Source organism: Mesorhizobium sp. B3-2-1, from assembly GCF_006439515.1.
Lineage (GTDB): Bacteria > Pseudomonadota > Alphaproteobacteria > Rhizobiales > Rhizobiaceae > Mesorhizobium.
In genome coordinates, this window is sequence record NZ_VFTI01000003.1 from 225,953 (window position 1) to 281,897 (window position 55,945).

A 55,945-nucleotide genomic window follows, 5' to 3' on the forward strand; every position below is an offset into this window, starting at 1 on the left:
CCTCGGCGATCGCTCCGAACTCGCAGATCAGGCGGCTGCCCGACCGGCTCGATCCGGTGACGGCGCGCAGCTTGCCGGCGACCTCCAGCCCGTGCAGCACGAAGCAAGGCTCGTCCTCGGCAACTGCTTGCGTGAACAGCCGCCGGAAGAAGGCGCGTGTCCGGCCGTCACCGAAGACGTTGGTAACGCCCATCTTGCGGAAACGCTGTTCCTTCATCTCGAAGAACGCATCGAGCAGCCTCTCCACCTCGTCGGCGCTGCGCGCCTCGATGCGGCGGTGGCTGCCGACGGCCTCGAACTTGCGCGTCTGCCAACGATGCTTCTTGCGTTTGCGCTTGCCGCTGGCACGCAGCAACAGCGCATCGAACCCGCCGCTGAGGTCGACGGCCAGCGAAAGATTGGGACTGGCGAAATGATCGAGCGATGCCAATGGATTGGCGATGCCGTCGAGATCGGGCAGCAATCTTTCCAGCGCGATGACATCGACATCGGGCCGGGATCTGCCGATCGCCGCGAGCATCGACCGGATGGCTGTGAGGTCGCCGCTGGCTAGCCACTGCGGTTCGGCGGCGCAGAAATTGCCATTGGCGTGGCGGCCGCCCATGAACTGGGCGACCCGGAACGGACCGCGCTTGACCACCTCCAACGCCAGTGCGAAGGCCGGCTTGTCCTCCAGTTCAAGTGTGGCAATGAGCAGATCGGGCTTGACCTCGATGGCCCAGTTCAAGACCCATGCCGCACTTTGCGCCGGCGCACAGAGCGCCGAACGACAGAACGCCGCATATGCCGCGAGCCCTTCGGCGGCGGCAACGGAAACCGACAGCCCCACGGCATTCCCAGGCAGTGCGCGTGGCGAGGTCGCTGCGAGCCGCTTGCCATCAAATGACGCGGTTGCGTCAACCATACCTCAATCCTTAGGGCGTACTGATCCCGATTTGGGGGGCGCTCGGGCGTATTCCGTGCTTGGATAGCCTAGGCGCAAAAGGTGAATGAATGATCGACGGTGGGGAGGCAATCCGGAAACTGGCGCTCAACGTCGCCCGCTATACCGGCCTCGCACCGCTGGCCAGGCCCTTTGTCGGCGGCATCGGCGCCATCCTGATGCTGCACCGTGTGACGGCGACACCTGAAAAGCCCGACAGCGTCAACCGGCACCTCAACATCGCGCCCAGATTCCTCGATGCCGTGATCGCCGACATGAGAGCGGACGGTTATGCCTTCGTCTCGATGGACGAAGCCGTGGAGCGCATCAAGGCAGGTGGCAAGGGCGGCCGGTTCGCCACCATCACCGCCGACGATGCCTATCGCGACAACATGACGGAGGCTCTGCCGGTGCTGGAGAAGCATGGCGCGCCGCTCGCCATCTATGTCGCTCCCGGGCTGATCGATGGTACCGCCCACCTTTGGTGGGATGTGGTCGAGGACATCGTCAATGCCTGCGATCAGCTGACCCTGGCGGCATCGAACGGCCCGACGGTGATCGATTGCGCGACCCTGGCAAGCAAACATCAGGCCATCGCCCGTCTGCACGCCTATTTCACCACCGAGGTCCGCGAGCAAGACCTGCGGACCGTGCTGCGCGATCTGGCTGCTTCGAACGGCGTCGACGCGGACGCCCCGCGCCTGCACACGTTGATGAACTGGGATGAGATCCGCACCGTCGCCGCGCACCCGCTGGTGACGATCGGCGCCCATACGATCAACCACAGCAATCTGAAACGGCTTTCCGAGGCCGACGCGCGGCGCGAGATCGGCGCCGTCAAGGACATGCTTCGGACCGGGCTAGGCGAGGAGCCGCGCCATTTCGCCTATCCCTACGGTTACGCCAGCGCCGTTGGCTGCCGCGAAGTGGGCTTTGCGCGCGACGCCGGCTATGCCTCCGCGGTGACCACCCGCCACGGCGTGCTGCGCGCCGAACATGCCGGCTTCCTGCATGCCTTGCCGCGCATTTCGGTCAATGGCCGCTACCAGAGCCTCGCCCATATCCGCACCATGCTGTCGGGCGTGACGACGCCACTCGCCAATGCCGGCAAGATGCTCGTCACCGTCTGACGTACGGCTGACCGGGCGTTTCAGCGCTTGGCCCGTGGCTCCAGCATCAGCCACTTGATGATGCCCATCGCCGGCAGCACCCAGAGCAGACCGCTGAGCAGGAAGAACAGGAATTGCACCAGCGCGCCCGATTCCGACAACCGGGCGACCGCGAAGATCGAAGCGACCAGCGCGTAGATGATGACCAGCGCCAACAGCAGGAACATTCCGATCAGCTTTTTCAGGCGAATGGGCATGGTACGGTCTCGTTGATGGCTACCGCTTAGGCCGAACGCGGGACGCGCGCAACCCACGACATCGGGCGCGACGGCGTGCCGCGCTGCCCGGTCTTGCCAGCAGGAGTGCGATGGTTCACCAATCCGCGACATTCAACCCGTCGGGATATATTCATGGCCGCCATCACTGCCGCCGCGCCCTATCAGGCCCGCGACCGCGATCTGCACAACCGGGCTCTCGTGCGCGGCTGGCTGTACGCCGTGCTCGTGGTGCTGTTCGCGCTGGTGCTGGTTGGTGGCGCCACGCGGTTGACCGAATCCGGCCTGTCGATCACCGAATGGCAGCCGATCCATGGCGTCATCCCGCCGCTCAACGACGCCGAGTGGCAGGAGGAATTCCAGCGCTATCAGCAGATCCCGCAATACACCGAACTCAACAAGGGCATGAGCATCGAAGCGTTCAAGTCGATCTTCTGGTGGGAATGGGCGCATCGCCTGCTGGCGCGCAGCGTCGGCCTGGTCTTTGCCTTGCCGCTGCTGGTCTTCTGGGCGACGCGCCGCATCGAGCGCGGCCTTGGGCCGAAACTGGTCGGCATTCTGCTTCTCGGCGGCCTCCAGGGCGCCATCGGCTGGTGGATGGTGGCCTCCGGCCTGGTCGACCGCGTGTCGGTGAGCCAGTACAGGCTCGCCACGCACCTGACGCTGGCGGCACTGATCTTCACCGCAACCATGGTCGTCGCGCGGGGTCTCGCTCCTCACTCCGAGCCTGCGGCCGATCGCTCGACGCAGAGATTGGCCGGCTTCATCGTGCTTCTGGCGCTGATCCAGATCTATCTCGGCGGTCTGGTCGCCGGTCTCGACGCCGGCATGAGCTACAACACCTGGCCGCTGATGGACGGCAGGATCATCCCCGGCGATCTGCTCATCCTCGAGCCTGCATGGCGCAACTTCTTCGAGAATCCGAAGACGGTGCAGTTCGTCCATCGGCTCGGTGCCTATACGGTCTTCGCCGTCGCGCTCTGGCACATGATCGCCACGCGTCGGCGGCTGCCCGGCTCGACGCATGCGCGACGCGCGACACTGTTGTTCGTTCTGGTGCTGGTGCAGGCTTCGATCGGTATCGGTACGCTGGTGATGCAGGTGCCCCTGCATATGGCGCTGACCCATCAGGCTTTTGCGCTTGTCGTGCTGGGCTTTGCCGCCGCGCATTGGCGCGGCACCAAGGGCGCCTATCCCTTGCCCAACGAGATTGCCGTCGGACGCTGAGTGCGGCCGATCACATCCAGAATTCGTTCGACTGCGTCGTCTTCTCGCCATCGAATTCAGCCTGACGCAATGCGGCGGCGGATGGCGTCGACTGGCTCTGAGCGGCCTTGGCAGCTTTGTCGGCGTCCAAGGCTCTCAGTGCGTCGAGCTTGGCCTGGGCGGTGGCGATATCCTGCTGCACCTGGGCGGCTTGAACCTGATCCTTGATCGCCTTGGCCTGGTCTTCCAGGTCCTGGATCTGCTTTTCGAGCGCTGCCTCCTGGGCTGCATTGCTCGAGGAACCGGACGAGGAATATTGGGTTGCCTGGGAGGAACCCGAGATCGCGCCGACCATGACAATCCTTGAGGAGGGAGCCAGGACACGGTCTGTAGCCGATCATGGTGAACAAGCCGTTACTTCAGCTCTTCCCCGGGATCACAAACGCGCCCGCACTTCCCGGATCGCCGCGGCAATCGACAGCTCGCGGTTCTCCTCGACCGCATTGTCGTCCTCATGGTGCCAGGCCGCCGACAGGCAACCATAGGCAATGGCATGGTCCAGTATAGCTGCCGGTGATTGCCCCAGCGTCCGGGCAAAGACCTCGGCCATCTGCGCGATCCGCTCCGGGGCGAGGCAAAGTGCGTCGCGATCGAGCGGGTTGTAGAACATGTTGGCGGCGTCGAAGCCGGGATCACCGAGCACGCCTTTCGGATCGATCACCAGCCAGCCGCGCGCTCCCCGCAGGATGTTTTCGTGATGCAGGTCGCCATGCAGCGGCCTGATGTCATGCGGATTGGCAAGCAATCGATCCGCGATGGCGCCGGCCTCGACATAGAGGCTGTCATTGCCGATGCCGCGATCGGTTGCGGCTTTCTTGAAAAGGCTGGTGAACCGTTCCCTGAGCGGCTGAAGCTCGGGCGGGTAGGGGTGCTCGGATGGTGAAAACAATTTCGCCATCACACCCGCCGCGATGGCGGTCGCTGCATCGTCGCCTTGCTCGTCGAGAACCTGCGACAGAAGTGTGTCCCCGCCATATTCGAGCAGCATGGAATGCCCGTCGCGGCCGAGAAGCCGCACCGCGCCTTCGCCGCGCCGCCAGGCAAGGAAATGCTCGCCGCGCAACTCGTCGGCAACGTCGTCGAACGGCTTCAGCGCCTTCACGATGGCCGGTGAGCCGTCCTCGAGCCGCACCTTCCAGATGCGGCTCGAAAAGGTCTCGGCAATGAGTTCGGGTTCGCTGACCCTCCAGCGCGCTGGGAAGGCCGGCGCGTCCATCACAGACCGAGCATCAGGTCCATGTTCTGGACGGCTGCCCCCGAGGCGCCTTTGCCGAGATTGTCGTAGACCGCCAGCAGCAGCGCCTGGGCTCTGCTGTCGTTGGCGAAGACATAGACCTTCATGCGGTTGGTGCCGTTGTAGATCTCCGGATCGATGTCCGGCACACGCTCCAGATGCGCGTAAGGCGCCACCTCGACCACACCGCCCTCGATCGCGGCGAAATGGTCCGCAATGGCGGCGTGAAGTTCGGCACCCGTCGGTACGCGGTCGAGGCCACCGAGTTGCAACGGCACAACCGTGATCATGCCTTGCGCGAAATTGCCCACCGCCGGCTGCATGATCGGATCATGCGACAACTTCGCATACGCCTTTAATTCCGGCACGTGCTTGTGCTGCAGGGTCAGGCCATAAGGCAGGAACTCCGAGGCGTCCTCGCCCTTGGCGACGTAGTCTTCGATCATCGGGCGCCCGCCGCCCGAATACCCCGTAATGCCGTTGACCGCGATCGGGAAATTGGCCGGCAGCAGACCTGCGGTGACCAGTGGCCTGAGCGTCGCGATCGGCCCCTGCGGCCAGCAGCCGGGATTGGCGACGCGCCTGGCCGTGGCGATCTTCTTGGCCTGCTCCTTGTCCAGCTCGGCGAAGCCATATTCCCAGCCTTCGGCCACGCGATGCGCGGTCGACGCATCGATGACCTTGGTGGTGTCGTTGGTGATCAGCGAGACGCTTTCCTTGGCTGCATCGTCGGGCAAGCACAGGATCGCGATGTCGGCGGCGTTGAGGAATTCGGCGCGCGCGGCCGTTTCCTTGCGGCGCTCGATCGGAATGGAAATGATCTCCAGATCGCCGCGCTCGGCAAGCAGCGCCCGGATCTGGAGACCGGTGGTGCCGTGTTCGCCGTCGATGAAGATTTTCGGTTTCATTGCCTGATCAAATTCCCTGATATCTCAAAACTATATGCCGTTGCCCTGATTGACCGCGGCGCCATTGTGGTTGCCGTTGTTCAGCTCCTCGAGCCGCGCCTTTCGTTCCGCCAGCAGGCCGAGATACTGCATGGCGACCATCGAACCGGCGATCGCCGTTATATCGGCGTGATCGTAGGCCGGCGCAACCTCCACGACATCGGCGCCGACAATATCGACCTGGTTGAGCTGACGCAGCGTCGACAGGATCTTCGCCGAGGACGGTCCCCCCGAAACCGGCGTGCCGGTTCCCGGGGCATAGGCCGGATCGAGGCAGTCGATGTCGAAGGTCAGATAGGTCTTCTTGCCCCCGGTGCGGTCGACGATGGCATAGGCGATATCGGAGGCGCGCATTTCCTCGATTTCATAACCATGCAGGATCTTGATGCCGAACGTGTCGGGCGCATGGGTGCGGATGCCGATCTGGATCGAGCGATCGGGATCGATGATGCCTTCCTTGACCGCGCGGCCGACGAAGGACCCATGGTCGATGCGCTTGCCGTCATCGGGCCATGTGTCCTGGTGGGCGTCGAACTGCACCAAGGCGAGCGGCCCGTGGATGGCGGCATGCGCCTTGAGCAGCGGCCAGGTGACGAAATGGTCGCCGCCGAGCGTCAGCAGGAAAGCGCCCGATTTCAGGATCTTGGCCGCTTCGCGCTCGATCGTGCCGGGCGTCTTCTGATGGTTGCCCGAGTCGAGCAGGCAGTCGCCGTAATCGACCACGGCGAGGTGCTCGAACAGATCGCGCGAGAACGGGTATTGCGGGTCGTTATCGAGGATCGCGGAGGCGCGGCGGATCGCCTGCGGCCCAAACCGGGCGCCCGGCCGGTTGGTGACGGCGGCGTCGAAGGGAATGCCCCACACCACCGCATCCGCGCCCTTCACGTCCTTGGTGTATTTGCGCCGCATGAAAGACAGCGCGCCGGAATAGGTCGGCTCGAGGGCGCCACCCGTTTTGGAGCGGGCGGTGAAGGCATGGTCGATGTTCTTGGTCGCCATTACTGGTCCTCGTTTTCATCGGGGTGCAACAACTACAGAACCGGCATGGAAGATGCCAGTCACGGCCTGGGGAGACGAAACGGCGCCGCCCGGGTGCCGCGGCAAGACAGGATTTGTATCATCATGACGCAGACCGCGTTTCTTAATCCGTCGGATGCCGTGGTGTCGACCCACGCCGGCACGATCGCCGGCGATCGCTTCCAGGTTCTCGATTCGTGGCGCGGCATCTGCGCGTTGCTGGTGGCGCTGTTTCATTTTCCGACCGCCTCGGCGATCTCGCAGAGCAGCTTTGTCGGCTCGGCCTATCTTTTCGTCGACTTCTTCTTCGTCCTTTCCGGCTTCGTCATCGCCTCCAGCTATGCCAATCGGCTGGGCCGACCGGAAGAGGTCGCCCGCTTTGCGCTGGTCCGTTTCGGCCGCATCTACCCGCTGCATCTGGTCATGCTTGCCGCCCTTGCCGCCTTCGAGCTGTTGCGGCTGGTGCTGCCGCAATTGCATGGCACGGGGGCCGCTCCCTTCACCGGCGGCTTCGACTTCAGGAGCTTGGCTGCCAATCTCCTTTTGCTGCAAGGTGTCGGCTTCGAGGATCGGTTGACGTGGAACGCGCCAAGCTGGAGCATTTCGGCCGAGTTTTTTGCCTATCTCCTGTTTGCCGGCGTGGTCTTCATCGCCGGCGCGCGCGCCTGGATATGGTTTGTCGCCGCCGCCCTCACCGCGCCGCTGTTCCTGCTCGGCTTCTCCATGCGTCATATGGATGTGTCCTACGATTTCGGCTTCATCCGCTGCCTCTACGGCTTCTCGCTCGGCGCCCTGTTGGCCTGGTTTCAGCATGATTCCATTGCAGGGGCGCGACAGGTTCTGCTCGCAAACGGCCCGCGGATGAGCTGGACTCTTGCCGAAATCGTCATGGTGGCCGTCATCGGTCTTTTTGTCTCGCTGGCGGGCGACAACGACGCCGGCATTGCCGCGCCTCTGGTGTTCGCCCTGGCGCTGTTCCTCTTCGCCCATGAAGGCGGCTGGATCAGCGCGTTGCTCAGGACACCGTTCATGCTGACGCTCGGCGCGCTGTCCTATTCGATCTACATGGTCCACATCTTCGTCCAGGTGCGCCTGATCAATGTCGCCGGGCTCGTCGAGCGCAAACTCGGCCTCGGCTTGATTGGCGACATCGTACTGCGTGGCGATCCCGCCACCGGCTTTGGCGCCGGCTGGACTGGGACTGTGGCGATCGTCGTCATGCTCGCCGCCACCATCGCCGTGTCTTGGGCCACATGGCGCCTGGTCGAAATGCCCGCAATGGCGTGGTTCCGCCGACTGTCGAAGCGCATCTGACCGACATAGCCGGCCAACCGCTGATGCATGTCGCCCAAAGGTGACCTCGGTTTGGAGTGCGCCCCTAGGGGGTGCCTGAATCCGTTTCGACGCGACGCGCTTTAGCCGGCTTCGTTCACCTGGATGTCACTGATGTCGCCTATCCCCGGCTCGATCCGGCAAGGAGCGATTCTCGATGCGGACGATCTGGCTGAGCCTTCTGCTTTCCACCGCGCTGGCGGCCGCCTCCGGCCAGGCCTTGGCCGGCGAAACCCGCGCCAGCCAGATACTCGACCGTTTCGAACATGCCAACCAGTGGCGCGACCATGTCATGGTGGCTGCCCATCGCGCCGGCAGCATGCAGGCCGGCAAGACGCTCTATGCGGAAAGTTCACTGGCCGCCGTGGAAGGCTCGATCGCGATCGGCGCCGAAATCGTCGAGGTCGACATCCGGCGCTCGAAGGACGGCGCGTTCATCGTCATGCACGACAGCTGGCTCGACCGCACGACAACCTGCAAGGGCGAGGTCGTCAGTTACACGCTGGCCGAGCTGAAGAGATGCCGGCTGGTGATCGAGGGCACCCATGCCGTCACCAACGAGCCTGTCTCGACGTTGCGCGAGATGCTGATGACGACAAGGGACAGAATCCTCATCAATCTCGACAACAAACTCGAAGTCGGCGACCTCCCGGGCATGATCGCGGTGGCGCGCGACCTCGGCATGGCCGAGCAAGTCATCGTCAAGGAAAACCTGTGGAACCAGAACAGGATCACCACGGTGAAAGCCGCCATGGCAGCGGCAGGCGGTGGCTTCCAGTTCATGCCGATCATCGCCGATGACGCGGTGCATGATGCCGGCTTCGCCTCGATGGTCGACCACGCTTTCGCGCCGCGTGCGATCGAGCTGATCAATTGGCGGGCTGGCGCCGAGACACTGACCGAAACCGGCGGGCCGCTGTTCAGCACCCGCATGCGCGCCGAGGCGGTGAAGGGCGACTGGCATATCTGGGCGGACACCTATGCCATCGTCAACAAGCCGGGCGGCTTCCTCGCCGGCGGCCGTGGCGACGAACTGGCGGTCCAGGCCAGCCTGCCGCGCGAAGCCTGGGGTTTCTGGGCCGATCGCGGCGCCACCATCATCCAGACCGACGAACCTAAGGCGGCGATCGACTGGCTGGCGGCAAACGGCTATCGCTTGCCTTATGCCGACGAGAAGCGGCCGACAGAACCGGCGCATACAGCCAGCATCAATTAGGAGTGCCGGCAGAGGCTGCCGATCTCCTCTCTCGTGAGAGTTGCCCGGTAGGGCGCTGTCCCAAAAGCAAAGGCCGCCCGGAGGCGGCCTTCGATATCGGAATTCGAAACGCTTAGCGCTTCGAGAACTGGAAGGAGCGACGGGCCTTGGCCTTGCCGTACTTCTTGCGCTCGACGACGCGGCTGTCGCGGGTCAGGAAGCCACCCTTCTTGAGCACGGCGCGCAGCGCCGGCTCGTAGTAGGTCAGCGCCTTGGAGATGCCGTGACGCACGGCACCGGCCTGGCCGGAGAGGCCGCCGCCGACGACCGTGGCGACGATGTCGTACTGGCCCGAACGGTTGGAGGCGATAATCGGCTGGTTGAGGATCATCTGCAGGACCGGACGCGCGAAATAGGTCGCGAATTCCTTGTCGTTGACGATGATCTTGCCGGAACCCGGCTTCACCCAGACGCGCGCGATGGCGTTCTTGCGCTTGCCGGTGGCATAGGCGCGGCCCGACTTGTCGAGCTTCTGGACGTGGACGGGCGCCGCGGCCTGCGTGTTGGTGTTGCCGGTGGCGGCGCCCAGTTCTGCGAGCGAGGAAAGCTCAGCCATCTTATGCGACCTTCTTGTTCTTGGAATTCAGCTTGGCCACGTCGAGGACTTCTGGCTGCTGGGCGACATGCGGATGCTCTGCGCCTGCATAGACGCGCAGGTTCTTCATCTGGCGACGGCCGAGCGGACCACGCGGAACCATGCGCTCAACGGCCTTCTCGACGACACGCTCGGGGAAACGGCCCTCGAGCAGCTGGCGCGCGGTGCGCTCCTTGATGCCGCCGGGGTGGCCGGTGTGCCAGTAATAGACCTTGTCGGTGAATTTCTTGCCGGTGAACACCACCTTGTCGGCATTGATGACGATGACATTGTCGCCGTCGTCGACATGCGGGGTGAAGGTCGGCTTGTGCTTGCCGCGAAGATGATTGGCGATGACAGTGGCAAGACGGCCGACGACGAGACCCTCGGCGTCGATCAGGATCCACTTCTTCACCACATCCGCAGGCTTCTGCGAAAAGGTTGTCATGTTTTCTGCTCTCGGTTTTGACCTTCACGGGGAAGGCGTTTCTTGTTGCTTGAATTGGCTAAAGACACTTGTCCCCTGCCAATAACAAAACGGCGGCCTTTGCGGGCCGCTGCTTCGTGAGGGCTTATAGGCGAGCCGAGTGACCGCGTCAAGGCAGCGGGAAAGTCCTGCCGCGTAGAAAATGCTGTAGAAACAATATGTTGGTCTAAAGGTATTATTTTACCACATCGACAGAGCGCTGCGGCGGGATCGAATAGGTCCCCGTGGCATGCGCGATCGTGTGTCCATCCCGGCCGGCGACGATGTCGATGTCGAACACCATCAGGCTCTTTCCGAGCTTCAGGATGCGGCAATACCCGTCGATCGGCCCGGTTTCGGCCTTGCGCACGAAGTTGATGTTGAGGTTGGTGGTGACCGAGAGCGCATCCGGCCCGGCATGGCTGAGCACGCAGACATAGCCACCGATGTCGGCCAGCGTGAACAGGGCAGGGCCCGACACTGTGCCGCCGGGACGCAAATGCCGCTCGTCGGCATTGAGCCGCACGATGCAGCCCCCAGGAAACACGTCGATCGCCTCATAGGCGGCCGAGTTCTCATTGAGTTGCGGAAAGACGGTCTCCATCAACACGTTGATCTGCGCTGCGGTCAGCACCGGCTTGAGGTTGGTCTGGGCGGGCATGTCGGTCTCTCGTTCTGCGCCAAGCCTGTATGGGCGCAGCCGGGTGTTTCTGGCAACATATACATCGCCCTGGCGCAAGCGATGGGTGTTGGACGAAACCCGATCCGATATTAGATACTCTGCCAGCGGAAACTCGGAGACCTAGCCATGGCCGAAATCCTTGCCATCAAGCCTGCTGCCGCCGACGGTCCGGTTGTCGCAAGGCTCGACAAGGGCGTGCTGCGCCTGACGCTCGCCAATCCGCCTGCCAACGCCCTGTCGCTGGCCGTGATGGCGGCGCTGACGGCGGAACTCGACCGCGCCAATGCCGACAGGGCCGTTCGTGTCATCGTGCTGTCGGCGGCCGGCAAGGTGTTCTGCGCCGGCCACGACCTCAAGGAAATGACCGCGCGGCGCGCCGATGCCGATCGCGGCAAGGCCTTCTTCGAAGAGACGTTTGCCGCTTGCGCCACGCTGATGCAGGCGATCGTGCGCCATCCCTTGCCTGTCATCGCCGAGGTGGACGGCCTGGCGACAGCCGCCGGCCTGCAACTGGTCGCCAGTTGCGACCTTGCGATCGCGTCGCATGAGGCGACCTTCTGTACGCCGGGCATCAACATCGGCCTGTTCTGCTCGACGCCGATGGTGGCGCTGTCGCGCAACGTCTCGCGCAAGCAGGCGATGGAGATGCTGTTGACCGGCGAGACGATCGACGCGGCAACGGCGAAGGAATTCGGCCTCGTCAACCGCGTCGTGCCGCGCGAGTACCTGAATCAGATTGTCACCAAATACGCGCAAACCATTGCTTCAAAATCCTCCTTGGTGGTGAAGACCGGCAAGGAAGCCTTTTACGCGCAGGCCGAGATGGGCTTGGCGGATGCCTATGCCTATACCGGCCGCGTCATGGTCGAGAACATGCTGGCGCGAGACGCGGAAGAGGGCATTGGCGCGTTCATCGGCAAGCGCAAGCCGGAATGGACGGACGAATAGGACGAGGATCATGGAACCCCGCGTCTCCATCATCACCATCGCCACGGACAATCTGGATCGTGCCGTGCGTTTCTATGAGGCGATGGGTCTGAAGCGCCACGCGGGGATCACCGACGGTGTCGCCTTCTTCCAGATGGGCGGCGCCATCCTCGGTCTGTTCCCGCGCGCCAGCGCCGAGGAGGATTCGGGCATCACCTTCGCCAAGGCGCCCTCGGCCGTCTATCTCGCCTACAACACCCGCTCCGATGCCGAAGTCGACGAGGTGCTCGCCACGGCTGAAAAGGCCGGCGGAAGGATCGTCAAGCCGGCCGGCCGCGCCTTCTGGGGCGGCTGGTACGGCTATTTCGCCGATGCGGATGGGCATGTCTGGGAAGTGGCGCACAATCCGGCCTTCCCGATCGCGGACGACGGCACGATTTCGCTGCCTGATTGATGGCTTATCGCAAGCAACTGACACGGCTCAAGGCACCGTATCTCAAGCGCATCCTGCTCGACCCCGAGCGCGTGGCAGACTGGGAAAAATATCCCTGGAACCTGCCGCTGTTTCGCGGCCACGAGTTCGAACTCGAATTCACCACGCCCATCACCATCATCGTCGGCGAGAACGGCACCGGTAAATCCACGCTGCTCGAGGCAATCGGCGCGCTGGCCGGCTATGACGAGGCCGGCGGCGGCAAGGGCTATCGACCGGTCGACCACTCCAGTGCCATCGACAAGAGTGGAGCGGCGCTGGCGAACACATTCCGTGGCCACTGGTTGCCAAAAGTCACCGCTGGCTGGTTCTTTCGCGCCGAATCCTTCTACTCGGTGGCCCGCTACCTCGACCAGGCCGCGCAGGAGGACCCGTTCAAGCCACCGCCGCCGGATTTCCTGTCCTGGTCGCACGGCGAAGGCTTCATCCGCTTCTTCGAGGAGCGCTGCCGCAGGCAAGGCATCTATATTCTCGACGAGCCCGAAAGCGCGCTTTCACCGACGCGCCAGATCGAACTGCTGAAGATGCTGCGGCGCATGGATCAATCGGGCACCGCGCAGGTGATCATGGCGACCCATTCGCCGCTGCTGATGGCCTGTCCCGATGCGCGGCTGTTCCGCATCAGCCGCTTCGGGCTCGAGCCCGCCGACTTTCGTGATACGGACCATTTCCGCATGCTGCGCGATTTCAGCAATGACCCGGATGGTTTTCTCGCTGAGGCGTTGTATGAGGACGAGACATGAATCACGACAGCTACGACAATGCCTATATCGGCGGTATCCTCAATTCGGTGAAGACGATCGCCATGGTCGGCGCGTCGGCGAATGACGTCAGGCCGAGCTATTTCGTGCTGAAATACCTGCTGGCCAAGGGGTTTTCGGTGTTCCCGATCAATCCCGGCCAGGCCGGCAAGGAAATCCTCGGCCGAATGACCTATGCCAGGCTGGCCAACATACCGGAGCCGATCGACATGGTCGACATTTTCCGCAATGCCGCGGCGGTTCCCGGCATCGTCGACGAAGTGTTGCAGCTCGATCCGTTGCCGAAAGTCATCTGGATGCAGCTTGGCGTGCGTCATGACGAGGCTGCCGCACGCGCCGAGGCGGCGGGCATCAAGGTGGTAATGAACCGCTGCCCCAAGATCGAATATGGCAAGCTCTCCGGCGAGATCGGCTGGACCGGAGTCAATTCCGGGGTGCTGTCGTCCAAGAAGCCGCTGATGCGCCAAGGCTTCCAGAGTTTTGGCGTGCGTCAGAAATAGGCGCAACGCAGAGGCGCAAAATTATTCCGCGGAATGCCGCATTATCCTGCGGTGTGATCGAAGGATCAACGCCGAACGGAATTTTCTTCTTTGCATTCGCACGCCGCCTTCGCCAAGAATGCGCGGCTGATTTGAGAAGTTTCAAAGGGAGGTTTCAGTGACCCGTACACCCGGTTTCAACACGCTCGCCGTCCATGCCGGCGCCAAGCCAGATCCGGCCACCGGCGCGCGCGCCACGCCGATCTACCAGACGACCTCCTTCGTCTTCGATGACGCCGACCACGCCGCCTCGCTGTTCGGGCTGAAGGCGTTCGGCAACATCTACACCCGCATCATGAACCCGACTCAGGCAGTGCTCGAAGAGCGCGTCGCGGCCCTCGAAGGCGGCACGGCTGCGCTTGCGGTTGCATCCGGCCATGCCGCGCAGGTCATCGTCTTCCACAATCTGATGCAGCCCGGCGACAATTTCGTCGCCGCCAACAAGCTTTACGGTGGTTCGATCAACCAGTTCGGCCATGCCTTCAAGAATTATGGCTGGGAGGTGCGCTGGGCCGACACCAATGATCTCTCGACCTTCGAGAACCAGATCGACGACAGGACCAAGGCGATCTTCATCGAGAGCCTGGCCAATCCGGGCGGCACCTTCGTCGATATCGAGAAGATCGGCGACATCGCCCGCAAGCATGGCCTTCCATTGATCGTCGACAACACGCTGGCCTCGCCCTACCTCATCCGCCCGATCGAGCACGGCGCCGACATCGTCGTGCATTCGCTGACCAAGTTCATGGGCGGCCATGGCAATTCGATCGGCGGCGTCATTGTCGACGGCGGCACCTTCGACTGGTCGAAATCGGGCAAGTACCCGATGCTGTCGGAACCGCGTCCCGAATATGGCGGCCTCGTGCTGCACGAAACCTTCGGCAATTTCGCTTTCGCCATAGCCGCCCGTGTGCTCGGCCTGCGCGATCTCGGCCCGGCGATTTCGCCCTTCAACGCTTTCCTCATCCTGACCGGCCTCGAAACCTTGCCACTGCGCATGCAGCGCCATTGCGACAACGCGATCACGGTCGCCGGCTGGCTGTCCAACCATCCCAAGGTCGCCTGGGTGAATTATCCCGGCCTGCCCAGCGACAAGAACAATGCGTTGCAGAAGAAATACTCGCCTGAAGGCGCCGGCGCCGTGTTCACCTTCGGCCTCAAGGGCGGCTACGAGGCGGGCATCAAGTTCGTCGAGGCACTCGAACTCTTCTCGCATCTGGCCAATGTCGGTGACACCAAGTCGCTGGTCATCCACCCGGCCTCGACCACGCACCGCCAGCTTTCCGACGAGCAGAAGGTCAGGGCCGGTGCCGGGCCGGATACGGTGCGACTGTCCATCGGTATCGAGGACGTCACCGACATCGTCGCTGACCTCGAACAGGCGCTCGCTAAGGTCTGACCTGATATGACCGCGTTTCTTTCCGTCGACACCAAAAGCGTCGAGCCCGAATCCGGCGCGCCCGCGCCGGATCGCCTGATCTCGGGCGATCCGAAATTCCGCACCTGGAACGTCGAGGAGCGTGACGGCGGTCTCTATGCCGGCATCTGGGAATCGACCCCTGGCAAATGGCGCATCGTCTATGACGAATGGGAATTCTGCCACATTCTCTCAGGCGTCTCGGTGATCGCGGAAGACGGTGGGGAAGCGCGCACCGTCAAGGCCGGCGACAGCTTCGTGCTGCGGCCGGGCTTCAAGGGAAGCTGGGAAGTGCTTGAGACGACTCGCAAGGAGTATGTGATCAAGCTTTGAAAGCTTGATCACATATCCAGGATCGGATCGGATTTCCGGGCAACTCACTAGCTAGAAATCGACGGAGAGCGCCTCCAGCCCATGGAAGTGGTAAGTGTCGCGGAAGCGGGGCTGTTCGGCAAGATGCAGTCGCGGGTGCCGCTCGAACAAAGTCTTCAGCGAAACCTGCAGTTCGAGGCGGGCGAGCGGCGCGCCGATGCAGAAATGGATGCCGGCGCCGAAAGACACATTCTTCTGGTCGGTGCGCTCCGGCCGGAAAGCCTGCGGTTCGGCGAAGGCGTGCGGATCATGATTGGCCATGCCAAGCAAGAGCCCTATCGTCTGGCCCGGCCGCACGACGATGCCGGGCGCGATTTCGATCTCCTCATAGGCATAGCGCATGAACATATGCAGCGGCGCGTCGAAACGCAGGCATTCCTCGACCGTCGCTGCCGTCGTTTCGGGGGAGGTGAAGAAGCGGCTCGGGTCGCCGCCTTGCGCCAGGATGGAATGGACGGCATTGCCGGTCTGGTGCACGGTTGCTTCATGACCCGCGTTGAGCAGCAGGATGGCCGAGGAGACCAGTTCGTCCTCGGACAATTTCTGACCGTCTTCCTGGGCCGCGATCAGCAGCGACAGCAGATCATCGCCCGGGTTCTTGCGCCGCTCGGTGACGTAACCGCGCAGGAAATCGGAAAATTCGCGTGCCGCGCGGTTGGCCGTCTCCTCGGTCTCGCGGATGCGGCCATGAATGTACATGGCAACCATCCGATGCGACCAGTCGAGCAGTTGCGGGCACATCTCGACCGGCACGCCGAGCATTTCGGCGATGATGGTGATCGGCAGCGGGGAGGCGAAGGCCGGCAGGAGGTCAACGGCCTTGCCAGGTTCGAAACGATCGATCAATTCGTTGGCGAGCGCCTCGACACGCGGCCGTAACCGTTCCACCTGACGCGAGACGAAGGCACGGTTGACCAGTGTCCTCAGCCGCGTGTGCACCGGCGGCTCCAGTTCCAGCATCGAGTTGGCTTCGATGCCGTCGAACGCCTCGAGATGAGTCCTGTCTTGGCCGACACCGCGGCTGTCTGGGATGCCGGCCGGGTTCTGGCGGCCGAAACGGCGGTCGCGCAGCAGTCTGTTGACATCGCCAAAGCCGCCAAAACACCAGAAGCCGAACTCCTCCCAGAAAAATGCATTCGATGCGTCGTGCAGGAAGCCGTAGGCCTCGTACGGGTTCATGAAGAAAGCCGGTTCGCGCGGGTCAAGCCTGAGCCGGCGTGTGGCTGGATCAAAGGCCAGATACGGGAGCGTCGATTTGGTCATGCCAGACCCATAGCGCGGCTTGCCAGCCCGGTTCCAGACCGTATGTTGCGTTCGGCAGCCTGATGCATTGAGCCAGCCAGTAGGGTTGCGGAAGGTCTGAACGGATGAATGTGATCGTCGTCGGGGCGGGTATCGCCGGTCTCTCCACGGCGTGGTCGCTGGTCAAGGCAGGCCACGCCGTCTCGATCGTCGAGCAGGGGCCGATCCCCAATCCGCTGGCGGCATCGGGCGACCATCACCGCATCATCCGCCGTGCCTACCGCGCTGGAACCGGCTACGGCCGGCTGATCACCGAAGCCTACGAGGCCTGGGACGAGATGTGGGCCGATCTCGGCGAGAACCACCTCGATCCAAGGGGATTCGTTTGCGTTTCGCGCGAGCCTGGCGATGAGGCCGAGGAATACCGCGAGGGTCTGGAGGAGGGCGATTTCCCTTTCGAATTGCTGGAACCGGGCGCAGCCGTCGAACGCTGGCCGTTCCTTGAGGTCGGCTCGTTCCGCTACGCCTATTTTTCGCCCGAAGGCGGCGCGCTGCATTGCCGCAAGATCGCGGTCGGGCTGGCCAGGTGGCTGCGCGCCAACGGCGCCAACGTCTACGAGCACAGCAAGGTGACGGAGATCGATGCCGAAGCCGGCCATATCGTGCTGGAAAGCGGCGAGACGATGCAGGCCGACCGCATCGTCGTTGCCGCTGGCGCCTGGGTGCTGAAGCTATTCCCCGAGCTCGGCGGCGAATTGAAGACTTTTCGCACCGCGCTCGCCTATGTCGAGCCGCCTGCCGATCTCGAGGCCGCATGGGAGGCCGCGCCCGTCATTCTCGATGTCGGCGGCAAGACCGACGGCTATATGATCCCGCTCACCCGCGGCGCCGGAATGAAATTCGGCTCGGGCCTGCACAAGGTGCCGACCAGCGATGCCGACTGGAACCGCGAGCCTGTGCCCGGCGAGGGCGAGGCGATCCGCAACCTGTTTTCGCCGCCGATCGCCCGCATCGAGGAGTACAGGGTGACCGAAGTGGTCACCTGCGCCTACACCTTCACCGAGGACGAGAAATTCCTGGCGCATGAGACAGGCAAGTGCCTGGTCGTCTCGGCCTGTTCCGGCCACGGCTACAAATTTGGCGCGGCAGTGGGGCGCCGCGTGGCCAAAGCCATCGGCGACGGCGATGTCACCGGCCTCAAGGCCTGGCTACGGGCCGAGGTGGCCTAAGCTCAATCCTGGCAATGCCTCGGAATATGTACGCGCCGCCAGCCGGATGAGCCTTCGCGCACCAGCACGCGGCGCGGGACGGTCCGGTAGGAGGCGGGAACATCGATGACGCGCCTTTGCTCGGGCCGAACCAGCACCTCCTCGGCGATGCTGTCATATTGCGCCGGAATGACGACACGCCGCGTGCGCTCGGGCTGGATCACCACCGTCTCGGCGACGCTTTCGTAGCGTGCCTTGTGCCAAACCTTGCACAGCACCCGGTGGCCATGGATGACGCGCCATTCCCAGGAATAGCCGCCGCCATCGACCCTGACGGTGTGGTAGACTGTCCGGGTGATTGCCGGGACCACTTCGTACCGAACCTGTGCCGGCACGGTCATCACCACGCGCTCGCGGGTGCCGTAGATCGGCGGGTCATAGTCGACGATCTGCTGGCCGGGAGGGCTGACCATGACGTCTTCGTAGACGGTGTCGTAAACGGCCGGTGTGCGGACGGGCTCGTAGCATTCGACGGCGCGGCCGCCTGCCGCCGTTTGCGAAATCGAGCCGAGCAGGGTCAGCCCGGCAATGGTGAAGCATGCGGTTTTCCCGGACATGGCACTCCCCCGTTTGAACTGCAGGCACAAGTTCAACGTTGAATTGTAGGGGAAGCCATTGCGGAGAAAAGCGGTTTCGGCGCATTTCGTTAAGTGACGAGGTTAAGAAACTGCTACCTGGCGGGGGCAGGCTCGGTATTTCGGGGCGGCGTGGCATCAGCTGCTGCTAATCCTTGCCCGGAAGCTTGATTCGACTTACCCAGATGGCTAGGACGGGTCGGCCTTGCACAAGGATGAGCCGGCATCCTATTTACATCTTGACGATCCAGAACCGATTCTGCCCGAACTGCCAGCCTGTCCGGCGCCGGAAATCCCACCGCGAGAAGAGATAACTGATGAAGAATCCCGTCGAAACCTACATGAACCTCGTTCCGATGGTGGTCGAACAGACCAATCGCGGCGAGCGGGCCTACGACATTTTCTCGCGCCTCCTCAAGGAGCGCATCATTTTCATCACCGGTCCGGTCGAGGACGGCATGGCGACGCTGGTCTGCGCGCAGCTCCTGTTCCTCGAAGCCGAGAACCCGAAGAAGGAAATCAACCTCTACATCAATTCGCCGGGCGGCGTCGTCACCTCGGGTATGGCGATCTACGACACCATGCAGTTCATCAAGCCGGCCGTGTCGACGCTGTGCATCGGCCAGGCGGCCTCGATGGGCTCGCTGCTGCTGACCGCCGGCCACAAGGACATGCGCTTTGCCACGCCGAACGCCCGCATCATGGTTCACCAGCCGTCCGGTGGCTTCCAGGGCCAGGCGTCCGATATCGAGCGTCATGCCCAGGACATCATCAAGCTGAAGCGTCGCCTCAACGAGGTCTATGTCAAGCACACCGGCAAGAGCTATGAAGAGATCGAGAAGACGCTCGACCGCGACCATTTCATGACCGCCGACGAGGCCAAGGATTTCGGCCTGATCGACAAGGTCATTTCGTCGCGCGAGGCGGCCGAGGGAGCGTTGGCATAAAGGTTGGTTGGCAGTTGGATGGCACCATCACGCGCTTTTGGCGCGTCTTGCGTCATTTCGGCCACAATTGGCTGTTCCCTCGGAGGTCGGGATTGCCTACGTTAAGGCTATGTTGATTTTCGACGGCTTAGCTTTGCGTGGGGAAGCTGCGAATCATTGCCACGTTTTCTGATTTGTGTTTCGTATGGAATACGTTGCGGGAGCCGGAAGACTGGCGGCGGCGGATTCCCGCGATAAATAGAGTATGCGCCCTTTCAGCCAGACCATCGGCGGGCGGCCATGAAAGGACATGAAATGAGCAAGGTCGGCAACAACAGCGGTGATTCCAAGAACACGCTCTATTGCTCGTTTTGCGGCAAAAGCCAGCACGAGGTGCGCAAGCTGATCGCCGGCCCAACGGTGTTCATCTGCGACGAGTGCGTCGAGCTGTGCATGGACATCATCCGCGAGGAGAACAAGACCTCGATGGTGAAGTCGCGCGAGGGCGTGCCGACCCCGCAGGAGATCCTCAAGGTTCTCGACGACTACGTCATCGGCCAGCCCTACGCCAAGCGCGTGCTGTCGGTGGCGGTCCACAACCATTACAAGCGCCTCGCGCATGCCGGCAAGAACAACGATGTCGAGCTGGCCAAGTCCAACATCCTGCTGATCGGCCCGACCGGCTGCGGCAAGACGCTGCTGGCGCAGACGCTGGCCCGCATCATCGACGTGCCCTTCACCATGGCGGACGCCACGACGCTGACCGAGGCCGGTTATGTCGGCGAGGATGTCGAGAACATCATCCTGAAGCTGTTGCAGTCGGCCGACTACAATGTCGAGCGCGCCCAGCGCGGCATCGTCTACATCGACGAAATCGACAAGATTTCGCGCAAGTCCGACAATCCCTCGATCACCCGCGACGTGTCGGGCGAGGGCGTGCAGCAGGCGCTGCTCAAGATCATGGAAGGCACGGTCGCCTCCGTCCCGCCGCAGGGCGGCCGCAAGCACCCGCAGCAGGAGTTCCTGCAGGTCGACACCGCCAACATCCTGTTCATCTGCGGCGGTGCCTTCGCCGGGCTGGACAAGATCATCTCGGACCGCGGCAGGAAGACATCGATCGGTTTTGGCGCCATCGTCGCGTCGCCGGAGGATCGCCGCACGGGTGACGTTTTCCGCCTGGTCGAGCCCGAGGATCTGTTGAAATTCGGCCTCATTCCGGAGTTCGTCGGTCGTCTGCCGGTCCTGGCGACGCTGGAGGATCTCGACGAGCCGGCATTGATCCAGATCCTGACCGAACCGAAGAACGCGTTGGTCAAGCAGTATCAGCGCCTGTTCGAGATGGAAAATGTCGACCTGACCTTCCACGAGAACGCGCTTTCCGCGATCGCCAAGCGCGCCATCGAGCGCAAGACCGGTGCGCGCGGCCTGCGTTCGATCATGGAAGCGATCCTGCTCGACACGATGTTCGAACTGCCTGCGCTCGAAGGCGTGCGCGAGGTGGTGATTTCGGAAGAAGTGGTGACCGGCAGCGCCCGGCCGCTCTACATCTATTCCGAACAGAAGGAAAAGAAGGGCAATGTCAGCGCCTGATATGGCACTTGGCCCTATATTTTTGTGGAACGGCGCCCTTGCGGCGCCGTTTTGCTGTGAGGAACCGGCACACCTTCGCGATGGAATGGATTGCGGACCATGTTAACTCTTGATCTTTGGCCCGCCTGCATCCACCTAACACGAGAAGGCCGAGGTGCCCGATTTCTGTGCTGTAAAACTCCCGTCATAAACGGTGGTAGGCGGAACGATCCCCGGTCGTTAATATGAGATTCGCGGTTGGCCTGATGGTGGCCGCGACATGAAAGGTTGGACAATGGCCAAAATATCCAAGGCTCCCAGCGACGGCGTCTTTGCAGTCCTCCCACTGCGCGACATCGTGGTGTTCCCGCACATGATCGTTCCGCTGTTCGTCGGGCGCGAAAAGTCGATCAAGGCGCTGGAAGAGGTGATGGGTCAGGAAAAGCAGATCCTGCTTGCCACCCAGATGAATGCCGCCGATGACGATCCCGAGCCTGATGCGATCTTCGACATCGGCACGCTCGCCAATGTGCTGCAATTGCTGAAGCTGCCCGACGGCACCGTCAAGGTTCTGGTCGAAGGCGCCTCGCGTGCGAAAATCGTCTCCTTCACCGACCGTCCCGACTTCCACGAGGCCAAGGCCACGGCGCTGGTCGAGCCGGAAGAGGAAGAGGTCGAGGTCGAGGCTCTGGCCCGCTCGGTCGTCACCGACTTCGAGAACTACGTCAAGCTGAACAAGAAGATCTCGCCCGAAGTGGTGGGTGCCGCCAGCCAGATCGACGACTATTCAAAGCTCGCCGACACGGTTGCCTCGCATCTCGCCATCAAGATCCCTGAAAAGCAGGAGATGCTGGCCACGCTTTCCGTCAAGGAGCGGCTGGAAAAGGCGATGGGCTTCATGGAAGCCGAAATCTCCGTCCTGCAGGTGGAGAAGCGCATCCGCTCGCGCGTCAAGCGCCAGATGGAGAAGACGCAGCGCGAATACTACCTCAACGAGCAGATGAAGGCGATCCAGAAGGAACTCGGCGAAGGCGAGGATGGCCGCGACGAGGCCGCCGAGATCGAGGCGCGCATCAAGAAGACCAAGCTCTCCAAGGAGGCTCGCGAAAAGGCGGAAGCCGAGTTGAAGAAGCTCAGGACGATGTCGCCGATGTCGGCTGAATCGACCGTCGTGCGCAACTATCTCGATTGGCTGCTGTCGATCCCGTGGGGCAAGAACTCCAAGGTCAAGCAGGACCTGGCCTACGCGCAGAATGTCCTCGACACTGATCACTTCGGCCTCGACAAGGTCAAGGACCGCATCGTCGAGTACCTTGCCGTGCAAAGCCGCCAGAAGAAGCTGAAGGGGCCGATCCTGTGCCTCGTCGGCCCTCCCGGCGTCGGCAAGACCTCGCTCGGCAAGTCGATCGCCAAGGCGACCGGTCGCGAATTCATCCGTATGGCGCTCGGCGGCGTGCGTGACGAAGCCGAGATCCGTGGCCACCGGCGCACCTATATCGGCTCGATGCCCGGCAAGGTCATCCAGTCGATGAAGAAGGCAAAGAAGTCCAATCCGCTCTTCCTGCTCGACGAGATCGACAAGATGGGCCAGGACTTCCGTGGCGACCCGTCTTCGGCGCTGCTCGAGGTGCTCGATCCCGAACAGAACTCGACGTTCATGGACCATTACCTCGAGGTCGAATACGACCTGTCGAGCGTGATGTTCGTGACGACGGCGAACACGCTGAACATCCCTGCGCCCTTGATGGACCGCATGGAGATCATCCGTATCGCCGGCTACACCGAGGACGAGAAGATCGAGATCGCCAAGCGGCACCTGATGCCGAAGGTTATCCGCGATCACGCGCTGCAGCCGAAGGAGTTCTCCGTCGGTGAGGACGCGATCCGCGCCATCATCCAGACCTACACCCGTGAAGCGGGCGTCAGAAGCCTGGAGCGCGAGCTGATGAAGCTCGGGCGCAAGGCGGTGACCGAGATCCTGAAGACGAAGAAGAAGACGGTGAGCATCACGGCGGCGAACCTCGCCGACTACCTCGGTGTTCAGCGCTACCGCTTCGGCCAGGTCGAGGCTGACGATCAGGTCGGTGTCGTCACCGGCCTTGCCTGGACGGAAGTCGGCGGCGAGCTGCTGACGGTCGAAGGCGTCATGATGCCCGGCAAGGGCCGCATGACGGTGACCGGCAATCTGCGCGACGTGATGAAGGAATCGATCTCGGCGGCGGCCTCCTATGTCCGTTCGCGCGCCATCGATTTCGGCATCGAGCCGCCGCTGTTCGACAAGCGCGACATCCACGTGCACTTGCCGGAAGGCGCAACGCCGAAGGACGGTCCGTCCGCAGGCGCGGCCATGGCCACGGCCATTGTGTCGGTGCTGACGGGTATTCCGGTTCGGGCCGATGTGGCGATGACTGGCGAGATAACGCTTCGCGGCCGCATCTTGCCGATCGGTGGCCTCAAGGAGAAGCTGCTCGCCGCACTGCGCGGCGGCATCAAGAAGGTGCTGATCCCGGAAGACAACGCCAAGGATCTGGCGGAGATTCCGGACAACGTGAAGAACGGCATGGAAATCATTCCGGTCTCACGCGTCGGTGAGGTGCTGCGCCACGCGCTGGTGCGGATGCCGGAGCCGATCGAATGGGTCGAACCGGTCAATCCGCCGGCCGCGACCGACAGCGCCGACGATGCCGGAAAGTCGCTTGCGCATTAGGGCGCTGCGCGTCCAGCGCAAAGGACGCTCCAATACTGGGGATTTGCGCATGGTCCTTTCGGAAAACCGACCGCGGTTTTCAGGGCCATGCGTTAGAAATCGCTAAGGTTGCAGCGCACAAACAGAAAGCCGGGCTTCGCGCCCGGCTTTTTCATGTGAAAAACCCCGGAATTCCGGGCTTTTTCCGCTTTTTTCCTGCCTTTTCGACTTGGTTGCGGGAACGCTTCTTTCTAAAGTCCGTTTCCTGCCGGATGAGTCGTAAGTTCCGGTGTTCTCATGGAAGGGAATTTTTATGAACAAGAACGAACTGGTGTCCGCTGTCGCCGACGCCGCGAGCATTTCGAAGGGTGACGCGCAGTCGGCGGTCGATGCAGTGTTTTCTGTCATCTCCGGCGAACTGAAGAAGGGCGGCGATGTCCGGCTTGTCGGCTTTGGCAATTTCACCGTGTCAAAGCGCGCTGCATCCACCGGCCGCAACCCCCAGACCGGCGCCGAAGTGCAGATCCCGGCGCGCACCGTGCCGAAGTTCTCGGCCGGCAAGGGCCTCAAGGACGCCGTCAACTAAGCGCATTTTAATTTTCAAAAACCAGAAAAGCCGGGCTTGCCCGGCTTTTCATTTTTGGACCCCGTATCGAATCGATCGGACCAGAAGCTTCTCAAGCTGTCGGGGCGTCGGCGCGCATCAGGCCTTCCTTCTTGAGATCGGCCCAAAGCGCTACAGGCACTTTCGCGTCCAGCAGCGACCGGTTGCTCTCGACTTCTTCAGGCCGCTGACCGCCGGGGATGACCGAAACCACCGACGGGTGCAACTGCGGGAATTGCAGGGCGGCCTCGATGAGCCTGATACCATGGCGTTTGCAGACGGCCTCGATGCGCGTCACTCGGTCGAGCACATCCTGCGGCGCTTCGGAATAGTTGTAGTAGGCGCCGGGCTTCGGTCCGGTCGCCAGAATGCCGGAATTGTAGGGGCCGCCGAGAACGATGCCGATGCCGCGTTTCTGGCAAAGCGGCAGGAACGATGTCAGCGCCTCCTGTTCCAGCAGCGTATAGCGCCCGGCAAGCAGGAACAGGTCGAAATCGCCGCGCTCGGCCAGCGTCTGGGCCACCTGCCATTCGTTGATGCCACCGCCGAACGCCTTGATGACGCCCTGGTCGCGCAAGGCGAGCAGGCCATAATAGCCCGAGCGCATGAACTCCTCGATGCGCTGGTCGGACGCCTCCTTGCTGCCATGGGTGAAGATGTCGACGTCGTGCACGAACAGGATGTCGATGCGGTCGACGCCGAGCCGCTCCAACGAGGCCTCGAACGAGCGCATGACGCCGTCATAGCTGTAGTCGTAGACCTCCTTGCGCGACGGCGTGTCGAAGAACTTGCCGATGCCCGTGCGCTCCTCCGGCGGGCAGGCGCGCATGATGCGGCCGACCTTGCTCGACAGCACATAGTCGTCGCGCTTCCTGGAGCGCAGGAACGGGTTGAGGCGCGTTTCCGACAGGCCGAGCCCATAGAGGGGGGCGGTGTCATAGTAGCGGCAGCCGGTCGCCCAGGCGGCCTCCAACGTCGCATTGGCGTCCTCGTCGGAGACGGCGCGGTAAAGATTGCCGAGCGGAGCCGTGCCGAAGCCCAGCTCCGTGAAGGTGATGCCGCCATTGCCGATGCGGTCGAAATGCCGTGTCTTCATGTCTTGAAATTTTCCCGGATTGATTTGTCTGACATGACACTATCATGCTCGTGGCTAGGCAAAAGCGCCGCTGAGCGTTGGACACGCATTTTCGCGGTTGCTAGCATGAACGAAATCAAGCTGTTCCGGGAAAGAGCATGATCGGGAATTGCCAATCATCTTCGACTACCGGCACGCCGGTGGCGCGGCCATGAGCAACTCCAGCTCGCAGATGTTCAGGACCGCACTCGACGAGGTTGAAGCGGTGCTGGCGCGCGTCGATGGCGACCGGATCGACGCCGCCTGCGGGATGCTGGTGGATGCTAGACAGATCGTCGTCTATGGCTGCGGCCGCGAGGCCTTGCAGGTGAAGGGCTTCGCCATGCGGCTCTATCATCTGGGCCTGCCGGTTTCGGTCGTCGGCGACATGAACACGCCGCCTGTAGCGCAGGGCGATGTTTTGCTTGTCAGTTCCGGGCCTGGCGAAACCTCGACCGTGCTCACCCTGATGCGCATCGCGCGCGAGGCCGGCGCGACCGTCCTGCTCCTGACCGCCCAGGCAGGCGGCAGCGCCGTAGGGCTGGCTGATTTGACGTTGCTGATCCCGGCGCAGACCATGGCCGACGACCAGGGACCGCAAAAGACGTCGGTGCTGCCGATGGGCTCGGTTTTCGAGGGCGCGCTGTTCCTGCTGTTCGAGATCATGGTGCTGAAACTCAGGGAATTGACTGCGGCGTCGCCGGAAGCCATGCGCGCCCGCCACACCAACATGGAATAGACCATGCGCTATGAACTGATGCTGCCGCACCAGATCCGCAAGGCGATTGCCGAGAATTGGCCGGTCGCGCTGCCGCTCGGCGTGCTGGAATACCATGGCGAGCACATGGCCGTCGGCATGGACACGCTGGCCGTCATCAAGACGCTGGAGCTGTTCGAAAAAGAGAGCGATGTCGTCATCCTGCCGCCCTTCTACTATGGCGCGGCGAGTTATGCCGTGGCACCGCCGGAAGGCAGTGGTTCCGTTCAGGTCGGCGGCAATCAACTGGCGCCGTTCGGCGAGGAGCTGTTCTACAGCCTGCTGCGTATCGGTTTCCGCAACATCCACGCCATCATTCATCACCAGACCGAGAATTTCGCCGCCGGCATGCCGACCGATCTCGCCTTCAAGACCGCCGGCAGGCAGGCGATCTTTCGCTTCCTCGAGAAGCAGCGCGGCGAAGGCTGGTGGGGCTCCGAGACGATGGCCGACTACTATGCCGGGCATGCGGCGGGCGAAAATTTCTTCAACTGGGTGCAGGTGCATCCGCTGATGCCGGCCGCCATGAACGGCAAATATCCATTCGACCATGCCGGCATCGGCGAGACATCGCTGATGCTGGCGCTATGTCCGGAAGCAGTGGACGCCGCGCACTTCGCGGACAACAAAACCTGGTATACGGCGAGCGCGGCGGATGCTTCGGCAGAGCTTGGACAGAAGGGCGTCGCCATGATCATGGATCATCTGCGCGCGATCCTGAAGGCCTAGCGCGCCCTTCCTTCTCCCACAGAGGGGTACAGAGGGAAAGAAGAGGCGCCCGGTCACTTCACCGCACCAGCCGTCATGCCCATGATCAGGTAGCGCTCCAGCGCGATACCGATGACCGCAAGCGGCGCGATCGCTGCGGTGGCCAGCGCGGCCATCGACCACCAGTTGATGCCTTGCGACCCCGTCTGGCTGGCAACCATGACCGGGATCGTCTTGGCGTCCGTCGAGGTCAAAAGGGCGGCGAAGAAATACTCGTTCCAGCACAGCACCATTGCCAGGATGAAGGCCGCGACCATGCCCGGCAGCGCGATCGGCATGACGATGCGGAAAAAGGCGCCCCAGATCGACAGGCCGTCGACGAGGGCTGCTTCCTCGAGTTCGACTGGAATCGAGTTGAACTGGTCGCGCATGATCCAGATGACGATCGGCAGCACCATCAGCGTGTAGAGCAGGATCAACCCGATGCGCGTATCGAGCAGCCCGACTTCGCGGTAGAGCACTAGGAAGGGTAGGGCGAGCACCACCGGCGGCAGGATCAACTGCGACAGGAAGAAGAACGAGATGTCCTCGTTCTTGAACCAGGCGAAATGGTAGCGATAGCGGGTCAGGCCATAGGCGGCGAGGCTGCCGATGATGATAGCCAGGCTCGACGCACCAACCGAGGTGATGACCGAATTCATGAAACGCTTGAGGAACTCGTCGCGCACGGTCGAGGTCTGGAAGATCGAGTCCGGCGACAGGCCAAGCGATCGCCAGCCTTTCCAATCCGGCTGGAAGTCGACAAACGGGATCAGATGCCCTTGCGTGACGTCGACCGCCGATTTGAACGAGGTCGTTATCGTCCAGTAGATGGGGAACAGGCAGATGAAAGCCCAGAAGACAAGTGCGCCATAGATGAAGACACGGCTGGTGATGAAGCTCGCCGGGGAGCGGATTTCGGAGACGGTATAGTCGGTGGTCTGAACGCTCATGATCCGGCCGCTCTAGTTGACGTTGCGCACGAAGCGGTTGGCGATCTTCAGGAGCCAGGTCACGAACACGACGATGATGACGAGATAGGCCATCGCCAGCATGGTGCCGTAGCCGACATTCGAGCGGTCGCGATATTCGCGGTAGATGAAGCTCGACACCGAATCGGTGGCTCCGCCCGGGCCGCCCGACGTCACCGTAATGATGATGTCCGCAAGCTTCAGCTTGAAGATGATGCGCAGGATGACGGCGGTGACAGACACCGGCAGCATCAGCGGGAAGGTGACATGCCAGAAGGTTTGCCATGCATTGGCGCCGTCGACACGCGCCGCCTCCAGCACCTCGCGGGACATCGCCTGCAGTCCGGCCAGCAGCATGATCATCATGAAGGGAATGAAGGTCCAGGCGTCCAGCATCATGATCGAGATGCGGGCTGTGATCGGCTCTGAGAAGAAGGCGGGATTGTCCCAGCCGAGATGGCGCGCCAGCGTCGCCGCCGGGCCGAACCGGTATTCCATCAGCGATTTGCCGATCATCCAGGACACTGCGACCGGCGACAGCATCAGCGGCATCAGGAAGACGACGCGGAAGAATTTTCGCGCCCGGATCTGCGCGTTGAGCAACAGCGCCAGCCCGAAGGCGATGACATATTCGACCAGCACCGCAAGCACATAGAGCACCATGTTGAACAGCGCATTGCGGTAGTATGGATCGCCGAGCATCTGCCAGAAATTGTCGAGCCCGTTGAACCTGCGGCCGCTGAAGGAGCTGAGGTTCCAGTCGGTGAGCGCGATATAGAAACCAAACAGCGTGGGAAAGATCACCATGGCGATGGTGAACAGCAGCGCCGGCAGCAGGAACAGCGCGCGCTGGCCGTCCTCGCCGCGTGTCAGAACCTGGCCGATCCCGATAGCAACGCCCCATAGCACATAGGCGTAGACCACGGGCCGCCATGTCTCGAAGCCGATCGTATCGACCTCGGTCTTGTAGAGGATCTGAAGCAGGATCGTCGCCAGGAGGCCGAGTGTGGCCAAGGCCATCAGTGTCCAGCCGAAGCGTTTGCGGCCAGGCGGGATCAGATCCATTGGTGTGGAATTTGCCGGCCACGCATTCGTGGTCGAGGTCTGTTCAGCCACGCCTCTCGCCTCTTCTGGTACGATGGCCGGCAGAGCCGGTCAAAACTTGGCCCGGCGATGATGTGACGCCGGGCCGTGACTTTTATCAAACGTCCACCTATGCGCCGAGCGAGGCCTTGTAGAGTTTGATCTGCTTCTCGCGGCCGATCTGGTCGGTCAGCTTCTCCCAGGCGGCGGCGATGGCATCGGCGCCTTCCTGTGCCTTCATCTTGCCTGCGAAGGTATTGGCCAGGATGTCCTCGGCAGCGCTGTAGTATTGGAAGATGCCGGGGATACGTGGCTCGATAGCGCCATTCGGATGATTGTAAGAGTTGAACTGGGAGTCGAGGTAGTTCGTGATGAATGCCCTGTCGTAGCCGGCGGCCACCCATTCGTCGATGTCGTGCTGGCTGTTGCGGTAGCACTGGAATCCGGACGGATACATCGCCGTCCAGATTGCCAGATCCTTGCCACCGAGATGCGCCGCCGCGCTCCAGGCGGCCTTGTGCTTCTTCGGATCGCCGTCGACGCGGGCCATGACATAGACGCCCCAGCCGAGATAGGCGAGGTTGGGCGCGTAGTTCGGTCCGCTCGGCAGTTTTTCCCATTTGCCGGCCTTGGAATTGTAGACGTCATCCGAGCCCGGCAGGATGTCGAAGCCGCAAAGGTCGCCAATCACAGAGGAATCGTTGGTTTTGGCGTTGGAACCGATGTCGCCCCACCAGGGGATCATTGAACCGGTTCCGGCCAGAAACTGCTGGAAACCGGTGGTGTTCGGGTCGGCATTGATCTGGTCGGCCGGTTCGGACGGCAAGGCGTCGATGACGTCCTGGATGGCGCGCACCCAGGCCGGATTGTTGATGCGCGGCTTCATCGTGTCGGCGTCGAACAGCCACGCCTTGTCGTCGGGATGCTTGGCGTAGGCCGTGGCACGGCTGCCCAGGAAGTAGAAGCCGAAACCGCCCCAGGGCTTGGGCGCGTCGAGATACCCGTAGACGTCCTGGCCCTTGAATTTCTTGCCCTTGAGGAACTTGGTGACGGCCTGCACCTGCTGCCAGGTCTTCGGTACGCCCCATTCACCGGCTCCGCCGCCGTCCTTCCACTGCTTGGCAAGGTCTGCGTCGGCGAACACATCGGTGCGGTAGTTGAAGTTGTGCGTGTCGCCGTCGATGGTGACGCGATACTGCTTGCCATCCCAGGTGCCGACCGGCGGCTTGAGGTAGTTGACGAGATCGTCGAAGTCGATCTGCTTCTTGACCCAGTCGGGCATTTCAGAGGTCAGGCCCTTGCCGCAGACGTCGCCTTCGAAAGGCGCGCCCATCTCGGCAATGTCGAAGTCGACGGTTCCGGTGGCAATCGACTGCTGCAGGCGGGCATTGTAATCCGCTTGCGCCAGATCGATCCAGTTGATCTTGGCGCCGGTATAGGTCTCCCATGGCTTCAGGAAGCCGCGGAACAGCACATTGTGCAGATTCTGGTTGTTGAGGCCCATGAAGGCGAGCTCGACACCGGCGAACTCGCCTTGCTTGACACTTGCCTTGGTCGCATCGAGGCAGAGTTCGCCGACCTTCTGGAAGTCGGCGTCGGTCGGCTGACCTTTGCCAACCCCGGGAATCTGCAAGATTTTCGAGCGCAGTTCGCTTGCGGCCGAAGCAGGGCGCGTCAGGGCGCCAAGTCCGGCGCCGGATGCGGCCGCGATCGCGGCCATGGAGGCCGCGCCCTTCAATATGTCGCGCCTTGTAGCGCCGGCACGGACCAGTTTGTCGTAAAGATCTACTCGCATGGACTATTCCTCCCAGAACGTTAGTCGTGAATCGAAGTGCCAATCGTGCCGGGCGCTGGCTTTGTTCAGATGCGAAACCAGGACCCCAACCTGCGTCACTTCGCGTTCCGTTTTTTCGGATAGAGTACCAGCGTTTCGGATCGGCGCTCGTCACTATTCTCGCAACCAAACGCCGTGTCAACGAGAACGGTTTTTATCTATAAGAGACCGGCTTGCCCTGACCGGTCGCGTTGGTTAGCTTCTGCGCCTACGGCCATTGGAGCCGATGGGGGAACGATGGCTCAAGTCGCGATAAGCAAGGTGGCCAAGGCGTTTGGAACCGTCAAGGTTCTGCACGAAGTCAGCGTCGACATTGCCGATGGCCAGTTCGTCGTGCTTGTCGGCCCGTCAGGCTGCGGAAAGTCCACGCTGCTCAGGATGGTGGCGGGGCTGGAGACTGTCTCTGGCGGCACGATCGCCATCGGCGACCGCGTCGTCAATCACCTGCCGCCCGCAAAGCGCGACATCGCCATGGTGTTCCAGAACTATGCGCTCTATCCGCACAAGACGGTCGAGCAGAACATGGCCTTCGCCCTCAAGCTGCGCAAGACCGATCCGGCCGTGGTTGCCGAGCGGGTCAAGCGCGCCGCCGACATCCTCGACCTCAGCCCCTATCTGAAGCGCTATCCGCGCCAGCTTTCCGGCGGCCAGCGTCAGCGCGTCGCCATGGGGCGCGCCATCGTGCGCAATCCGCAGGTATTCCTGTTCGACGAGCCGCTTTCGAACCTCGACGCCAAGCTGCGCGTGCAGATGCGCACCGAGATCAAGGAGCTGCACCAGCGGCTGAAGACCACCACCATCTATGTCACCCACGACCAGATCGAAGCCATGACGATGGCCGACAAGATCGTCGTCATGCGCGACGGCCGCATCGAACAGGTCGGCGCGCCGCTGGAGCTTTTCGACCGGCCGGCCAACCTTTTCGTCGCCGGTTTCATCGGCTCGCCGTCGATGAACCTGCTCAAGGGCACCGGGCGCAAGGGTGGCGTCGACATTGCCGGAACGCTGTTCCCGGTTTCTCCGAACAACGCCGTCGAGGAGGGGCGCTCCGTGGTGTATGGCGTGCGGCCCGAACATCTCGAGATCCATCCCGATGGCGTGCCGGCCAAGATTTCGGTGGTCGAGCCGACCGGATCGGAAACCCTGGTCTTCCTGCGCTTCGGCGACGGCGAGATGGTGGCGCTGTTTCGCGAGCGCCATGACTTCAAGCCCGGCGACACGCTGAGGCTTCGGCCAAGGCTCGACCATATCCATCTGTTCGATGCCGAGACCGGCAAGCGTCTCTGATCTCAAACGTACTTCACGAGGACCATCATGCTCAAAGGGATCGATCCGTTGCTCAATGCCGATGTGCTCCAGGCATTGCGGGCGATGGGCCATGGCGATGACCTGATCATCGCCGATACCAACTTTCCCTCCGATTCGGTGGCGCGCCAGACGGCGCTCGGTCGGGTGCTGCGCATCGATGCCTCGGCGGCCCGGGTGGTGAAGGCGGTGCTGTCGCTTTACCCGCTGGACACGTTCGTCGACGACTCGGCCGCTCGCATGGAGATCGTCGGCAAGCCGGACGAGATTCCAACCGTGCAAAAGGAAGTGCAGAAGGAGATCGACGCCGCCGAGGGCAAGTCCTGGCCGATGGTGCCGGTCGAGCGTTACGCCTTCTACGAGCGAGCCAAGCAGGCCTATTGCGTCATCCAGACCGGAGAACGCCGATTCTACGGCTGCTTTGCCTTCCGCAAGGGCGTCGTGCCACCGGATGCGGAGTAGCGGCATGGCCTCGGGCAAGCCGATCGTCATTCTCGGTGTGTTTGTTGCCGACACCGCCTATCGCGCCGATCGCCAGCCGCGCATGGGTGAAACGATCCTCGGCAATTCCTTCAAGCTGGGACCAGGCGGCAAGGGTTCGAACCAGGCGGTGGCCGCCGGCAAGCTGGGGGCGGACGTCACATTCCTGACCAGGCTCGGCGTCGACGCCTTCGCCGACATGGCCAAGCGGACCTGGAAGGATGCCGGCGTGAAGAGCGCCGCAATCGACACGCCGGACAGCTATACCGGCGCCGCCTACATCTTCGTCGAGGAGGGAAGCGGCAACAACGCCATCATCGTCAGCCCCGGCGCCGCCATGCTGATCACGCCTGAGGATATCGATGCCAATGCCGACCTTGTCAGGAGTGCCGGTGTTTTCGTTACGCAGCTCGAACAGCCGATCGATGCCGCGATGCGGGCCCTGGAGATCGCGCGCGGGGCAGGGGTGACGACCATTCTCAATCCGGCACCCGCCGCAACGCTTTCCGACCGCATCTACAAGCTCTGCGACTATCTTACACCGAACGAGACAGAGGCCGAGGAATTGACCGGGCTGAAAGTCTCCTCTGTCGATGAAGCGCGCGTCGCCGCGGACAAGCTGCTTGAAAAGGGCGTCGGCACGGTCATCGTCACGCTCGGCGACAAGGGCGCGCTGCTGCACGCGAAGAATCGGTCCGAGCATGTTCCAGCCATCAGTGCCGGCCCTGTCGTCGAGACCACCGGCGCGGGGGACGCCTTCAATGGCGGCCTGGCCGCAGCACTTTCGCGCGGCATGGAGCCGCTGGAGGCGGTGCGCTTCGCCTGCGCCGTTGCCGGCATTTCCGTGACCCGTCCAGGCACCGCACCGTCGATGCCGACATTGCAGGAGGTTGGGGAGCTGCTGGCCAAGGGGTTAAAAAAGTTTGAAGGGCTAAAGACATAGCGATTGGGCAAGAAGTTTTTGCCTAGGCCCGCATATCAGATGTAAAGCATTGACCAAAGAGATTTTGTCAATGGTCCCTGGATATGCGGTTATTCAATGCAAGGAATGCTAAGAGCGATGGTCAATCCCAACAAGTGAGTCAACATTCGCGTTTATCAATTTGAACGATATGGCCTCTGAAGCACTGAGAAAATGAAATTCATCTTCCGTCTGCTGCATCGCAATCAGAAAAATTCTCTGATCCATTTCCATCTCAGAAATATGTCTAGCAAGATCAGCTGATCCTTCTTTGAAAAATGACAAATATTGCAGAACCTCGCTTCGCGTGAAATTGCGCTTATCCTTGACTAAAGGATAAATTTGATGGAGGCCGATATTGGAGAAAATGTGGGAGAAGCGCTGCTTGCCGCCCAGCAAAATGAGGCTGCAGGCAGAATTACATGATGAGGGATCAAGCGCGCCGTCGATCTCAACTGTTACAGACGGGCGTGCGACAACCGTTATTGCGCCGTAAATTCTAGCTTGTCTTGACACTGAATAGGCTGGACTGGCCAGCCCGCCAAGAGAATCAAGAAGTAGGATAAAATGTGGACCTAGGCCCTTTATGGCGTTGTCTCGCGACCAGTTTGTGGACTTCTCGAGATGATCGAGCGTCGTCTGAAAGCGGTCGATGGTCGTGTCAGAAATCTCGCCGTCGGCGAACACGACAACGCAGTTCTCGCAGTGGGGATTCTCGATGATCTTAAAAGTCATCGGCTCTTGCTGTATAGACTTGGCCTTGTCGGCAACGGCGAATTGGACTGCGACGTACATAGTCACAGTTGAGACGACTAACAAAAAGAAAGCATGTGAAATTCGCATCAAATGCCCCTCGTAGACGTGATCCAAGCGAAGCCTAATTCGTAACTCTGAATACAGGGTGCGCCAATCTTGGGACCTCGGTTGTCCGTGAAGATCGCTAAGATGTGTCTGGCGCCAATCGAAAAAGCGATCCGAAATTGCGCCGAAGACTTGATCAAGGCAAGCCGAGATAGTCCTTTGAGGCAGGAGCCTTCTTCTCCCTTGGGTTGACGGCTAGTAAGCGCCTTGGGGCACTACAATAGCCTGGCGTGCGTCACGCAGAAATCTTTGATGTCTCAGCGGCGCTCCGACACTGCGGCCGCAATCGCGCTACGTTTCGAAAGTTGTTGCTATTTTGTAGGTGGTCGCTCGGCCTTTGAAGGCATTTGGAGTCAAAAATCTTGCGAACTTTGAATCGACGTGGTGGGCGATGACGGGCTCGAACCGCCGACATCTTCGGTGTAAACGAAGCGCTCTACCAACTGAGCTAATCGCCCTCTCCGGCCGGACCTTTAAGCGTTCAGGCTCGGCTTCGCAAGGCCAAATGAGCAGCCGGCACCCTGTTCGACGAGCGCATCTGCGACCAAATCACCGGCTGTCAAAAAACCTTCTCGACTTTGCGTTTATGCTGTCTTCCCGCGCTTGACACTCGGTACCGAACCCCTTATCCACCGCCCCAACGACGAACACGGCTGACACGTGCTCGTCAATGCGCGGGTGTAGCTCAGTTGGTTAGAGTGCCGGCCTGTCACGCCGGAGGTCGCGGGTTCGAGCCCCGTCACTCGCGCCATTTCTCTCAAGGGATTTCGAGCCCTTGGTTTCGGAGAAATGTAGACGTCGAATATCAAAAGATTTCAGTAGGTAGCCAGGATCTTTTCGTATCCGGCTTGATCTTGCCTCGCTCACGGCGGCACCATACGGAAATCCTTCCCTTCCGGCAGCAATTGCCCGCCATCGACGACAATGGTCGTGCCGGTGATGTAATTGGCGTCGTCCGAGGCGAGGAACAGGAAGGCGTTGGCCACGTCGCGCGGACTGCCGAGCCGGCCGAGCGGAATCGAATCCTCCATGTTCTTGATATAGGCGGCGCCGCGATGCTGCTGGATGGCTTCGGTGAGGATATTGCCGGGTTCGACGCCGTTGACGGTGATGCCATATCCGGAGAATTCTAGCGCCGCAGCGCGAATGAAGCCATTGATGCCCGCTTTCGTCGCCGAATAATGGCCATGGCCAGGGCTGGTGACGTGCGGTCCGGTGATGGAGGAGGTGTAGAGCATGCGGCCAAAGCGCTGGGCCTTCATCGGCACCAGGGCCGCGCGGCTGGCGTTGAAGGTGCCGCGCAGGTTGACGGCCATCACGCGGTCCCAGTCGTCGGCGCTGGTGTTTTCGATCAATTGCCAGGGATAGATGCCGGCGTTCTGGACGATGATGTCGAGGCGGCCATGGTGTTTCAGCGAAAGCGCCACCGCGGCCTCGGCGTCGCTCATTTGCGAGATGTCGGTGCGGATGAAGGGGACGCAGAGCTCATCCGCACTTGCTTGCCCGGCCTCGCCCTCCGTATCGGCCAGCACAAGCCTTGCGCCTTCTTCGGCGAAGCGCAGCGCGATGCCCTTGCCGATGCCGCGCGCGCCGCCGACGATCAACGCCACCTTGCCTTCCAGTCGTCCTGTCATGCGAACCGTCCTGTCATGCCAATCCCCACCTCATGCCAATCCCCGCTCACGCCAGTCTTTGGCGAATGGTTTGCTTGAATGCGTCGAGCAGCACGGCTGCCAGAACCAGTAGGCCGTGGATGACCTGGGTGAAGTTGGCGGGCAGGCCCATCAGGTTGATCGCCGTGTTGATGGCGGAGAGCAGGAGCACGCCGGCATAGACGCCGGGCAAGGTGCCGACACCACCCTTCAGGCTGACGCCGCCAATGACGACCGCGGCAAAGGCGTTGAACAAAAGGCCGACGCCAAGATTGGCCGTGGCGCCCGATGTGCGGATCGCCAGCAGCCAGCCGGCGAGCCCTGCGATGGCGCCGGCGAGCACGAAGGCGATGATCAGGTTGCGGTTCACCCGGATGCCGGCGCGGAAGGTCGCGGTTTCATTACCGCCGATCATCACGAGGTGCCTGCCGAACGGCGTCTTGGCCATGATCAGCGAGAACACCACGAAACAGGCCACCGCGATCCAGGCGGTAAGCGGCAGGCCGATCAGGCGTTGGATGCCGAACCAGCGGATGGCAGGTGCCAGATCCTGCGCCGAGCGGCCGCCCGAAATGACCAGCACCAGGCCGCGCACCCAGATGTAGGAGGCGAGTGTGATGATGAAGGCGCTCATCTTGACCTTGACCACGAGATAGCCGTTGAAGGCGCCGATGAGGCCGCCGACGGCCAGCGCCAGCAGCAGCGAGACCGGAACCATCAGCCATTCCGGGTGCAATTGGACGCCGAGGCCGATGCCCGAGGAACAAAACAGGATGCCGACCGCCATGGCGCTGAGCGCTGCGACGGATTCGACCGACAGGTCCATGTGACCGGCAATGATGACCAGCGCCAGGCCGATCGACATGACGCCGAGCACGCTCGACGCCTCGATGATGTTGGCGAAAATGCCGAGCTGGAAATAGTTCGGGATGAACAGCGAGAAGACGACCAGGACAAAAAGCAGCATGAACCAGACGAGGTTGTCGAGGACGAACTCCAGTGCGTGGCGTGTGCGAAGGTTCATGTGTCGATCCGGTTGGCGTGCGCAATCAAGGCCGCAGCAGATTGCCTGCGTCTCGTTTCATGCGGGCAGGGAAGGGCTCCGGGCCGGGTATGGCCCGGAGCGCCTGGGCCGTCTGTCTATTCGACCGACTTGACCGTGTCGGTCGGCGGCTTCTGGTTGCCCCAGAAGGCCGGATTGTCGACGTTCTCCTTGGTGATGGCGGCACCCGGGATCTTGATGTTCGGGCCCCAGGCTTCCTTGGTGACGGTCGATTTCAGGCCAAGCACATCGTATTGGCCGGGCTTGATCTCTTCCTTCTTGACGACCTTGTCCATGAACATGGCGACGGCCGCGGCCTGTGCGTAAAGCGGCTGCTCGACCTCGACGTTGAGCCAGCCCTTGCGGATCAGGTCGAGGCCGACCGGCGCGCCGTTCGAGCTCATCAGCATGACGTCGCCCGGCTTCTTGCCGGCGGCCTCGAGCGAGGCGACGGCGGCGACCGACAGGTGTGCGGCATGGCTGAAGATCAGGTCGATGTCGGGGTTGGCCAGCATCTGGTCGGCAACGATGGTGCCGGCATTGCTGGCCTCCCATTGCATGGCGGGCAACGAGATGATCTTGACGTCCGGGAACGCCTTCATCTTCTCTTCGAAACCCTTCTGGATGTCGAGCGTGTAGGGATCGCCGGGATCGCCAAGCACCTGCAGGACCTTGCCCTTCACCGAGCCGTTCTTGGCTTTCAGAAGCTTTTCGGCCTGGTCGGCGGCGACGTAGCCGATCTCGACGGTGCCCGCGACCGATGTGAAGTCGGACGGCGTCGACGTGATCTGGCGGTCGAACTCGACCACCGGAATGCCGGCGGCGCGCGCTGCTTCGATCGATGGTTTCAGCGCATTGAAATCGACGGCGGCCAGGATGATCGCCGCCGGCTTCAGCGCGATGACGTCGTTCATCTGTGACTGCTGGGCGTCGGTCTTGTTGTCGGCGTTCAGCGTCTTCATGTCATAGCCGGTCTGTTTCAGGAACAGCTCCAGCGCGCTCACCGAGCCGGTCTGGAACTCGTCGAGCAATGTCGGCACCATGTAGTAGACAATACCCTTGGACTGGGCGAATGCCGGCGTGAGCGTGGCAAAAGCCAGTGCCAGGATACCGATGACAGCAAGAAGTATTCGCTTCATGTCGTTGGCTCCCTGTTAAGCCGGACCCCTCTTTGTCCCTCAGCCCGCCGGTCCGGCACCGGCGAGCGTCTCCCCGGTGATCATGTTGATCACCGCGTCGGGACTTGTTTTGTTGCGTGCGACATCGCCCGCCACGACGCCCTGCCGGATCACCACGATCCGGTCGGCGACCTGGAAAGCCTGCTGCATGATATGGGTGATGATGACGACGCCGATGCCTTGGCTCGCCACCTGGCGGATCATGTCGAGACCGCGCCGCGTCTGCTCGACGCCAAGGGCGGCGAACGGCTCGTCGAGCAGCACGAGCTTGCCGCCCCAGTGCACGAAGCGGTTGAGCTCGATGGCCTGGCGCTGGCCGCCCGAGAGATGCTCGACATTGGTGCGCAGCGAAGGAATGCGGGTACCGGCGCTGGCCAGCGCCTTGCCGACGACGGCTTCCATGGCGCGTTCGTCGAGCACGGGAATGCCAAGCACCTTCCTGGTGATCTCGCGGCCCATGAAGAAATTGGCCACCACGTCGACATTGGTGCAGAGCGACAGGTCCTGGTAGACGGTCTCGATACCCGCCGCCTTGGCTTCCGCCGGCGACCGGGCCAGGAACTCCTTGCCCTCGAACAGCATGCGGCCCGACGTCGGTTCGAGACCGCCCGCGATGATCTTGACCAGCGTCGACTTGCCGGCGCCATTGTCGCCGAGCAGCGCCACCACCTCGCCCTTGCCGATGGAAAAGCTGATCCCCTTCAGCGCTTCGATCGCGCCATAATTCTTGGTCACGTTGTCGAGCACCAGCAGGGGTTCGCTCATCAGGCAATCTCCCGGGCCGAAAGGACGTCGCGGCCGCGCTCGCGTTCGGCGGCGAACATCTGGCCGAAGCGGGGCGACAATACCCCGGAAACGGCAAGTGCCGCCGCGCCGCGCAGCACGGCATGCTGGCCGCCGCTGGCAACGATGACACGCGGCGTCTTGCGGTCCGCGCGGGCCGAAACCGAATTGTGCAGCGGTTCGGCCGCGTCCGCCAGGCGTTCGAGCAACTCCGATGCCGCCAGGCCGCCGAGCACGACCGTCTCCGGGTCGAAGAGGTTTTCGATGATGGCGATGGCGTTGCGAAAGATCGGGCCGACCTGTGCCACCCAATCGGCGTCATTGCCGGCCCGCCGGCCCCGCGCTTCGAGCGAGAGGTAGCGCTCGAGGCAGCCTCGGTTGCCACAGGGGCAAATCTCGCCATCGGCGACCACGGGAATGTGGCCGATCTCGCCCGCATTGCCCCAGGCGCCGCGCAGAACGCTGCCGTCATGCATCATGGCACCGCCGAGCCCAACGCCGAAATAGAGATAATAAAAGTCGGAATGGCGGGCTCCGATGCCATAGAGCCGCTCGCCCATCGCGGCTGCGGCCATGTCGGTCTCGAAGAAGGCCGGCAATCCCGTCGCGGCCGTCAGCCGCTCACGTAGCGCCACATGCTTCCAGCCGGTCATCGTGGTTGGGCCGACAAAACTCATGGAGTCCACGTCGAACGGGCCGGGAAGGGCCATGCCGACGCCGATGACGCGGCCGCCGGGCCGCTTGCCGGTCAGGTCCCGGACCATGGCGCCGATCTGGTCGAAAGCATGATCGGGCGCCGCATTGGGCGCTTCGCGGCGCGAACTCTCGATGACGTCGCCGCTGAGATTGATCAGTGCGGCGTCTATTCCAAGCGGCGTCAGGTGGATGCCGACGGCATAGCCGCCTTCCGGGTTGATGCGCAGCGTCGCCGGTGGCAGGCCACGCCCCTTCGGATCTTCGCGCACGGACAGGATGTAGCCCTGTTCCTCCAGTTCGCGAACGATGGTCGACACGGTCTGGACGGTGAGCCCGACATGCCTGGCGATGTCGCCACGTGCGATCGGGCCATGACGGCGGATGGACTCCAGCACGATGCGCCGGTTGTACGGCCGCCCGAACTCCTGATTGGTTCCCCGCAATGCCATGCCTTGCGCCCCCACTTGACGTAAGGTTCGCATCAAACATTTATTCAGTCAAATGGAATTCAAAAATTCTCGGGACGCGGGACCGAGCTGGTTTGGCGGTGCGGGATACTGCTTGGCAAGAGGGAGGCGCGGCCCGGCCGGACCTCCGGATTCAGCCGGCAAGCGAGCGGTTGCCCTTGCTAGAGATATTGCGCGACTTTCTTGCCGACGGTCAGGAAGCGCAGCGGATCGATCGCCTCGCCATTGTGCCGCACTTCATAGTGGAGATGCGGGCCCGTCGAGCGTCCGCTGCTGCCGGTCTTGCCGATAGTTGCGCCGGCGTCGACCTTTTCGCCCACCGTCACGTCGATCTCGCTGAGATGCCCGTAACGGGTCGCAAAGCCGTTGCCGTGATCGACTTCCACCATGCGGCCATAACCGCCGTTCCAGCCGGCCTTGGTCACGATGCCGGGCGCGGTGACCTTGGCCGCCATGCCGATCGGCGCCCTGAAATCCATGCCCGAATGCAACGCGGCGGTGCCGAGGATGGGGTCGGTGCGCACGCCGAACGGACTGGTGACGGGGTGGCCGGGAGCGGGGTTGGCAAGCGGCAGCCGGCGCGCTTCTTTTTTCAGCTGGTCGAGCGTGTCCAGCGCCTCGTCCAGTTCCTTGACCTTGGTGTCGAAGATCATGGAGGCGTTGAGCGGGATCAACGGTCCACCGACATCGTTTTCGTTTTTGCCGAAATCGCTGTCGACCGGCAGTCCGGCTGCCTGCAGCGCCTGCTGGATGGCATCGGCGCTTTTGTAGGCATTGTCCGCGAGCGTGCTGATGCGGCTGAGCTGTTCATTCTCGATGGATTTCAGCGACTGGTTGATCGAGACGAACAGCTTGTCGGCGCGATCGGCGGCTGAATCGCTGGGCAGCGGATCGGTGCGGGTCGACCACAAGGAGAAGGGCCTGGTGTCGGCGGTGCCGAGGTCGGCGGCCAGGCCGGCGACCGCGTAGGTCTGCGCGGGCTGGTTGATGCTGCCGGTCACCTCGGCGCGCTTGTCGGGCTTGGCGGCCGCGGCCGGATCGTTGGCGGGCGCCGTTCCGACATCGTTCTCGGCGCGTTCGAGCAGCGGGCCGAGACGGCCATGCCGTTGGCTTAGCTGCGTCTGGCGCTCGAGCAGTTCGCTGACCTTGGTCTCCATCAATTGCTGGTCGAGCAGCTGCCTGCTGGTGATGCGGTCGACCTGGGCGCGGAGCGCCGAAATGCGGTCCTCGTAAGCCTGCTGCATCCGCGCCTGGCGCGCGGTGGTGGCGCCGATCAGGTCGTCGCGCAGCACGAGATAGGATGTGGCCAGAAGGTAGCCGATGGCAATGGCGGCGAGTGCCGAGCCGATGAATGCCGCGAGCCAGGGACGGATCGTGAAGTGCCTGATCTCGTTGCCTCGGGCGATGATGACCGTGTGGGGTTCCTTGCGCCTGCCGAAGACTGCGGACTGACCGGTTGCGTTCACGGGACCAAGCTTTCGTTACGACACCACGACCGCCCGATTACACATTATTAGGGTTAACAAAGGTTTGCCTTGTCCACTGCGCGGCGCCGAATGCACGCAGCGCGGGCAAGAGGTTGCTTGTAAATCGCCAGGGTGCGGCCGCCATGCCGCGAAATGGTTGGCGATGAGCACCAATGTTCTGCCAGCAGCGACCTGTCGTGCGCAGAGCAAGGCTTGGGTTTCTTAACTGTCTTCGATTGCATTTGATTGACGTTTTTCGAGTAAAGGCGTGCTGGTATTTCGGATTCACCGTGGCGGTAGGGATGCTGAACGATCTGATTGGCAAGATACTCGACAAGATTTCGGGCACCAGTCTGCTGGCGACCGGGCTTTTGCTGCTGACTGCCCTTGTCAGCGCGCTCGTGGCCTATTGGCGCACGGTCGAGGAGAAGAGCTGGAAGGAGTTTTTCGAGTTCGTCATCCCGCATGAGGTCATCACCCATCCCTCCGCGAAGGCCGACCTGCTGTTCTGGGTCACGAAGAAGGCCCTGATGCCTTTCCTGATGCTGCCAGCCGGAATCGTTTTCGTCACGGCGGTGGGCTACGGGACCAACTGGCTGTTTTCGACACTGTTCCAGTTTCAGCCGCCTCTGATCGAGGGGCCGGCAGGTCCGGTGACGGTGCTGATCTTCACCGTCAGCATGCTGCTCGCCTACGACATTTCCTATTATCTCTATCACGTCGCCCAGCATCGCTACCCTCTGCTTTGGGAACTGCACAAGGTGCATCACTCGGCCGAGGTGATGGTCGGGGTCACCAAGGACAGGGTCCATCCGCTCGACGAGCTGATGAATCGAGCCTGGGACGGCCTCATCGTGGGGTTCTGCTTCGGCATCTGGTCGCTGATTTCGCTGAACCTTGTCGAACTGACCGTCTTTGGCGTCAACGTCTACGTCATGCGCAACATCCTGATGATGGATTTCGTCAGGCACACGCATTTCAAGATCTCGTTCGGCCCGCTCAACAATTTGATCCTGTGTCCTCATTGGCACCAGTTGCATCACAGCGTCGATCCGCGCCACTACGACAAGAACTTCGGGCTGCTCTTCTCGTTCTGGGATCGGCTCTTCGGAACATTGTGCGTGCCGAGGCCCGACGAGGACTTCAAGTTCGGGCTGGTCGACCGCGATGTGCGTGACTACCAGTCGCTCGCCGGCCTCTACGTCATGCCGTTGAAGCGGATGTGGGGGCATATCGCCAGGCGCATGCGGCCTGGTAAGCCACGGCCACGCACCTCGCGATCATCGGAAGGGACACGGCCATGAACGCTCCCGTTGTGCTTGCGGTCCCGCGGACACGTACCTTCGAAGTCGTGACATCGGCGGTGCGCCTGGCCGAGATCGCACCGGCCTGGAGCGCGCTCTGGCAGCGGGCTGGCGGGCTTGTCTTCCAGCACCCGGACTGGATCGCGGCTTGGTGGCGCACCACCCCGCATCAGGAGCGGCGCGCACTCAGAATCGGGCTTGCCTGGAACGGCGACCGGCTCGATGGCGTGATAGCGCTCGCGACCTTCAGGCGCTCCGGCATTCGCATGCTCGAATGGGCGGCGAAGGATCACAGTGACTATGGCGATGCGCTGGTTGCACCCGACGGCGACCCGCGGGCGATCTCCCGCCTCTGGCAGTATGTTTTTGACCAGGGCGGCTTCGACCTGATCTATCTCAACCGTTTGTTGCCGGATGCCGGTGTTCATGCCCTGCTGGAACCTACCCATGGCAAGGCGCTTCGGCCCAACCACCGCACTGAAATCAGCTATCGTGTCGCGGGTCCCTGGCAGCGCGGGGCGGAATGGTTCGAGACGTTGTCCAAGAAGGGCCGGCAGAACTATCGTCGTGGCCGCAAGTTCATGGAAGAGAGCGGTGCTTTGCGTTTCCGGCTCCTGGATGCGGAGGACCCGCGTGAGCCGGTGCTCGAGCGGGTCGCGACGCTGAAGCGCCTCTGGCTCGCCCGGCATGGTCGCGCCTCGGATCTGTTCGATAAGGGCTCGCCGGTTCTCGCCGCGCTCATTTCGGTGCTGGCCGACCTCGGGCTGTTGCGCATCTTCGTGCTGGAGCTTGACGACACGATCGTCGCCGTCTCGATCAATTTCGAACAGCACGGCACGATGATGGCTTTCGTCACTACCTACGACCCCGAATATGAGCGCGGCTCGCCGGGTATGGTACTGATGATGGACTATATCCAGTGGTCGCTCGACCGTGGTCTTGCCACAATTGACTTTCTCTGCGGCGGCGAGGATTTCAAGCGGCGCTTCGCCACGCAGTCAGTCGCGCTGTCATCGATGATGGGCGCGCGCGGCCTGCGTGGTCATCTCGCCGCGCTGGCCGATCATGTGAGCCAGGTTTCGAAATCCTGGAGGACTGGGCGGCAGCCGAAGGTCGAGGCATCTGACGAGTAACGACCGCAATTGTCGATTGCCTGCGTGGGCTTTGGCTGCGCTCAGAGCGCGCGAACGGCTTCCAGCACGGCCTCGGCATGGCCCTTGACCCGGACCTTGCGCCAAATCCTGGCGATCCGCCCGTCGCGGCCGATCAGGAACGTCGCGCGCTCGACACCCATGTATTTGCGGCCGTACATCGATTTCTCGACCCACAGATGGTAGGCCTCGATCACCTTGCGCTCTTCGTCGGCGGCAAGATCGATGGTGAGATCGTATTTCGACTTGAACCTGTCGTGTTTCTTGGCGCTGTCGGGCGACAGGCCAATGACGACGGCGCCGGCCTTCTCGAATTCCGGCTTCAGTTGTGAGAAGCTGATCGCCTCTTGCGTGCAGCTTGTCGTGTCGTCCTGCGGATAGAAATAGAGCACGACCGGCTTGCCGGCGGATGCCGCCAGGCTGAGCGATCCGCCGCCATCCCGTGGAAGATCGAATTGCGGCGCGGGATCGCCTACTTCGAGGTCGGCCATATCGATGCCCTTGTTTGAGGTTACGCGCGCAGCCACAGCGATATAGTGTCGAGCGGGGATTCGTCCACGAGCGAATTCGTACAACGGAAGATTGCGTGGATCAGGAGCAACCGCAGCACGAGAAGATCAGGTTCAGGCGGGACGAGATCACCGACCTGGGGGCCTTGCCGTCCGCGTGCCGCGTCCCGCCTCTCGGTCAGGCGGCGATCGGCCGCGGCTTCCGCATGCTTTCGCGCCTGTTTGCCGGCCTGGTCGCATTCATGCTGCTGGCCGCGGTGGCCGTCTATCTCATCGGCCTTTCCGGCTTCGGGTCGGACCGGCTGCGCGTCGAGGCGGAGAGCGCCATAGAGAGGCTGGCGGGGGTCGACGTCGATGTCGCGGTCGGGCCCGCGCGCATCACACTCGACAGTTCGAGCTTCGTCGCGCTGCAGGTGAGCGATGTCAGCCTGAAGACCAGTGATGGCAAACCGATGGCGGATGCCGGGCGAGTGCGCTTTGGCGTGCGCCTGGTGCCGCTTCTATGGGGCGAGGTGCGGCTGACCAGTGCCAGGATCTCCGATGCCCGCATCGTCATGGCGGCGATGCCGTCCGGCGGCGACTGGACCGCGGCGCTGCGCAACCAGGACGGCCTCGTCGATCCGGAGAAGCTGTCGGACGCGGTGTTCGGCAACATCCATCGCGCGCTCGACGCCGTGCGGGAAGATTCGATGCGCCGGATCGATCTCCGCAATGTCGAATTCGTGCTGCCTGATGCCGGGTCGATCAAACTGGTCAAGATCGCCGACGCGACCGTCGTCCAGTCGGGGCCGGGCGGCATGGAGTTTACTTCCGAGGCGGATGTCGACGGCAGGACAGTCACCGTTGCCGCCTCAGCCACTCGCGATATCGCCGCGCACCGGGTGACGGACCTGCATGCCAGCATCAATCTGGCGGATGCCGGCGCCGCCGCTGCCGGTTCCGGCAAGCTTGGAGCCGTCGCGTTGAAGCTGGCGGGATCGGAGGGCTCAGATGCCACTGCATCACGCTTGACGGCCACCCTTTCGTCCACCGGGTCGGTGCTGGATCTTGGCACGCGTGGGCTGCTGCAGGCGGATGCCGATATCAATGCGACGCTTGTCTATGGCTCCAACAAGATCCAGGTGGACAGGTTGCTGCTCAAGACCGGCCGCTCGACTTTCGATTTTGCCGGCTCCATCGGGCCAAAGCCCTCGTCCGGCGCCGCGGGCGAGGAGCCCGCCTACCGCTACGACCTGACCAGCGACGGCTCGACCTTGGCGCCGTCGGAATCGCCGGAGCCCGCGCTGACCTTCCTCTCCCGCGTCGCCGGCGTCTATCAGACCAAAAGCCACAAATTGGTGGCCGAGCAGATCGCCGTTCGATCAGCCGCTTCCAGTGAGGTGCTTGGCACCGCGACGGTGGAATTCGTCGACGGCAAGGCCCCCGGGATCAATCTGGCGCTCAACGTCCACAACATGCCGGTCTCCCATGTCAAACAGTTGTGGCCGTGGTTTTCGGCGCGCAATGCGCGGCTCTGGGTGCTGGACAATCTGTTCGGCGGCCGCGTGGTAGACGCCAATCTCCAGTTCCAGGTGGTGCCGGATCGCCTGGGCAACGGCGTTCCGCTTTCAGCCGACGAGGTCTTCGGCCGCTTCCAGATCGAGGGGGCGCGTTTCGACACGGCCGGCCGCATTCCGCCGATTCGCGACGCGGTGGGCGTCGTCGGATTCCACGGCAACGACGTCGACATATCGTTGTCGTCGGGCACCGTCTTCATGCCCAGTGGCCGCGTGGTGGCGGCCAGCAACGGGACATTGGCCGTCAAGGCAGCCAACCGCCCACCGGTCATCGGCGCTCTCGATATCGACGTCGCCGGCGATGCGTCCGCCGTGGCCGAACTTGCATCCTACGAACCGATCAATGCGATGCGCCATGTCGGCATTCTGCCGGAGGACCTTTCCGGCGGCGTCACCGGCCACGTCAAGGCGGACATTCCGCTGCAGTCGGGGGTCGATACCGCGAAGCTCGATTGGCTGGTGTCGCTCAACTACACCGGCCTGTCCCTGGCCAAGCCGTTCGAGGGACAGACCGTGACCGGTGCCGATGGCTCGATCACCGTCGAAGCGCAAAAGGCTGTCATTTCGGCCAAGGCATCGCTGAATGGCATTCCGGCCGAACTCGACCTCGTCGAGCCGCTGGCGGATGACGGGCCGGCGCGCCGCCGCAAGGTGGCCCTGCTGCTCGATGACAAGATCCGCGCCGCCGCCATGCCCGGCCTGACGCCGCTGCTTGGCGGAACGGTGAAGGTCGCGATCGACAAGAGCGGCAGCGGCGACCAGAATGTCTCGGCCGACCTGACCAATGCCAGGGTGGACGTTCCCTGGGCCGGCTGGAGCAAGGGGGCGGGGGTTCCCGCCAGCGCCACCTTCGTCATGACCAAGTCCGGCGACACCACGACGCTGTCCGACTTCAACCTCGACGGCAAGACGTTCTCCGTCGAGGGCAGCATCGTGCTGGTCAACGGCGCCCTGTCTTCGGCCAAGTTCAGCAAGGTCACCTTGAACAGGGGCGACGACGTAGCGGTTTCAGTGAAGCGGTCGGGCAAGGGCTATGCGGTCGACATCACCGGCAACGCGCTCGACGCTCGTTCGCTCATCAAGCAGTTCACGTCCGACGTGGACACCGCAACCAAGACGACGGGAACAGACAACATTTCCGTCAGCGCCGATATCGATCAGTTGACCGGCTTCCACGATGAGCAACTGTCCAACCTGAAGCTCGACTACAGTGCGGCTGGTTCGAGGGTCAACGGACTGAAGGTCAGCGCGACGGCGAGTTCCGGCGCAGCCATCGCCATCAGCAACACCACCGGTGACGGCAGGCGCTCGCTCAACGTGCAGTCGGCGGACGCCGGAGCCATCCTGCGGTTCCTCAACATCTATGAGCACATGGAAGGCGGATCGATCGCGCTGGCGCTGACGGGGGCCAGCGACGGACCGATGAAGGGCAAGGTCGACACCAGCAACTTCTTCGTCGTCAACGAACCCAAGCTCGCCTCCATCGTTTCGACCACGCCGGCCGGCGACAGCCGCAGCCTCAACCAGGCGGTGAATGGCAAGCTCGACACGTCGCGGGTGAAGTTCGAACGTGGCTACGCCGAGATCGACAAGGGCAGTGGCTATCTGAAGCTGACCAATGGCGTGCTGCGCGGCCCGCGCATCGGCACGACGTTCCAGGGCATCCTCTACGACCAGAACAACAATATGGATATGACCGGCACCTTCATGCCGGTCTACGGCCTCAACCGCATTTTCGGCGAGCTGCCCATCGTCGGCGCGCTTCTGGGCAATGGCCGCGACCGCGGCCTGATCGGCGTCACCTACCGGCTCAGGGGCAATGCCAACAAGCCGGTGCTCGACGTCAACCCGCTGTCGGTGATCGCGCCGGGGATATTCAGGTCGATCTTCGAGTACCGGTGAGGCGACCCGCATCGTGTTGTGGTCGCTAGCTGCCAGCTTCTGGAAAATACGATTATTTGTAGAAGCGTCACATAGGAAAATTTCCGTTTGCGACGGGCCCAATATTGGGCCCGGATTCCTTTACCGACCGAGTCAGCTTATAGTATGGTACGCCCAGATGTCGTTAAGGATGCAGGGTATGCAGCTAGATCACCAGGGCCTGGGAAATAGGTTTTCGTCGCTGTTATCGGCAGCGCGGTTTCCGCGCGCTGCCTATGATCAAATCATATTTGAGACGCAGGAGTGCGTGGTGTGCCCTACCTTGGGGTCAATATTGCCAAATTGGCTGTTGGTGGTTCCCAGAAGGCCGGTGATCAATTTTGCACAATGGCAAGCGGAAACTGGGTGCCTTGTAGGAGATGTTGTCAATACAATAGCCCGGGAATTCGAGCTTCGCCATGATCGGATAGTTTGGTTCGAGCATGGCCCATCGGAACTCGGCTCCTTAGTCGGTTGTGGCGTCGATTGGGCTCATTTGCACATCTTAGTGGATGCCCCATTCTCTCTATCGGAAATGGTGGCGAAGTCAGGAGAGACTCAGCCGCTGGATTGGCGTTTTTTCAACGCATCAGAATTGTACGAAATGGTGGATCGCAGCAAATCCTACCTGCTGGTGGGCTCTGGTAATGCCGGCCATCTGGCGCAGGATGTAGAGCACGTAGGATCTCAATTTTTGCGCAGGGTGATAGCGGAGTTGGTAGGTTTGAATGACGAATGGAATTACCGAACAAGCGGGCATCTTGCCAACGTGCAAGAGACGCTTATGCGGTTTCCCAGCAAGAATTTTATTGCGTGAGCACAGCTCCGGGATCCGACAACCTCAATGAAAGTGCCCCAGCCAACCGGGCTGGGGAATTCGCTAATCCGCTTAAACCACCTGAATATACCGACGGCAGACTACCTGGTGATTGGAGAAGTAAGTATCCCCCAGAGGCTCGAAAATGCATCAACCAAGAATCCGCAATTCTGGCCGCTGCATTAATTCTCTTCACCTTGTTAAGCGGTTTCTTCGTTGGAGTGGCGGACCAATCGATAGCAATCCCTCTAAGTTGGCTTGCGTTCGCCCTAGATCCAACTACTCCAGCTAAGCCACCTATTTTGCACGTGAGCTTTCGGTTTTTGGCAATTTATTTCGTTGGTGGCGTTGGTGGCGTGACTTTCTCTATCAAATGGTTGGTTCATTCCACTGCCAAGTGCAAGTGGCACCTAGATCGTCGTTACTGGCGCCTTTTCGTACCGTTGATCGGAGGGGTTTATGCTTGTGTAGTTTTGACGCTCCTCGACAGTGGCATTATCGGCAGTAATTCAGGCGAACCTCGGGCAGTGGCGCCGTCTGCGGCCTTAGCTTTTCTAGTGGGTTACTTTTCCGATGGTGTGAGCGGACTACTTTCAAATGTTGCGAATGCGGTCTTTGGAACTCTAGAGAAGAAATGACCGAGCACGCACTCTTCTCTGATGATTCGATTGTTTATGAATGGTCTGATATCTCGCGTCTGTCAGAGCAATTCGGTCCGAAAGGCGCGGGCTTAGCAGTCCTTCCGCAGCCATGGACGCCTCGATTTGCGTTGCTGAGCGCGGGTCTAGTCCAAAGCATTATTGAAAATTCTGGAAAGTTCTCGCAACTTCTGAATTCTTATCTATCTCGCGTACGCAAAATCGCTGAAGAAACGGGACAACTGTACGTGCGATCGAGCGTGATCGGCGAAACAATCTGGGAGAGGGGGAGCTTCACTAGTATACTCGTTCCGTATCGTTCTGACACATTTGCGAAGGATATTGTCGAAGCCGTTAATCAGATCACGGAATCTGCACAAGGAAGATCGATCGCACTGGTATTGCAAAGCTACATTCAGCCTCGTACCGGCGGAGAATTTGGAAACGTCTTACGAGTTTCGAAGACGCGTGACCAATGGGAACTTGCTTCTGAGACGTCTGGAAGAGTGTCTCGAACGCGACTGAATTCTCAGCGAGATGAAGCCTGGGATCCTCAATTGCCCCTAGATGTCAGAGGGCTGCCTCAAGGGCGGCTGTTCGGCTCGATCGCAGCTTGGATAAACAATGTTCTAATTCGTGGGACGGCTCATCGGGTGAATTGCGAATGGGTCGCAACTCACGACCGAGTTTATCTAGTCCAAATCGACGAGGAGACAGAGGACTTCACGGGCGTTAATCCATTCCAGCTCACGATACCCTCCATTCATCAACCGGCCGCTGCCGGCGGGACATACATAAGAGCTGCAGAGGAGGAGTCGATCGGGCGATGGGACAAACTGAAAGTCCTCAGTGAGTTGTGGGAGGAAGGAGCCTCTCATCAGCCTGTGCTGTTTTACGCGGAATTCTCAGCATTGCCCGCAAGCGATGACAAAGAGGGATTTACGCGTTTGGTTGAGGATTTTGAGGGCTTGATCGGGCCTGATGAGATTATCGTCAGGACAAGTGTTCGTGCAGGCGCCGAAAAGATCCCTAATCTTGGTCGGACGGAAGGGATGGATCCGCTTACGGCCGCCCAATGGTGTCTTGAGCAGCGTGACTTATCCTTGGAACAGGGCGACGGACTCGACGGGTTGGCGTTCGTCATCCACCGGTTTATGGCTGCGCGCGCGGCAGCTTGGGTTCGAGCAGATCCAAATAGTCCAGTGGTGGAGATTCATAGCCTTTGGGGCTTGCCTGATGCGTTGCAATACTGCCCATATGATATTTGGGAAGTGCATTTGCCAACCTCTGTTGCAACAGAATATCCAGACTACAAATCAAACATGATGGTGGCTCGGCAGGACGGCAGCTGGGAATACGTTCGTGTCAAGAATGAAGTTGCACGTAGTTTGAGTATCGGACGGCGTGAGGCTCTGGACATTGCTGGTCGGACGGCCGAAATCAGCCGGCGCTTGAACAAAGCTTGCCACGTAATGTGGTTTGTCGGATGTCGTGGCGGGGACGGAATGGACTTCAGCATTCCATGGTACTGGACAGAGGCGCACGAGGCAGAGCGAAATCTCGATCGCGCAAATTACCAACTTGTCCGCATCGCTGATCGTATCGACCTTGAAAAGTTTGATGCGGATGACGGTCCAAAAACGCGGTTAGCCTTGGAGCTGATGCCAACCGATCAGTCCCTTATGCGTGATATGTCTTTCATCGAGGCGGTCGGAGCGGTAGCGATGGCCGCATCTGTTCCTGTTTTCCTAGCCGGCTCGACATTAGCCCATGCATACTTTGCCCTTAGTCGAGCAGGGTGCGTTGTCATAGCAAGGGGAGAAAAAGAGCATTCTCGTATCCGTCGAAACGCAACCTTTGGAAAGATTGTAAGAGACAAAATACCTGATCGTATCGCGAGGAGAAAAGAGACAGGAGTCACTCAGAAAGTACCTGGAGAGTTCAAAAAGGCTTTTCTGACGGGCAAATTGCTTGAGGAAGCATTGGAGGTTCGTAGTGCGGACACGCCCGAAGAGAAGCGGGTCGAACTCGCCGATTTGTACGAGGTACTCCGCGCCCTGGCGAATGCCGAGCAAATCGGCATGGATGACGTTGTGAAAGCGGCTGATGTCAAAAGGGAAAAATCAGGGGGGTTTGATGATGGTCTCGTGCTAATGCAGACGGCCATCTTGGGACGAAACAAGCGTGGAATACCCGAATCTGAAAAACAAATGACTCAAGTCTTGGCTCGGAAAACAGCGAGCGACACCTTCGAGCTACCGTTCACCTTCTTCGGATTCATGGAACTTGATCAACCCCGATCTCTTACCTTTGATGCAGCCGGTGTCAGGCTGCATCTGACGCTGAAATCGGATCGACTCGAATTGAGAGTCTCAAGTGAAGCGGAACAGCTTGAACTCCCACTGGACTTCGTTGTTTCTGACGAAAGGGTTGAGTAGCTGCTTACGCGTAGCCGGAACGGCATTCGCGAGTTTGTGACATTAGGATGATCTCTGGCCTGCGGCTAGGTTAGGTCACCACGCAGTTGGTTTGCGACATGTTAAGCGTCTTTCATGCTTGCTTTCAGGCGATTTGCCTCAGGCCGGCCGCACCAGGATGTGTTTTTTCTTGCCCAATGAAAGCTTTACGACATGTTCCGGACTCAAATCCTGAAGCGTGACCAGTCGTCGGTCGTCGCTTATCGGCTGGTCGTTCAGGCGAACGGCGCCGCCCTGGATGTGCCGCCGTGCCTCGCCATTGGATGAAGCCAGCCCCGCGCTGACCAACAGCGACAGGATGCCGACGCCGGCTTCGAGCGCGGCCTTGTCCGTCTCGACGGTCGGCAACGTGTCGGCGAGCGCGCCTTCCTCGAAGGTCTTGCGCGCCGTCTCGCTGGCCTGTTCGGCGGCCGCGCGGCCATGCAGATGGCCGGTGATCTCGGTAGCGAGGATCTTCTTTGCCTCGTTGATCTCGGAGCCGCCCAGCCGCTCGAGCCGTGCGATCTCGTCCAGCGGCAGCGTGGTGTAGAGTTTCAGGAAACGGGCAACGTCGGCATCCTCGGTGTTGCGCCAGTATTGCCAGAATTCGTAGGGGCTCAGCATCTCCGGATCGAGCCACACCGCGCCCGAGGCCGACTTGCCCATCTTGGCGCCGGACGAGGTGGTGAGCAGCGGCGTGGTCAGTGCGTAGAGTTGCGCATCCTCCATGCGGCGGCCGAGATCGATGCCGTTGATGATGTTGCCCCATTGGTCGGAGCCGCCCATCTGCAGGCGGCAGCCGAGGCGCTTGTAGAGTTCGACGAAATCATAGGCCTGCAGGATCATGTAGTTGAATTCGAGGAACGACAGCGATTGCTCGCGATCGAGCCGCAACTTGACGGAATCGAATGCAAGCATGCGGTTGACGGAAAAGTGCCGGCCGACATCGCGCAGGAAATTGACGTAGTTGATCTCCATCAGCCAGTCGGCATTGTTGATCATGACCGCGTCGTTCGGACCGCTGCCGAATTTGAGGTAGGGCATGAAGTTGCGGCGGATGCCGGCGAGATTGGCGTCGATATCCGCGGGCGTCAGAAGCTTGCGCGCCTCGTCCTTGAAGGAGGGGTCGCCGATCATCGACGTGCCGCCGCCCATCAGCGCGATCGGCCGATGGCCGGTCTGCTGCAGCCAGTGCAGCATCATGATCTGGATCAGCGAGCCGGCATGCAGGCTCTTGGCCGTGGCGTCGAAGCCGATATAGGCCGTCACCGTTTCCTTGGCGAAAACAGTGTCGAGGCCGGCATCATCCGAGGTCTGGTGGATGAAGCCGCGCTCGCTCATCGTGCGCAGGAAATCGGATTTGAAGGCAGGCATGTTTTCTTTCCCGATGCGTACGCCCGGTCCGTCGCGGGCATATGTGAACGCGCGCGTTTAGCACCCAAGCGCGATCAGCAAAAGTGGATTCCGGTTTTGCGCCGGATCGCGCGCCAACCAAGAGTTGGCGATCAGCAAAAGTGGATTCCGGTTTGCGGCCGCGCGGATGGTGCCCGCGGCGATCCGGCTGCGATGCTTGCTTCATCGTTTCGGCTGGCGTAATGAGGCGCCGCGCCAAAAGGTTCTTGCAGCCCACGACCTCAAGCGGCACCGCACGGCATCCACAAAATGCCATATCCGACGACAGAGCCCCGACGCGACATGCCGGACGCATTGATATCCATTGTCATTCCTTGCAGGAACGAGGCGGCAAACCTGCCGCTGCTGATCGATGAGATCGAGGCGGCGATGGTTGGCCGCGACTTCGAACTGATCATCGTCAATGACGGCTCGACCGACGAGACCGCTGCCGTGCTATCCGAACAGGCCGCGCGTCGCCCGTTTGCGCTACGCGAGTTGCGGCATCAGAAGTCCGCGGGCCAGAGCCTCTCGGTGCGTTCGGGCGCCTGGGCGGCACGGGGCGGCATCGTCGCGACCATCGACGGCGACGGCCAGAACGATCCGCAATACATTCCGGTTCTGGTCGATGCGCTGCGCCAGGCGGGGCCCGATTTCGGCGCCGCGCAAGGGCAGCGCCTCAAGCGCCGCGACAGCAAGGTCAAGCAATTGGCGTCGCGGTTCGCCAACTGGCTGCGAAACGCCATCCTGCATGACGAGACGCGCGACACCGGCTGTGGCCTGAAGGCCATTCATACCGACATCCTGCGCAAACTGCCGTTCTTCGACGGCACCCATCGCTTCGTTCCGGCCCTGGTCATCCAGGAGGGGTATCGCGTCGTGCATTGCGACGTCGTCGACCGCTCGCGCCGGCACGGCAAATCGAATTACGGCATTTTCGATCGCGGCTTGCAGGGCGTGCTCGATCTCTGTGGTGTCTGGTGGTTGCGCCGCAGGCGCCGCAGAATGCCAAAGATAGAGGAAATCAGGCGTGGTTAACGTGCTTCAGGAACTGGCGACGTGGCTTCACCAGGTCTTCATCAAGCAATTCGACGCATGGGTGCTGCTCGGCTTCATCGCCCAGTTCTTCTTCACCATGCGCTTCGTGGTGCAGTGGCTGGCGTCCGAGAAAGCCAAGCGCAGCGTCGTGCCGGTGGCTTTCTGGTTCTTCTCGCTGTTCGGCGGCGGCCTGCTTCTGATCTATGCCATCCAGCGTCAGGATCCGGTGTTCATCGCCGGGCAGGCCATGGGCATGTTCATCTACATCAGAAATCTCTGGCTGATCGCCAATGAGCGCAAGGCGGCGATGACCAGGGTCGATTGAGCCCAAAAAGAAATGATCGGAGAGGCTCAAAAATGGCGTTGAACAGGAACTACATCTTCCTCTTCCTGTTCAGCCTGGTGATGACGGCTTGGGGGCTGGCATCCATGCCGCCGATCGACCGTGACGAGCCGCGCTTCGTCCAGGCCACCAAACAGATGGTCGAGAGCGGCGACTATGTCGACATCCGCTTTCAGGAGACCTCGCGCTATCAGAAGCCGATCGGCATCTACTGGCTGCAATCGGCGGCCGTGGCGCTGAGCGGGCAGGGTGCCGAGGCACCGATCTGGGTCTATCGCACGGTTTCGGCACTTGGCATTGCCATTGCCGTGCTGGCGATCGCCTGGACAGGGACCAATCTCTTCGGTGCCAATGCCGGCTTCGCGGCCGGCCTGGTGATGGCCGCGATCTTCGCCACCGCTTTCGAGGGCCGCGACGCCAAGACCGATGCGATGCTGCTGGCCTGCTGCGTGGCGGCGCAAGGCGCGCTGGCGCAGATTTATCTGGCATCGCGCCGTAATGAACCGGTCGCCGGCCATCTCTGGTGGATCTTCTGGATCGCGCAAGGGGCCGCGATCCTGATCAAGGGGCCGATTGCGCCGCTGCTGTCCGCGTTGACCATCGCGGTGCTGTTCGCCTTCGAGCGTGACGGGCGCTGGCTCTCGAAGCTCAGGGTTGGGCGCGGCTTGCTGCTTGTCCTGGTGATTGCGCTGCCCTGGCTTGCAGCGATCACCTGGAAGAGCCACGGTGCTTTCCTGCAGCAGGCCGTCGGCAAGGACATGCTCGGCAAGGTCGCGTCAGGCGCGGAATCGCACGGCCTGCCGCCCGGCTTCTATATGCTGACCTATTCGCTGTTCATGTGGCCGTTCGGCCTGATCGCGGTCGGCGCTGGCCTGCAGGCCCTCAACCGTCTGCGCGACGATGTCAGGCTGCGCTTCTGCCTCGCCTGGTACATTCCGTTCTGGCTCGTCTTCGAACTCATTCCCA

Annotated in this window: 53 protein-coding genes and 2 tRNA genes (2 of these 55 cut by a window edge); 30 read left to right on the top strand and 25 right to left on the bottom strand. The window is 61.7% G+C overall.

The genetic code is table 11. The annotated features are described in order from the left end of the window. Positions 1-904, bottom strand: the 5' portion of a protein-coding gene (locus FJW08_RS04725; RefSeq protein WP_140809203.1) for a GNAT family N-acetyltransferase. It extends 320 nt beyond the left edge of the window; only the first 904 of its 1,224 coding nucleotides appear in the window; it begins with the start codon at positions 902-904; its stop codon lies beyond the left edge, outside the window. An 89-nt stretch (positions 905-993) separates the two neighbouring features. Here FJW08_RS04725 and FJW08_RS04730 point away from each other — a divergent pair, with 89 nt between their 5' ends. Then, positions 994-2,052, top strand: a complete 1,059-nt coding sequence (locus FJW08_RS04730; protein ID WP_140809205.1) for a polysaccharide deacetylase family protein — start codon at positions 994-996, stop codon at positions 2,050-2,052. Positions 2,053-2,072: 20 nt separating this feature from the next. Here the strand turns inward: FJW08_RS04730 and FJW08_RS04735 are convergent, their stop codons facing one another. Beyond that, positions 2,073-2,288 (bottom strand): DUF2842 domain-containing protein, encoded by a 216-nt coding sequence (locus tag FJW08_RS04735; RefSeq protein ID WP_027143610.1) that lies wholly within the window; start codon positions 2,286-2,288, stop codon positions 2,073-2,075. 153 nt (positions 2,289-2,441) lie between these two features. On the opposite strand from FJW08_RS04735, the gene FJW08_RS04740 reads away from it, so the two are divergent. Continuing rightward, positions 2,442-3,533 carry a COX15/CtaA family protein gene (locus tag FJW08_RS04740; protein ID WP_140809207.1) on the top strand — a complete coding sequence of 364 codons (1,092 nt, stop codon included), beginning with the start codon at positions 2,442-2,444 and terminating at the stop codon, positions 3,531-3,533. Between the two features lie 10 nt (positions 3,534-3,543). On the opposite strand, the gene FJW08_RS04745 is transcribed toward FJW08_RS04740, so the two are convergent. From FJW08_RS04745 to speB, 4 genes are all read right to left on the bottom strand, one after another. Next, positions 3,544-3,867: a hypothetical protein gene (locus FJW08_RS04745; RefSeq protein WP_140755322.1), complete on the bottom strand. Its 324-nt coding sequence runs from the start codon at positions 3,865-3,867 to the stop codon at positions 3,544-3,546. Between the two features lie 81 nt (positions 3,868-3,948). Next, on the bottom strand, positions 3,949-4,791 hold the full coding sequence (locus FJW08_RS04750; RefSeq protein ID WP_210241175.1) for an aminoglycoside phosphotransferase family protein: 843 nt from the start codon (positions 4,789-4,791) through the stop codon (positions 3,949-3,951). Continuing rightward, complete coding sequence (argC, locus tag FJW08_RS04755) at positions 4,788-5,714, bottom strand: N-acetyl-gamma-glutamyl-phosphate reductase (protein WP_140809210.1); 927 nt, start codon at positions 5,712-5,714, stop codon at positions 4,788-4,790. Before argC ends, FJW08_RS04750 begins: the two co-directional genes overlap by 4 nt. A 30-nt stretch (positions 5,715-5,744) precedes the next feature. After that, positions 5,745-6,752, bottom strand: coding sequence for an agmatinase (speB, locus tag FJW08_RS04760; protein ID WP_140809212.1), 1,008 nt, complete (start codon positions 6,750-6,752; stop codon positions 5,745-5,747). 123 nt (positions 6,753-6,875) lie between these two features. Between speB and FJW08_RS04765 the strand changes: the two genes are divergently transcribed. Beyond that, complete coding sequence (locus tag FJW08_RS04765; RefSeq protein WP_140809214.1) at positions 6,876-8,084, top strand: acyltransferase; 1,209 nt, start codon at positions 6,876-6,878, stop codon at positions 8,082-8,084. Positions 8,085-8,259: 175 nt separating this feature from the next. Then, a complete protein-coding gene (locus FJW08_RS04770) occupies positions 8,260-9,318 on the top strand; it encodes a glycerophosphodiester phosphodiesterase family protein (RefSeq protein WP_140809216.1) in 1,059 nt (352 codons plus the stop codon). 112 nt (positions 9,319-9,430) lie between these two features. Here the strand turns inward: FJW08_RS04770 and rpsI are convergent, their stop codons facing one another. The 3 genes from rpsI to FJW08_RS04785 all read right to left on the bottom strand — a co-directional run bounded on the left by rpsI (position 9,431) and on the right by FJW08_RS04785 (position 11,058). Further along, positions 9,431-9,913 carry a 30S ribosomal protein S9 gene (gene rpsI / locus FJW08_RS04775; RefSeq protein WP_140809218.1) on the bottom strand — a complete coding sequence of 161 codons (483 nt, stop codon included), beginning with the start codon at positions 9,911-9,913 and terminating at the stop codon, positions 9,431-9,433. Position 9,914: 1 nt separating this feature from the next. Next, entirely contained in the window at positions 9,915-10,379 is a 465-nt protein-coding gene (rplM, locus tag FJW08_RS04780) for a 50S ribosomal protein L13 (protein WP_010915638.1), read from the bottom strand. A gap of 214 nt (positions 10,380-10,593) precedes the next feature. Then, on the bottom strand, positions 10,594-11,058 hold the full coding sequence (locus FJW08_RS04785) for a PaaI family thioesterase (RefSeq protein WP_140809220.1): 465 nt from the start codon (positions 11,056-11,058) through the stop codon (positions 10,594-10,596). Between the two features lie 147 nt (positions 11,059-11,205). Here FJW08_RS04785 and FJW08_RS04790 point away from each other — a divergent pair, with 147 nt between their 5' ends. The 6 genes from FJW08_RS04790 to FJW08_RS04815 all read left to right on the top strand — a co-directional run bounded on the left by FJW08_RS04790 (position 11,206) and on the right by FJW08_RS04815 (position 15,549). Further along, positions 11,206-12,027: an enoyl-CoA hydratase gene (locus FJW08_RS04790; RefSeq protein ID WP_140809222.1), complete on the top strand. Its 822-nt coding sequence runs from the start codon at positions 11,206-11,208 to the stop codon at positions 12,025-12,027. Positions 12,028-12,037: 10 nt separating this feature from the next. Beyond that, positions 12,038-12,460 (top strand): VOC family protein, encoded by a 423-nt coding sequence (locus FJW08_RS04795; protein ID WP_140809225.1) that lies wholly within the window; start codon positions 12,038-12,040, stop codon positions 12,458-12,460. Then, positions 12,460-13,242 (top strand): AAA family ATPase, encoded by a 783-nt coding sequence (locus FJW08_RS04800; protein WP_140809227.1) that lies wholly within the window; start codon positions 12,460-12,462, stop codon positions 13,240-13,242. Before FJW08_RS04795 ends, FJW08_RS04800 begins: the two co-directional genes overlap by 1 nt. Beyond that, positions 13,239-13,760, top strand: coding sequence for a CoA-binding protein (locus FJW08_RS04805; RefSeq protein ID WP_140755302.1), 522 nt, complete (start codon positions 13,239-13,241; stop codon positions 13,758-13,760). The genes FJW08_RS04800 and FJW08_RS04805 overlap by 4 nt, the downstream gene beginning before the upstream one ends. Before the next feature lie 157 nt (positions 13,761-13,917). After that, the gene (locus FJW08_RS04810) at positions 13,918-15,198 is read left to right on the top strand and encodes an O-acetylhomoserine aminocarboxypropyltransferase (protein ID WP_140809229.1); all 1,281 of its coding nucleotides are present in this window, start codon (positions 13,918-13,920) and stop codon (positions 15,196-15,198) included. A 6-nt stretch (positions 15,199-15,204) separates the two neighbouring features. After that, positions 15,205-15,549 (top strand): cupin domain-containing protein, encoded by a 345-nt coding sequence (locus FJW08_RS04815; protein ID WP_140809231.1) that lies wholly within the window; start codon positions 15,205-15,207, stop codon positions 15,547-15,549. 51 nt (positions 15,550-15,600) lie between these two features. Here FJW08_RS04815 and FJW08_RS04820 read toward each other — a convergent pair whose 3' ends face one another. Beyond that, the gene (locus FJW08_RS04820; protein ID WP_140809233.1) at positions 15,601-16,851 is read right to left on the bottom strand and encodes a cytochrome P450; all 1,251 of its coding nucleotides are present in this window, start codon (positions 16,849-16,851) and stop codon (positions 15,601-15,603) included. 104 nt (positions 16,852-16,955) lie between these two features. Between FJW08_RS04820 and FJW08_RS04825 the strand changes: the two genes are divergently transcribed. Beyond that, complete coding sequence (locus tag FJW08_RS04825) at positions 16,956-18,059, top strand: FAD-dependent oxidoreductase (RefSeq protein WP_140809236.1); 1,104 nt, start codon at positions 16,956-16,958, stop codon at positions 18,057-18,059. A gap of 2 nt (positions 18,060-18,061) precedes the next feature. On the opposite strand, the gene FJW08_RS04830 is transcribed toward FJW08_RS04825, so the two are convergent. Continuing rightward, positions 18,062-18,655: a hypothetical protein gene (locus FJW08_RS04830; protein ID WP_140809238.1), complete on the bottom strand. Its 594-nt coding sequence runs from the start codon at positions 18,653-18,655 to the stop codon at positions 18,062-18,064. A 335-nt stretch (positions 18,656-18,990) separates the two neighbouring features. Between FJW08_RS04830 and clpP the strand changes: the two genes are divergently transcribed. The 4 genes from clpP to FJW08_RS04850 all read left to right on the top strand — a co-directional run bounded on the left by clpP (position 18,991) and on the right by FJW08_RS04850 (position 24,440). Continuing rightward, positions 18,991-19,620: an ATP-dependent Clp endopeptidase proteolytic subunit ClpP gene (gene clpP, locus FJW08_RS04835; RefSeq protein WP_140809241.1), complete on the top strand. Its 630-nt coding sequence runs from the start codon at positions 18,991-18,993 to the stop codon at positions 19,618-19,620. A 294-nt stretch (positions 19,621-19,914) separates the two neighbouring features. Continuing rightward, on the top strand, positions 19,915-21,189 hold the full coding sequence (clpX, locus tag FJW08_RS04840) for an ATP-dependent Clp protease ATP-binding subunit ClpX (protein ID WP_023759839.1): 1,275 nt from the start codon (positions 19,915-19,917) through the stop codon (positions 21,187-21,189). A 274-nt stretch (positions 21,190-21,463) separates the two neighbouring features. Beyond that, positions 21,464-23,875, top strand: a complete 2,412-nt coding sequence (gene lon / locus FJW08_RS04845) for an endopeptidase La (protein WP_127869591.1) — start codon at positions 21,464-21,466, stop codon at positions 23,873-23,875. 292 nt (positions 23,876-24,167) lie between these two features. Further along, a complete protein-coding gene (locus FJW08_RS04850; RefSeq protein WP_027143628.1) occupies positions 24,168-24,440 on the top strand; it encodes an HU family DNA-binding protein in 273 nt (90 codons plus the stop codon). A gap of 91 nt (positions 24,441-24,531) precedes the next feature. Here FJW08_RS04850 and FJW08_RS04855 read toward each other — a convergent pair whose 3' ends face one another. Further along, complete coding sequence (locus FJW08_RS04855; RefSeq protein ID WP_140809243.1) at positions 24,532-25,554, bottom strand: aldo/keto reductase; 1,023 nt, start codon at positions 25,552-25,554, stop codon at positions 24,532-24,534. 190 nt (positions 25,555-25,744) lie between these two features. Between FJW08_RS04855 and FJW08_RS04860 the strand changes: the two genes are divergently transcribed. After that, on the top strand, positions 25,745-26,311 hold the full coding sequence (locus FJW08_RS04860; protein WP_140809245.1) for an SIS domain-containing protein: 567 nt from the start codon (positions 25,745-25,747) through the stop codon (positions 26,309-26,311). A gap of 3 nt (positions 26,312-26,314) precedes the next feature. Next, positions 26,315-27,058 (top strand): creatininase family protein, encoded by a 744-nt coding sequence (locus FJW08_RS04865; RefSeq protein ID WP_140809247.1) that lies wholly within the window; start codon positions 26,315-26,317, stop codon positions 27,056-27,058. Positions 27,059-27,111: 53 nt separating this feature from the next. Here the strand turns inward: FJW08_RS04865 and FJW08_RS04870 are convergent, their stop codons facing one another. The 3 genes from FJW08_RS04870 to FJW08_RS04880 form a co-directional block, all read right to left on the bottom strand. Then, entirely contained in the window at positions 27,112-28,029 is a 918-nt protein-coding gene (locus tag FJW08_RS04870; protein ID WP_140755286.1) for a carbohydrate ABC transporter permease, read from the bottom strand. Positions 28,030-28,041: 12 nt separating this feature from the next. After that, a complete protein-coding gene (locus tag FJW08_RS04875) occupies positions 28,042-29,163 on the bottom strand; it encodes a sugar ABC transporter permease (protein ID WP_140809249.1) in 1,122 nt (373 codons plus the stop codon). 97 nt (positions 29,164-29,260) lie between these two features. Next, positions 29,261-30,925: a sugar ABC transporter substrate-binding protein gene (locus tag FJW08_RS04880; RefSeq protein ID WP_140809252.1), complete on the bottom strand. Its 1,665-nt coding sequence runs from the start codon at positions 30,923-30,925 to the stop codon at positions 29,261-29,263. Between the two features lie 276 nt (positions 30,926-31,201). Between FJW08_RS04880 and ugpC the strand changes: the two genes are divergently transcribed. The 3 genes from ugpC to rbsK are packed head-to-tail and all read left to right on the top strand — an operon-like array spanning position 31,202 to position 33,692. Further along, positions 31,202-32,251, top strand: coding sequence for a sn-glycerol-3-phosphate ABC transporter ATP-binding protein UgpC (gene ugpC, locus FJW08_RS04885; RefSeq protein WP_140809254.1), 1,050 nt, complete (start codon positions 31,202-31,204; stop codon positions 32,249-32,251). A 27-nt stretch (positions 32,252-32,278) separates the two neighbouring features. Then, the gene (locus tag FJW08_RS04890; RefSeq protein ID WP_140809255.1) at positions 32,279-32,731 is read left to right on the top strand and encodes an RbsD/FucU family protein; all 453 of its coding nucleotides are present in this window, start codon (positions 32,279-32,281) and stop codon (positions 32,729-32,731) included. 4 nt (positions 32,732-32,735) lie between these two features. Beyond that, on the top strand, positions 32,736-33,692 hold the full coding sequence (rbsK, locus tag FJW08_RS04895; protein WP_140809257.1) for a ribokinase: 957 nt from the start codon (positions 32,736-32,738) through the stop codon (positions 33,690-33,692). Positions 33,693-33,800: 108 nt separating this feature from the next. Here rbsK and FJW08_RS04900 read toward each other — a convergent pair whose 3' ends face one another. Together FJW08_RS04900 and FJW08_RS04905 are read right to left on the bottom strand one after the other, a co-directional pair. After that, positions 33,801-34,580, bottom strand: coding sequence for a hypothetical protein (locus FJW08_RS04900; RefSeq protein WP_140809259.1), 780 nt, complete (start codon positions 34,578-34,580; stop codon positions 33,801-33,803). A gap of 373 nt (positions 34,581-34,953) precedes the next feature. Further along, a tRNA-Val gene (locus FJW08_RS04905) sits at positions 34,954-35,029 on the bottom strand. Between the two features lie 216 nt (positions 35,030-35,245). Between FJW08_RS04905 and FJW08_RS04910 the strand changes: the two genes are divergently transcribed. Beyond that, a tRNA-Asp gene (locus tag FJW08_RS04910) sits at positions 35,246-35,322 on the top strand. 112 nt (positions 35,323-35,434) lie between these two features. Here FJW08_RS04910 and FJW08_RS04915 read toward each other — a convergent pair. The 6 genes from FJW08_RS04915 to FJW08_RS04940 form a co-directional block, all read right to left on the bottom strand. Continuing rightward, positions 35,435-36,205 (bottom strand): SDR family oxidoreductase, encoded by a 771-nt coding sequence (locus FJW08_RS04915; RefSeq protein ID WP_140809262.1) that lies wholly within the window; start codon positions 36,203-36,205, stop codon positions 35,435-35,437. 46 nt (positions 36,206-36,251) lie between these two features. Beyond that, positions 36,252-37,247, bottom strand: coding sequence for an ABC transporter permease (locus FJW08_RS04920; RefSeq protein ID WP_140809264.1), 996 nt, complete (start codon positions 37,245-37,247; stop codon positions 36,252-36,254). A gap of 116 nt (positions 37,248-37,363) precedes the next feature. After that, positions 37,364-38,404 carry a sugar ABC transporter substrate-binding protein gene (locus FJW08_RS04925; protein WP_140809266.1) on the bottom strand — a complete coding sequence of 347 codons (1,041 nt, stop codon included), beginning with the start codon at positions 38,402-38,404 and terminating at the stop codon, positions 37,364-37,366. 39 nt (positions 38,405-38,443) lie between these two features. Further along, positions 38,444-39,208 (bottom strand): ATP-binding cassette domain-containing protein, encoded by a 765-nt coding sequence (locus tag FJW08_RS04930; RefSeq protein WP_135864119.1) that lies wholly within the window; start codon positions 39,206-39,208, stop codon positions 38,444-38,446. Further along, entirely contained in the window at positions 39,208-40,371 is a 1,164-nt protein-coding gene (locus FJW08_RS04935) for an ROK family transcriptional regulator (RefSeq protein WP_140809268.1), read from the bottom strand. Before FJW08_RS04935 ends, FJW08_RS04930 begins: the two co-directional genes overlap by 1 nt. 179 nt (positions 40,372-40,550) lie before the next feature. Then, a complete protein-coding gene (locus FJW08_RS04940) occupies positions 40,551-41,855 on the bottom strand; it encodes a M23 family metallopeptidase (RefSeq protein ID WP_140809270.1) in 1,305 nt (434 codons plus the stop codon). A 302-nt stretch (positions 41,856-42,157) separates the two neighbouring features. On the opposite strand from FJW08_RS04940, the gene FJW08_RS04945 reads away from it, so the two are divergent. Beyond that, entirely contained in the window at positions 42,158-43,159 is a 1,002-nt protein-coding gene (locus tag FJW08_RS04945) for a sterol desaturase family protein (protein WP_140755244.1), read from the top strand. After that, positions 43,156-44,292: a GNAT family N-acetyltransferase gene (locus FJW08_RS04950; RefSeq protein WP_140809273.1), complete on the top strand. Its 1,137-nt coding sequence runs from the start codon at positions 43,156-43,158 to the stop codon at positions 44,290-44,292. The genes FJW08_RS04945 and FJW08_RS04950 overlap by 4 nt, the downstream gene beginning before the upstream one ends. A gap of 41 nt (positions 44,293-44,333) precedes the next feature. On the opposite strand, the gene FJW08_RS04955 is transcribed toward FJW08_RS04950, so the two are convergent. Then, a complete protein-coding gene (locus tag FJW08_RS04955) occupies positions 44,334-44,801 on the bottom strand; it encodes a peroxiredoxin (protein WP_140809275.1) in 468 nt (155 codons plus the stop codon). A gap of 95 nt (positions 44,802-44,896) precedes the next feature. Between FJW08_RS04955 and FJW08_RS04960 the strand changes: the two genes are divergently transcribed. The 4 genes from FJW08_RS04960 to FJW08_RS04975 all read left to right on the top strand — a co-directional run bounded on the left by FJW08_RS04960 (position 44,897) and on the right by FJW08_RS04975 (position 52,188). Beyond that, positions 44,897-48,277, top strand: coding sequence for a DUF3971 domain-containing protein (locus tag FJW08_RS04960; RefSeq protein WP_140809276.1), 3,381 nt, complete (start codon positions 44,897-44,899; stop codon positions 48,275-48,277). A 178-nt stretch (positions 48,278-48,455) separates the two neighbouring features. Continuing rightward, positions 48,456-49,112: a hypothetical protein gene (locus FJW08_RS04965; RefSeq protein ID WP_140809278.1), complete on the top strand. Its 657-nt coding sequence runs from the start codon at positions 48,456-48,458 to the stop codon at positions 49,110-49,112. Then, positions 49,109-49,750: a hypothetical protein gene (locus FJW08_RS04970; protein ID WP_140809280.1), complete on the top strand. Its 642-nt coding sequence runs from the start codon at positions 49,109-49,111 to the stop codon at positions 49,748-49,750. The genes FJW08_RS04965 and FJW08_RS04970 overlap by 4 nt, the downstream gene beginning before the upstream one ends. Next, complete coding sequence (locus FJW08_RS04975; RefSeq protein ID WP_140809282.1) at positions 49,747-52,188, top strand: nucleoside triphosphate pyrophosphohydrolase; 2,442 nt, start codon at positions 49,747-49,749, stop codon at positions 52,186-52,188. Before FJW08_RS04970 ends, FJW08_RS04975 begins: the two co-directional genes overlap by 4 nt. Positions 52,189-52,326: 138 nt before the next feature. Here FJW08_RS04975 and tyrS read toward each other — a convergent pair whose 3' ends face one another. Next, complete coding sequence (tyrS, locus tag FJW08_RS04980) at positions 52,327-53,580, bottom strand: tyrosine--tRNA ligase (RefSeq protein ID WP_140809284.1); 1,254 nt, start codon at positions 53,578-53,580, stop codon at positions 52,327-52,329. 321 nt (positions 53,581-53,901) lie between these two features. Here tyrS and FJW08_RS04985 point away from each other — a divergent pair, with 321 nt between their 5' ends. The 3 genes in view from FJW08_RS04985 to FJW08_RS04995 are tightly spaced (at most 32 nt apart) and all read left to right on the top strand, a layout consistent with a single transcriptional unit that may run on beyond the window. Continuing rightward, positions 53,902-54,636: a glycosyltransferase family 2 protein gene (locus tag FJW08_RS04985; RefSeq protein WP_140809286.1), complete on the top strand. Its 735-nt coding sequence runs from the start codon at positions 53,902-53,904 to the stop codon at positions 54,634-54,636. Beyond that, positions 54,629-54,961: a lipid-A-disaccharide synthase N-terminal domain-containing protein gene (locus FJW08_RS04990; protein WP_140809288.1), complete on the top strand. Its 333-nt coding sequence runs from the start codon at positions 54,629-54,631 to the stop codon at positions 54,959-54,961. Before FJW08_RS04985 ends, FJW08_RS04990 begins: the two co-directional genes overlap by 8 nt. 32 nt (positions 54,962-54,993) lie before the next feature. After that, on the top strand, positions 54,994-55,945 hold the 5' portion of the coding sequence (locus FJW08_RS04995) for a glycosyltransferase family 39 protein (RefSeq protein WP_181182836.1). The gene runs 698 nt beyond the window's last position; only the first 952 of its 1,650 coding nucleotides appear in the window; its start codon is at positions 54,994-54,996; the stop codon falls past the right edge of the window.

Excerpts from the sequence above, each read along its gene's own strand:
- FJW08_RS04800 (WP_140809227.1), top strand. The coding sequence starts at position 12,460 with ATGGCTTATCGCAAGCAACTGACACGGCTCAAGGCACCGTATCTCAAG.
- FJW08_RS04930 (WP_135864119.1), bottom strand. The coding sequence starts at position 39,208 with ATGAGCGAACCCCTGCTGGTGCTCGACAACGTGACCAAGAATTATGGC.
- FJW08_RS04795 (WP_140809225.1), top strand. The coding sequence starts at position 12,038 with ATGGAACCCCGCGTCTCCATCATCACCATCGCCACGGACAATCTGGAT.
- rbsK (WP_140809257.1), top strand. The coding sequence starts at position 32,736 with ATGGCCTCGGGCAAGCCGATCGTCATTCTCGGTGTGTTTGTTGCCGAC.
- FJW08_RS04890 (WP_140809255.1), top strand. The coding sequence starts at position 32,279 with ATGCTCAAAGGGATCGATCCGTTGCTCAATGCCGATGTGCTCCAGGCA.
- FJW08_RS04850 (WP_027143628.1), top strand. The coding sequence starts at position 24,168 with ATGAACAAGAACGAACTGGTGTCCGCTGTCGCCGACGCCGCGAGCATT.
- tyrS (WP_140809284.1), bottom strand. The coding sequence starts at position 53,580 with ATGCCTGCCTTCAAATCCGATTTCCTGCGCACGATGAGCGAGCGCGGC.
- speB (WP_140809212.1), bottom strand. The coding sequence starts at position 6,752 with ATGGCGACCAAGAACATCGACCATGCCTTCACCGCCCGCTCCAAAACG.
- FJW08_RS04765 (WP_140809214.1), top strand. The coding sequence starts at position 6,876 with ATGACGCAGACCGCGTTTCTTAATCCGTCGGATGCCGTGGTGTCGACC.
- rpsI (WP_140809218.1), bottom strand. The coding sequence starts at position 9,913 with ATGGCTGAGCTTTCCTCGCTCGCAGAACTGGGCGCCGCCACCGGCAAC.
- FJW08_RS04745 (WP_140755322.1), bottom strand. The coding sequence starts at position 3,867 with ATGGTCGGCGCGATCTCGGGTTCCTCCCAGGCAACCCAATATTCCTCG.
- FJW08_RS04730 (WP_140809205.1), top strand. The coding sequence starts at position 994 with ATGATCGACGGTGGGGAGGCAATCCGGAAACTGGCGCTCAACGTCGCC.
- clpP (WP_140809241.1), top strand. The coding sequence starts at position 18,991 with ATGAAGAATCCCGTCGAAACCTACATGAACCTCGTTCCGATGGTGGTC.
- FJW08_RS04820 (WP_140809233.1), bottom strand. The coding sequence starts at position 16,851 with ATGACCAAATCGACGCTCCCGTATCTGGCCTTTGATCCAGCCACACGC.
- FJW08_RS04965 (WP_140809278.1), top strand. The coding sequence starts at position 48,456 with ATGCAGCTAGATCACCAGGGCCTGGGAAATAGGTTTTCGTCGCTGTTA.
- FJW08_RS04785 (WP_140809220.1), bottom strand. The coding sequence starts at position 11,058 with ATGCCCGCCCAGACCAACCTCAAGCCGGTGCTGACCGCAGCGCAGATC.
- FJW08_RS04855 (WP_140809243.1), bottom strand. The coding sequence starts at position 25,554 with ATGAAGACACGGCATTTCGACCGCATCGGCAATGGCGGCATCACCTTC.
- FJW08_RS04925 (WP_140809266.1), bottom strand. The coding sequence starts at position 38,404 with ATGAAGCGAATACTTCTTGCTGTCATCGGTATCCTGGCACTGGCTTTT.
- FJW08_RS04870 (WP_140755286.1), bottom strand. The coding sequence starts at position 28,029 with ATGAGCGTTCAGACCACCGACTATACCGTCTCCGAAATCCGCTCCCCG.
- FJW08_RS04880 (WP_140809252.1), bottom strand. The coding sequence starts at position 30,925 with ATGCGAGTAGATCTTTACGACAAACTGGTCCGTGCCGGCGCTACAAGG.
- FJW08_RS04955 (WP_140809275.1), bottom strand. The coding sequence starts at position 44,801 with ATGGCCGACCTCGAAGTAGGCGATCCCGCGCCGCAATTCGATCTTCCA.
- FJW08_RS04770 (WP_140809216.1), top strand. The coding sequence starts at position 8,260 with ATGCGGACGATCTGGCTGAGCCTTCTGCTTTCCACCGCGCTGGCGGCC.
- FJW08_RS04825 (WP_140809236.1), top strand. The coding sequence starts at position 16,956 with ATGAATGTGATCGTCGTCGGGGCGGGTATCGCCGGTCTCTCCACGGCG.
- lon (WP_127869591.1), top strand. The coding sequence starts at position 21,464 with ATGGCCAAAATATCCAAGGCTCCCAGCGACGGCGTCTTTGCAGTCCTC.
- FJW08_RS04805 (WP_140755302.1), top strand. The coding sequence starts at position 13,239 with ATGAATCACGACAGCTACGACAATGCCTATATCGGCGGTATCCTCAAT.
- FJW08_RS04815 (WP_140809231.1), top strand. The coding sequence starts at position 15,205 with ATGACCGCGTTTCTTTCCGTCGACACCAAAAGCGTCGAGCCCGAATCC.
- FJW08_RS04830 (WP_140809238.1), bottom strand. The coding sequence starts at position 18,655 with ATGTCCGGGAAAACCGCATGCTTCACCATTGCCGGGCTGACCCTGCTC.
- FJW08_RS04865 (WP_140809247.1), top strand. The coding sequence starts at position 26,315 with ATGCGCTATGAACTGATGCTGCCGCACCAGATCCGCAAGGCGATTGCC.
- FJW08_RS04740 (WP_140809207.1), top strand. The coding sequence starts at position 2,442 with ATGGCCGCCATCACTGCCGCCGCGCCCTATCAGGCCCGCGACCGCGAT.
- FJW08_RS04790 (WP_140809222.1), top strand. The coding sequence starts at position 11,206 with ATGGCCGAAATCCTTGCCATCAAGCCTGCTGCCGCCGACGGTCCGGTT.
- FJW08_RS04860 (WP_140809245.1), top strand. The coding sequence starts at position 25,745 with ATGAGCAACTCCAGCTCGCAGATGTTCAGGACCGCACTCGACGAGGTT.
- FJW08_RS04985 (WP_140809286.1), top strand. The coding sequence starts at position 53,902 with ATGCCGGACGCATTGATATCCATTGTCATTCCTTGCAGGAACGAGGCG.
- argC (WP_140809210.1), bottom strand. The coding sequence starts at position 5,714 with ATGAAACCGAAAATCTTCATCGACGGCGAACACGGCACCACCGGTCTC.
- FJW08_RS04975 (WP_140809282.1), top strand. The coding sequence starts at position 49,747 with ATGACCGAGCACGCACTCTTCTCTGATGATTCGATTGTTTATGAATGG.
- rplM (WP_010915638.1), bottom strand. The coding sequence starts at position 10,379 with ATGACAACCTTTTCGCAGAAGCCTGCGGATGTGGTGAAGAAGTGGATC.
- FJW08_RS04915 (WP_140809262.1), bottom strand. The coding sequence starts at position 36,205 with ATGACAGGACGACTGGAAGGCAAGGTGGCGTTGATCGTCGGCGGCGCG.
- FJW08_RS04920 (WP_140809264.1), bottom strand. The coding sequence starts at position 37,247 with ATGAACCTTCGCACACGCCACGCACTGGAGTTCGTCCTCGACAACCTC.
- FJW08_RS04945 (WP_140755244.1), top strand. The coding sequence starts at position 42,158 with ATGCTGAACGATCTGATTGGCAAGATACTCGACAAGATTTCGGGCACC.
- ugpC (WP_140809254.1), top strand. The coding sequence starts at position 31,202 with ATGGCTCAAGTCGCGATAAGCAAGGTGGCCAAGGCGTTTGGAACCGTC.
- FJW08_RS04735 (WP_027143610.1), bottom strand. The coding sequence starts at position 2,288 with ATGCCCATTCGCCTGAAAAAGCTGATCGGAATGTTCCTGCTGTTGGCG.
- FJW08_RS04935 (WP_140809268.1), bottom strand. The coding sequence starts at position 40,371 with ATGGCATTGCGGGGAACCAATCAGGAGTTCGGGCGGCCGTACAACCGG.
- clpX (WP_023759839.1), top strand. The coding sequence starts at position 19,915 with ATGAGCAAGGTCGGCAACAACAGCGGTGATTCCAAGAACACGCTCTAT.
- FJW08_RS04950 (WP_140809273.1), top strand. The coding sequence starts at position 43,156 with ATGAACGCTCCCGTTGTGCTTGCGGTCCCGCGGACACGTACCTTCGAA.